Annotated in this window: 54 protein-coding genes, 1 tRNA gene and 1 pseudogene (1 of these 56 cut by a window edge); 31 read left to right on the forward strand and 25 right to left on the reverse strand. The window is 63.4% G+C overall.

Annotation, left to right across the window (positions count from 1 at the left end; genetic code table 11):
* A partial coding sequence (locus tag EOA13_RS22515; protein ID WP_127295938.1) for a DUF930 domain-containing protein occupies window positions 1–779 on the forward strand: 779 nt, incomplete at its 5' end.
* Here EOA13_RS22515 and EOA13_RS22520 read toward each other — a convergent pair.
* Window positions 776–1,450: an HAD family phosphatase gene (locus EOA13_RS22520; protein WP_127295939.1), complete on the reverse strand. Its 675-nt coding sequence runs from the start codon at window positions 1,448–1,450 to the stop codon at window positions 776–778. The two genes, EOA13_RS22515 and EOA13_RS22520, sit on opposite strands and share 4 nt — an antisense overlap.
* 93 nt (window positions 1,451–1,543) lie before the next feature.
* A complete protein-coding gene (locus EOA13_RS22525; protein WP_127295940.1) occupies window positions 1,544–2,185 on the reverse strand; it encodes a hypothetical protein in 642 nt (213 codons plus the stop codon).
* 195 nt (window positions 2,186–2,380) lie between these two features.
* Here EOA13_RS22525 and EOA13_RS22530 point away from each other — a divergent pair, with 195 nt between their 5' ends.
* From EOA13_RS22530 to ptsP, 5 genes are all read left to right on the forward strand, one after another.
* Window positions 2,381–2,818 (forward strand): transcriptional regulator GutM, encoded by a 438-nt coding sequence (locus tag EOA13_RS22530; RefSeq protein ID WP_127269447.1) that lies wholly within the window; start codon window positions 2,381–2,383, stop codon window positions 2,816–2,818.
* A gap of 88 nt (window positions 2,819–2,906) precedes the next feature.
* The gene (locus tag EOA13_RS22535) at window positions 2,907–3,668 is read left to right on the forward strand and encodes a PTS glucitol/sorbitol transporter subunit IIC (protein WP_013529328.1); all 762 of its coding nucleotides are present in this window, start codon (window positions 2,907–2,909) and stop codon (window positions 3,666–3,668) included.
* A gap of 16 nt (window positions 3,669–3,684) precedes the next feature.
* Window positions 3,685–4,686 carry a PTS glucitol/sorbitol transporter subunit IIB gene (locus tag EOA13_RS22540; protein WP_127295941.1) on the forward strand — a complete coding sequence of 334 codons (1,002 nt, stop codon included), beginning with the start codon at window positions 3,685–3,687 and terminating at the stop codon, window positions 4,684–4,686.
* Between the two features lie 105 nt (window positions 4,687–4,791).
* Entirely contained in the window at window positions 4,792–5,172 is a 381-nt protein-coding gene (locus EOA13_RS22545) for a PTS glucitol/sorbitol transporter subunit IIA (protein WP_013529330.1), read from the forward strand.
* 57 nt (window positions 5,173–5,229) lie between these two features.
* The gene (gene ptsP, locus EOA13_RS22550) at window positions 5,230–7,209 is read left to right on the forward strand and encodes a phosphoenolpyruvate--protein phosphotransferase (RefSeq protein WP_127295942.1); all 1,980 of its coding nucleotides are present in this window, start codon (window positions 5,230–5,232) and stop codon (window positions 7,207–7,209) included.
* Window positions 7,210–7,225: 16 nt separating this feature from the next.
* Here ptsP and EOA13_RS22555 read toward each other — a convergent pair whose 3' ends face one another.
* A complete protein-coding gene (locus EOA13_RS22555; RefSeq protein ID WP_127295943.1) occupies window positions 7,226–8,029 on the reverse strand; it encodes a hypothetical protein in 804 nt (267 codons plus the stop codon).
* A gap of 159 nt (window positions 8,030–8,188) precedes the next feature.
* On the opposite strand from EOA13_RS22555, the gene EOA13_RS22560 reads away from it, so the two are divergent.
* Window positions 8,189–9,199 carry a sugar-binding transcriptional regulator gene (locus EOA13_RS22560; protein WP_127269653.1) on the forward strand — a complete coding sequence of 337 codons (1,011 nt, stop codon included), beginning with the start codon at window positions 8,189–8,191 and terminating at the stop codon, window positions 9,197–9,199.
* Here the strand turns inward: EOA13_RS22560 and EOA13_RS22565 are convergent.
* From EOA13_RS22565 to EOA13_RS22575, 3 genes are read right to left on the reverse strand one after another with little or no spacing between them, the layout of a single operon-like run.
* Window positions 9,186–10,037 (reverse strand): TIGR01459 family HAD-type hydrolase, encoded by an 852-nt coding sequence (locus tag EOA13_RS22565; protein ID WP_127295944.1) that lies wholly within the window; start codon window positions 10,035–10,037, stop codon window positions 9,186–9,188. The genes EOA13_RS22560 and EOA13_RS22565 overlap by 14 nt on opposite strands.
* Window positions 10,034–11,308, reverse strand: a complete 1,275-nt coding sequence (locus EOA13_RS22570) for an FGGY-family carbohydrate kinase (RefSeq protein WP_164780256.1) — start codon at window positions 11,306–11,308, stop codon at window positions 10,034–10,036. The genes EOA13_RS22565 and EOA13_RS22570 overlap by 4 nt, the downstream gene beginning before the upstream one ends.
* 7 nt (window positions 11,309–11,315) lie before the next feature.
* Window positions 11,316–12,359, reverse strand: a complete 1,044-nt coding sequence (locus EOA13_RS22575) for a class II aldolase/adducin family protein (RefSeq protein WP_127295946.1) — start codon at window positions 12,357–12,359, stop codon at window positions 11,316–11,318.
* A 192-nt stretch (window positions 12,360–12,551) separates the two neighbouring features.
* On the opposite strand from EOA13_RS22575, the gene EOA13_RS22580 reads away from it, so the two are divergent.
* The 7 genes from EOA13_RS22580 to EOA13_RS22610 all read left to right on the forward strand — a co-directional run bounded on the left by EOA13_RS22580 (window position 12,552) and on the right by EOA13_RS22610 (window position 19,958).
* Window positions 12,552–13,328, forward strand: coding sequence for a DeoR/GlpR family DNA-binding transcription regulator (locus EOA13_RS22580; RefSeq protein ID WP_127266683.1), 777 nt, complete (start codon window positions 12,552–12,554; stop codon window positions 13,326–13,328).
* Window positions 13,325–14,704 carry a carbohydrate kinase gene (locus EOA13_RS22585; protein WP_127295947.1) on the forward strand — a complete coding sequence of 460 codons (1,380 nt, stop codon included), beginning with the start codon at window positions 13,325–13,327 and terminating at the stop codon, window positions 14,702–14,704. Before EOA13_RS22580 ends, EOA13_RS22585 begins: the two co-directional genes overlap by 4 nt.
* A complete protein-coding gene (locus EOA13_RS22590; RefSeq protein WP_127295948.1) occupies window positions 14,701–16,245 on the forward strand; it encodes a sugar ABC transporter ATP-binding protein in 1,545 nt (514 codons plus the stop codon). The genes EOA13_RS22585 and EOA13_RS22590 overlap by 4 nt, the downstream gene beginning before the upstream one ends.
* A complete protein-coding gene (locus EOA13_RS22595) occupies window positions 16,242–17,240 on the forward strand; it encodes a ribose ABC transporter permease (protein WP_127266680.1) in 999 nt (332 codons plus the stop codon). The genes EOA13_RS22590 and EOA13_RS22595 overlap by 4 nt, the downstream gene beginning before the upstream one ends.
* Window positions 17,241–17,317: 77 nt before the next feature.
* Window positions 17,318–18,256: an ABC transporter substrate-binding protein gene (locus EOA13_RS22600; protein WP_027038073.1), complete on the forward strand. Its 939-nt coding sequence runs from the start codon at window positions 17,318–17,320 to the stop codon at window positions 18,254–18,256.
* Window positions 18,257–18,322: 66 nt separating this feature from the next.
* Entirely contained in the window at window positions 18,323–19,216 is an 894-nt protein-coding gene (locus tag EOA13_RS22605) for a sugar phosphate isomerase/epimerase (protein ID WP_127295949.1), read from the forward strand.
* Window positions 19,217–19,604: 388 nt separating this feature from the next.
* On the forward strand, window positions 19,605–19,958 hold the full coding sequence (locus EOA13_RS22610; RefSeq protein ID WP_127266678.1) for a cupin domain-containing protein: 354 nt from the start codon (window positions 19,605–19,607) through the stop codon (window positions 19,956–19,958).
* 212 nt (window positions 19,959–20,170) lie between these two features.
* On the opposite strand, the gene EOA13_RS22615 is transcribed toward EOA13_RS22610, so the two are convergent.
* The 3 genes from EOA13_RS22615 to EOA13_RS22625 form a co-directional block, all read right to left on the reverse strand.
* Window positions 20,171–20,731 (reverse strand): cytochrome b, encoded by a 561-nt coding sequence (locus EOA13_RS22615; protein ID WP_245490451.1) that lies wholly within the window; start codon window positions 20,729–20,731, stop codon window positions 20,171–20,173.
* 112 nt (window positions 20,732–20,843) lie between these two features.
* A tRNA-Arg gene (locus EOA13_RS22620) sits at window positions 20,844–20,920 on the reverse strand.
* An 83-nt stretch (window positions 20,921–21,003) separates the two neighbouring features.
* Window positions 21,004–22,167 carry a M20 aminoacylase family protein gene (locus EOA13_RS22625; RefSeq protein WP_127295950.1) on the reverse strand — a complete coding sequence of 388 codons (1,164 nt, stop codon included), beginning with the start codon at window positions 22,165–22,167 and terminating at the stop codon, window positions 21,004–21,006.
* 213 nt (window positions 22,168–22,380) lie between these two features.
* Between EOA13_RS22625 and EOA13_RS22630 the strand changes: the two genes are divergently transcribed.
* Together EOA13_RS22630 and EOA13_RS22635 are read left to right on the forward strand one after the other, a co-directional pair.
* Window positions 22,381–23,544, forward strand: a complete 1,164-nt coding sequence (locus EOA13_RS22630; protein ID WP_127295951.1) for a D-alanyl-D-alanine carboxypeptidase family protein — start codon at window positions 22,381–22,383, stop codon at window positions 23,542–23,544.
* Between the two features lie 3 nt (window positions 23,545–23,547).
* Window positions 23,548–24,654, forward strand: a complete 1,107-nt coding sequence (locus tag EOA13_RS22635; RefSeq protein ID WP_127295952.1) for a GTP-binding protein — start codon at window positions 23,548–23,550, stop codon at window positions 24,652–24,654.
* A gap of 3 nt (window positions 24,655–24,657) precedes the next feature.
* Here EOA13_RS22635 and EOA13_RS22640 read toward each other — a convergent pair whose 3' ends face one another.
* The 5 genes from EOA13_RS22640 to EOA13_RS22660 form a co-directional block, all read right to left on the reverse strand.
* Complete coding sequence (locus EOA13_RS22640) at window positions 24,658–24,900, reverse strand: sulfurtransferase TusA family protein (RefSeq protein ID WP_023811061.1); 243 nt, start codon at window positions 24,898–24,900, stop codon at window positions 24,658–24,660.
* A gap of 8 nt (window positions 24,901–24,908) precedes the next feature.
* A complete protein-coding gene (locus EOA13_RS22645; protein WP_127295953.1) occupies window positions 24,909–26,207 on the reverse strand; it encodes a murein L,D-transpeptidase family protein in 1,299 nt (432 codons plus the stop codon).
* 217 nt (window positions 26,208–26,424) lie between these two features.
* Complete coding sequence (locus EOA13_RS22650; protein WP_023811063.1) at window positions 26,425–27,375, reverse strand: acetyl-CoA carboxylase carboxyltransferase subunit alpha; 951 nt, start codon at window positions 27,373–27,375, stop codon at window positions 26,425–26,427.
* 99 nt (window positions 27,376–27,474) lie between these two features.
* Window positions 27,475–28,392, reverse strand: a complete 918-nt coding sequence (locus EOA13_RS22655) for a site-specific tyrosine recombinase XerD (RefSeq protein WP_127295954.1) — start codon at window positions 28,390–28,392, stop codon at window positions 27,475–27,477.
* Window positions 28,393–28,408: 16 nt separating this feature from the next.
* Window positions 28,409–28,561 (reverse strand): hypothetical protein, encoded by a 153-nt coding sequence (locus EOA13_RS22660; RefSeq protein WP_013529356.1) that lies wholly within the window; start codon window positions 28,559–28,561, stop codon window positions 28,409–28,411.
* A gap of 210 nt (window positions 28,562–28,771) precedes the next feature.
* On the opposite strand from EOA13_RS22660, the gene EOA13_RS22665 reads away from it, so the two are divergent.
* From EOA13_RS22665 to EOA13_RS22675, 3 genes are read left to right on the forward strand one after another with little or no spacing between them, the layout of a single operon-like run.
* Window positions 28,772–29,383, forward strand: a complete 612-nt coding sequence (locus EOA13_RS22665) for a shikimate kinase (RefSeq protein ID WP_023811065.1) — start codon at window positions 28,772–28,774, stop codon at window positions 29,381–29,383.
* Entirely contained in the window at window positions 29,380–30,516 is a 1,137-nt protein-coding gene (gene aroB, locus EOA13_RS22670) for a 3-dehydroquinate synthase (RefSeq protein ID WP_127295955.1), read from the forward strand. Before EOA13_RS22665 ends, aroB begins: the two co-directional genes overlap by 4 nt.
* Entirely contained in the window at window positions 30,513–31,406 is an 894-nt protein-coding gene (locus EOA13_RS22675; RefSeq protein ID WP_127295956.1) for an HlyC/CorC family transporter, read from the forward strand. Before aroB ends, EOA13_RS22675 begins: the two co-directional genes overlap by 4 nt.
* Before the next feature lie 24 nt (window positions 31,407–31,430).
* Here EOA13_RS22675 and EOA13_RS22680 read toward each other — a convergent pair whose 3' ends face one another.
* From EOA13_RS22680 to EOA13_RS22690, 3 genes are read right to left on the reverse strand one after another with little or no spacing between them, the layout of a single operon-like run.
* Window positions 31,431–32,972, reverse strand: coding sequence for a SpoVR family protein (locus EOA13_RS22680; RefSeq protein ID WP_127295957.1), 1,542 nt, complete (start codon window positions 32,970–32,972; stop codon window positions 31,431–31,433).
* 9 nt (window positions 32,973–32,981) lie between these two features.
* Window positions 32,982–34,292 (reverse strand): YeaH/YhbH family protein, encoded by a 1,311-nt coding sequence (locus EOA13_RS22685; RefSeq protein WP_127295998.1) that lies wholly within the window; start codon window positions 34,290–34,292, stop codon window positions 32,982–32,984.
* A 15-nt stretch (window positions 34,293–34,307) separates the two neighbouring features.
* A complete protein-coding gene (locus tag EOA13_RS22690) occupies window positions 34,308–36,257 on the reverse strand; it encodes a PrkA family serine protein kinase (RefSeq protein ID WP_127295958.1) in 1,950 nt (649 codons plus the stop codon).
* Window positions 36,258–36,498: 241 nt separating this feature from the next.
* Between EOA13_RS22690 and EOA13_RS22695 the strand changes: the two genes are divergently transcribed.
* Together EOA13_RS22695 and EOA13_RS22700 are read left to right on the forward strand one after the other, a co-directional pair.
* Window positions 36,499–37,305 (forward strand): alpha/beta hydrolase, encoded by an 807-nt coding sequence (locus EOA13_RS22695; protein WP_127295959.1) that lies wholly within the window; start codon window positions 36,499–36,501, stop codon window positions 37,303–37,305.
* A 100-nt stretch (window positions 37,306–37,405) separates the two neighbouring features.
* Window positions 37,406–38,960: pseudogene (locus EOA13_RS22700) on the forward strand (acetolactate synthase large subunit).
* A 30-nt stretch (window positions 38,961–38,990) separates the two neighbouring features.
* On the opposite strand, the gene EOA13_RS22705 reads toward EOA13_RS22700, so the two are convergent.
* The gene (locus tag EOA13_RS22705; RefSeq protein WP_013529365.1) at window positions 38,991–39,293 is read right to left on the reverse strand and encodes a BolA family transcriptional regulator; all 303 of its coding nucleotides are present in this window, start codon (window positions 39,291–39,293) and stop codon (window positions 38,991–38,993) included.
* 181 nt (window positions 39,294–39,474) lie between these two features.
* On the opposite strand from EOA13_RS22705, the gene EOA13_RS22710 reads away from it, so the two are divergent.
* The 4 genes from EOA13_RS22710 (at window position 39,475) to EOA13_RS22725 (ending at window position 44,152) form a co-directional block, all read left to right on the forward strand.
* Window positions 39,475–40,104, forward strand: a complete 630-nt coding sequence (locus EOA13_RS22710; RefSeq protein WP_032909134.1) for a J domain-containing protein — start codon at window positions 39,475–39,477, stop codon at window positions 40,102–40,104.
* A gap of 123 nt (window positions 40,105–40,227) precedes the next feature.
* Window positions 40,228–41,214 carry a cobaltochelatase subunit CobS gene (gene cobS, locus EOA13_RS22715; RefSeq protein WP_023811073.1) on the forward strand — a complete coding sequence of 329 codons (987 nt, stop codon included), beginning with the start codon at window positions 40,228–40,230 and terminating at the stop codon, window positions 41,212–41,214.
* Window positions 41,215–41,225: 11 nt separating this feature from the next.
* Complete coding sequence (cobT, locus tag EOA13_RS22720; RefSeq protein WP_127295960.1) at window positions 41,226–43,127, forward strand: cobaltochelatase subunit CobT; 1,902 nt, start codon at window positions 41,226–41,228, stop codon at window positions 43,125–43,127.
* A complete protein-coding gene (locus tag EOA13_RS22725; protein ID WP_127295961.1) occupies window positions 43,124–44,152 on the forward strand; it encodes an esterase-like activity of phytase family protein in 1,029 nt (342 codons plus the stop codon). The genes cobT and EOA13_RS22725 overlap by 4 nt, the downstream gene beginning before the upstream one ends.
* Before the next feature lie 11 nt (window positions 44,153–44,163).
* On the opposite strand, the gene EOA13_RS22730 is transcribed toward EOA13_RS22725, so the two are convergent.
* The 3 genes from EOA13_RS22730 to rpmB all read right to left on the reverse strand — a co-directional run bounded on the left by EOA13_RS22730 (window position 44,164) and on the right by rpmB (window position 46,055).
* Window positions 44,164–44,835: a hypothetical protein gene (locus tag EOA13_RS22730; RefSeq protein ID WP_127295962.1), complete on the reverse strand. Its 672-nt coding sequence runs from the start codon at window positions 44,833–44,835 to the stop codon at window positions 44,164–44,166.
* A gap of 59 nt (window positions 44,836–44,894) precedes the next feature.
* Window positions 44,895–45,575: a queuosine precursor transporter gene (locus EOA13_RS22735; protein ID WP_127295963.1), complete on the reverse strand. Its 681-nt coding sequence runs from the start codon at window positions 45,573–45,575 to the stop codon at window positions 44,895–44,897.
* A gap of 183 nt (window positions 45,576–45,758) precedes the next feature.
* On the reverse strand, window positions 45,759–46,055 hold the full coding sequence (rpmB, locus tag EOA13_RS22740; protein WP_013529373.1) for a 50S ribosomal protein L28: 297 nt from the start codon (window positions 46,053–46,055) through the stop codon (window positions 45,759–45,761).
* 256 nt (window positions 46,056–46,311) lie between these two features.
* On the opposite strand from rpmB, the gene EOA13_RS22745 reads away from it, so the two are divergent.
* Genes EOA13_RS22745 through EOA13_RS22755 form a run of 3 tightly spaced genes read left to right on the forward strand, consistent with a single transcriptional unit; the run spans window position 46,312 to window position 48,762 of the window.
* On the forward strand, window positions 46,312–47,100 hold the full coding sequence (locus EOA13_RS22745) for a DUF3108 domain-containing protein (protein WP_127295964.1): 789 nt from the start codon (window positions 46,312–46,314) through the stop codon (window positions 47,098–47,100).
* A 34-nt stretch (window positions 47,101–47,134) separates the two neighbouring features.
* Window positions 47,135–48,091, forward strand: coding sequence for an EamA family transporter (locus EOA13_RS22750; RefSeq protein WP_127295965.1), 957 nt, complete (start codon window positions 47,135–47,137; stop codon window positions 48,089–48,091).
* Window positions 48,088–48,762, forward strand: coding sequence for a lysoplasmalogenase (locus tag EOA13_RS22755; RefSeq protein ID WP_127295966.1), 675 nt, complete (start codon window positions 48,088–48,090; stop codon window positions 48,760–48,762). The genes EOA13_RS22750 and EOA13_RS22755 overlap by 4 nt, the downstream gene beginning before the upstream one ends.
* Window positions 48,763–48,775: 13 nt before the next feature.
* Here the strand turns inward: EOA13_RS22755 and EOA13_RS22760 are convergent, their stop codons facing one another.
* Together EOA13_RS22760 and gloB are read right to left on the reverse strand one after the other, a co-directional pair.
* A complete protein-coding gene (locus EOA13_RS22760) occupies window positions 48,776–49,204 on the reverse strand; it encodes a cupin domain-containing protein (RefSeq protein WP_127295967.1) in 429 nt (142 codons plus the stop codon).
* A 19-nt stretch (window positions 49,205–49,223) separates the two neighbouring features.
* Complete coding sequence (gene gloB, locus EOA13_RS22765; protein ID WP_127295999.1) at window positions 49,224–49,991, reverse strand: hydroxyacylglutathione hydrolase; 768 nt, start codon at window positions 49,989–49,991, stop codon at window positions 49,224–49,226.
* 196 nt (window positions 49,992–50,187) lie between these two features.
* Here gloB and EOA13_RS22770 point away from each other — a divergent pair, with 196 nt between their 5' ends.
* From EOA13_RS22770 to EOA13_RS22780, 3 genes are all read left to right on the forward strand, one after another.
* Window positions 50,188–50,970, forward strand: a complete 783-nt coding sequence (locus EOA13_RS22770) for a methyltransferase domain-containing protein (protein WP_127295968.1) — start codon at window positions 50,188–50,190, stop codon at window positions 50,968–50,970.
* 132 nt (window positions 50,971–51,102) lie between these two features.
* Window positions 51,103–52,929: an ABC transporter ATP-binding protein/permease gene (locus tag EOA13_RS22775; RefSeq protein ID WP_127295969.1), complete on the forward strand. Its 1,827-nt coding sequence runs from the start codon at window positions 51,103–51,105 to the stop codon at window positions 52,927–52,929.
* 86 nt (window positions 52,930–53,015) lie between these two features.
* Window positions 53,016–53,819 carry a DUF1194 domain-containing protein gene (locus EOA13_RS22780; RefSeq protein ID WP_127295970.1) on the forward strand — a complete coding sequence of 268 codons (804 nt, stop codon included), beginning with the start codon at window positions 53,016–53,018 and terminating at the stop codon, window positions 53,817–53,819.
* A 70-nt stretch (window positions 53,820–53,889) separates the two neighbouring features.
* Here the strand turns inward: EOA13_RS22780 and EOA13_RS22785 are convergent, their stop codons facing one another.
* Both EOA13_RS22785 and EOA13_RS22790 read right to left on the reverse strand, forming a co-directional pair.
* The gene (locus EOA13_RS22785) at window positions 53,890–54,825 is read right to left on the reverse strand and encodes a glycosyltransferase family 2 protein (protein ID WP_127295971.1); all 936 of its coding nucleotides are present in this window, start codon (window positions 54,823–54,825) and stop codon (window positions 53,890–53,892) included.
* 15 nt (window positions 54,826–54,840) lie between these two features.
* Window positions 54,841–55,735, reverse strand: the 3' portion of a protein-coding gene (locus tag EOA13_RS22790; protein WP_245490452.1) for a glycosyltransferase. Its footprint extends 62 nt past the window's final position; the window shows 895 of its 957 coding nt (coding positions 63–957); its start codon lies beyond the right edge, outside the window — the gene reads right to left on this strand; the stop codon is at window positions 54,841–54,843.

A 55,735-nucleotide genomic window follows, 5' to 3' on the forward strand; every position in this document is an offset into this window, starting at 1 on the left:
ACCCGCCTGTACCCCCGACCCCCGCGCCGCCCCAGCCCGCCCCGGCTGCAACGCCACAGCAGAAGGCGGAGCCCAGCAAGCCTGACGAGAAGCCGGCCGCCGTTGCGCCGGACGAAAAGCCCGCGCAAAGCGAGGAAAAGGCGGCGACCGAGGACACCGACAAGCAGCAGCCGGACAAACAAGAACCCGCACCGCAACCCGACGAAAAGCAAGCCGTCGTGACGCCAACGCCATTGGCGGCTGAGACCGGTGACAAGCCGGCGCCTCCAGCCTCGATCGAAAAGGCAAAGCCAAAACCCAAACCTGCCAAGACAATGACGTTCAAGCCCGCAAGAGCTTTCAAAGCGCCGATCGGGAATGCTGGAAGATCAAATCCCACCAACAACGACGTTGCAGGATCACCGATCTATTCCGGCCTTCCAGGCGTCAGAAAGCTTTACTCGCAAGGGGCAACCGGCAATGCGTTCGCTACAAGCTCCATGGAGAATGTGCCGCGCGGTCAGCGCGTGGCCACCCTTTGCGGCAACGTTCTGAGCCGGGAACTGCAAACTGCCGACTATACGGTCAAATGGGTGCCAACCATCACGCTGGACAAAGGCAATGTTCTCAATCCTCCGCAGGCCGCCTTCAGCACCAGAAACGCCTGGTACAATCTAAATTTCCGATGCGAAGTCGACGCCGATGCGACGAGGGTCCTGTCCTTCAACTTCCGTGTGGGCTCATTGGTGCCGCCTGGCGAATGGGCCAGCCGTGGATTCACAAAGTATCGTCTAAACTAGGCGGGCACACCAAACCTAGCCAATTGCCGGCTAACTTCTTTCCAGTCAGCGCAGACGAAATCGGCACCGGCAGCCGTCAGCCGCGCGGCGTGCTCGGCATAGGTATGGCCGCCACCGGTGTAGCCGATCGCGGTCATGCCGGCGGCGACCGCGCCCTGAATGCCGAAGGGCGAGTCCTCGATGACGATGCAGTCGACGGGATTGGCGCCGATCTTGTCCGCCGCAAACAGGAAGATGTCCGGCGCCGGCTTGCCATTCTTGACCATTGATGAGCTGTAGATCGCATCGCCGAAGAAACGCGCCAGCCCGGTCACGGCAAGGCTATGGTTTATGCGCTCGACGGAGGAGGACGAGGCGACACAGCGGTCGCCCGCAAGCGTCTCCAGAAACGCAGTGATTCCCGGTGTCGGCTTCAATTCCTGCGAGAACAGCACCTTGGTCTCGGCCCAGATATCGCCGTCCGCCGCCGCCGGAAACTGGTGCCCGGTCAAATCCCTGATCCTGGCGATGATATCGGACTGCTTCATGCCGATGCATTGGGCGATGATGCTCGTGTTGACGCCGGGCATGCCGTGCTTTTCGTAGACGCGCTCATAGGCGCGGGCGGCCAGAGGCTCGCTGTCGACAAGAACGCCGTCGCAATCGAAAATAATAGGCCTTGGTCGCGCCACGCGTTTCCCTCTCGAGTCAGTTTGCGCACATCGCTATCGGCAAAAAGTCAAATGTTCAATAGCGTGTGCGTTTTGAGGGCGCGAAGAGCGATCTCAAAGCTGGCGCAACGCATCGCTCGCACGGGAAGCCCCGAGCGCCCGTTGCATGGCTTGCCGGGACTGCGCGCGATCCGGGGTGATCCAGTTCGGTTCGGCGCCGAGAAAGCGGTCGAGGAAAGCCACCGCATAGGCCGGCATCTCGGTCACATTCTCGCGATAGGACCACCATGTGCGCAAATCGTCGGCGCATTTGTCGATGCCGGGTGCCGTGCCAAATTCCTGTTCGTGGATCGCCGAAATCACCGAGACGCAGTAGTTGGTGTAGAGGAAACCCTCCGGCCAGAAGCGGACGATTTCCAGCGTGCCGGCGTTCGTTTCCGTCTCGATCAGCTGCGTGAGGCCGGAGATTTCCTTGGCCGGCGCCTGTTTTATCAGCTCGCGCAGCACGAGGCCGGCGGCAAAGACGATGAAGTCGGCGCGGTCGATCGCGGCGAAGCGCTTCTGCGCTTCCATGATCTCGACCCAGTCGAGAAAGGCCCTGGTGAGCTTGGCCTCGTCGATCTCGAAGCGCACGCCGAACGTGTCCGAGACCACCTTGGCGCTGCCGCGAAAGGTGGCGCGGAACCAGCGCAGCTGCCGCAGCCGATGGCGAAGATCCGGCATCAAGGCCAGTTCGTCCCTGAAGGGCAGATCCATGTTCCTCGTATCCTGTTTCCCGGTCAGCCTAGCACAATGGCACCACGGCCGAAATCGGTCAGCGTCCCTGTGGATGACCGCAGCCGAGGCCAATATCATACATATTGACATTCTCGGAAACAAATGTTCTCACTTTGCTGTTGTCACGCGCCGGTCCAAGGTGCGGTTCAACTGAGGCTTCGGGAGGAGAACCGAATGGCGATTTGGCAGTGGGGACTGCTTCTGCTGGTTATTGTGTGGGCGCTGCAGTCGCTCGGCGTCTGGCTGCAGATGCGGCACTATTCGGATGTCTTCAGGGGCGTCACCGACCAGTACAAGGACGGCTTCGTCGGAGCCGGCAATTTTCGCGGTCGGTTGGCCAAGGGCACCATCGCGCTCGTCGTGGTGACACCCGATCTGGTCGTGCGCCGCCTGATGGTGATGAGCGGCCGTTCCGTCTTCACCAAGTTCAAAAGACATGAAGAGTTCGAGGGTGTTCCCCTCGATAAACTCCGGTCCAACCCTGCAATCATGGGGGAGGGGGAACCCGGTGTGGCCGAGGCCGTGAAACGGGCGATCGAGCAGATCGACAAGACACGGTCGGAGCCGGGGAAGAAGCCGGGCCTGTCCGGTTTGAACGTAGCAAGGGCTTAGGGCCGGAGGATTTCGGGCTCTAGATCAAAGGGATAGAGGACGCCGCGCACCGACTGGGATCAACCGGCGGGTGGCATAAGGAGGAGAAATGTCTGTATTTTCGTTGTTGGCGCAGCATGCCGACATGGCCGTGCACAATCTGCATGTTGCAGGTGCCATGGTCTCGGATGCCGCATTGCATGGCAAGCTCGCCGTCGAGCATGCCTCCGACCATCTCGTTGTCCTCGCACAAGCGGACAGCGGACCGATCACCGTCGATCAGTTCAAGGAAAAGCTGAAGGACGTCCAGCAGGAAGAGCAGCTCGGCTGGCTGACCGCCATCGGCAAGTACTTCATCGGCATCTTCCAGAAGGGCGGCGAGGTCTTCGCCGGCTTCGTCACCGGCATCATTCCGACGCTGGTGGTGCTGATGACGGCCTTCTACGCCGTCACCGAACTGGTCGGTGAAGAGCGCGTGCATGGCCTGGCCCGCGGCGCCGGCCGGATCGCGCTGACGCGCTACACCCTGTTGCCGCTGCTGGCGGTGTTCTTCCTCACCAATCCGATGGCCTATACGTTCGGATCGTTCCTGGAAGAAAAGCACAAGCCGGCCTTCTATGACGCGGCCGTGTCCTATGTGCACCCGCCGCTCGGCCTGTTCCCGCACATCAATCCCGGCGAGTATTTCGTCTGGGGCGGCATTCTCGTCGCGCTGCTGGAGCTGGAAAAGAAGGGCGTCGTCGTTGCCGGTTACCACGTCAAGGTGGCGATCTGGTACGCCATCGTCGGCCTCGTCGTCATCCTGCTCAAGGGCATGCTGACCGAACGCATCACCGCCATCATGGCACGCCGCCAGGGCGTCGAGCTGTAAGGGCGGGGAGGACATCATGGCCAAGACATACAAAGCCGTAAGGATCACCCAAGGCAAAACCGGCTGGGGTGGCCCGCTCGTCATCGAGCCGACCGAACAGCGCAGCAAGGTGGTTTCCGTCACCGGTGGTGGCATTCACCCGGTGGCGCAGCTCATCGCCGACATGACCGGTGGCGAAGCCGTCGACGGCTTCAGAGCGCCGCCGATCGAAAGCGAGATGGCGGTTGTCGTCGTCGACTGCGGCGGCACCGCACGATGCGGCGTCTATCCGCGCAAGCGTATTCCGACCGTCAATCTGACGCCGGTCGGTCAATCGGGGCCGCTGGCCCAGTTCATCACCGAGGACATCTACGTTTCAGGCGTGAAGCCGGCCAACATCACAATGGCGGACGGATCCGAGACGATCACGACTGCAGGGGGAGCAGCAGCGATGAGTTCAAGCAACAATGCGGCCGCGGCACCACAGCCGCTGCCGAGCGAGGGTGGGCTGATCGGCCTCATCAGCACGATCGGCCGCGTCATGGGACGTATCGTCGGCATCTTCTTCAATGCCGGCCGCCGCACCATCGACCAGGTCATCCGCAACGTGCTGCCGTTCATGGCCTTCGTGACCATGCTCATCGGTCTGATCCTGTATACCGGCATCGGCGATGTGCTGGCGCAGCCGATGGGTCCGCTGGCCAACAACATCGTCGGCCTGCTGATCATCTCGGCGATCTGCGGCCTGCCGTTCCTGTCGCCCATCCTCGGGCCAGGCGCTGTCATCGCGCAGGTCATCGGCGTTGCCATCATCGGCCCGCAGATTGCCAACGGCACGATTTCGCCGGCAATGGCACTGCCGGCGCTGTTTGCCTACAATACCCAGGTGGGCTGCGACTTCGTCCCCGTCGGCCTGGCGCTCGGTGAGGCCAAGCCGAAGACGATCGAAATCGGCGTTCCGGCGGTGCTCATCAGCCGCCAGATCATGGGCCCGGTCTCGGTGCTGATCGCCTGGGTCGTCAGCCTGATCGTGTTCTAAGGCAACTCCGGGAAAGCGCATAATGCTTCCCTCGGAGATTACGTCAAAACAAAGAGATAGAGCGGTTCACCGCTCTAGGGAAAGTTGAGAAATGAGGTTCGCCATATGACGGTTCTGCTGAGAACACGGGTCACTGCCATCGGCCCCGAAGTGGCGGACCTTGCCGAAGGGGGCGTGGTCATCCTGTTTGCGGATGGCTCGCCGCCGGAGCTTGCCGAGGTTTCGGTGCTCCACAAGGCGGAGCAGGGACCAAGTGACGGAGCGCCCGCCAAGGGCGCTTCGATCACCCTCGGCCCGGTTGCCGCTGTTATAACGGCGGTCGGCTCCAGCGCGTGGAGCAAGGTGCTGGAAATGGGTCATGTCGTCATTTCGTTCAACGGCGCTACCGAGGCCGAGAGGCCGGGCGAGATCTGTGCGTCGCAAGTCGACCCGCAAGCGCTGGTGGCCGCCCTGAAGACCGGCGCGATCATCACCATCGCCGCCTGACAGCATTTCGCGCCGCGGCCTAATGTTGGGAGCGGCGCCCAAAACCAGAGTATTGCCATGGAACGCTCGACCATCGTCAGAGTGCATGAAGGTTTGCACGCCCGTCCCGCGACGCGGTTCGTGAAGCTCGCCAAGGGCTTCGAATCCGACGTCGAACTGGTCAAGGACGGCAAGGCCGTCAGCGCCAAGAGTTCGGTCAAGCTGATGCTGCTGGCGGTCAAGGAGAACCAGGAAGTCACGGTGCGGGCGAATGGCGCCGATGCCATCGAGGCGCTCGAGGCGCTGATCGGCTATCTCGAGAATCCGCGGGCCGGCCTCGATGATGAAGCGGAAGCGCAGAGCCCGGCGAACGATGCCGGGCAGGAAGCGGCACCCGCGCCCGGATCCGTGCCGGCGGCATCTGGCGGGGCAAACCGCCTGCGTGGCGTGGCCGCGAGCGAAGGTTTCGCCATCGGCCCGGCCTTTGCGCATTTCCCACCCGATATCGCCGGACAGGGCCGCATGTTGCAGGCCGAGGAGATAGAAGGCGAGATCGACAGGTTCCGCGCGGCTGTCGGCGCGGTCCAGGCCCGCATGGACCATGCGTTGGCGCAGGACAGCCTGTCGGCTGGAGACCGCGGCATCGTTGCCGCGCTCAGGGATATCGCCGCCGACGACAGCCTGACTGATGAGGCCGAGGGCCTGATCAAGGGCGGCAATGACGCGGTCTCCGCCGTCATCACCGCCGCCTCCACCATTGCCGCCGAATTCAGCGCGGTCGACGATCACTATCTCAACGCGCGGGCGGATGACGTTCATGCGGTCGGGCGGCAGATCTGCCTGGTGTTGCTGGGCCAAGACGATGTCAGCCTCGAAAACATACCCGAAGGGGCTATCCTGATTGCCGATGACATCGGCGCCTGGGATCTGGCACGCGCGCCGCTGAAGCGTATCGGCGGCGTGGTGTGCGGCCATGGCGGCGCCACCTCGCACATCGCCATCATCGCGCGCTCGCACGGCATTCCGGCAGTGCTCGGCCTCGGCGGCCAGGTCAATGCCTTGCGCACCGCGCGAGACGTCGCGCTCGACGGCAATGCCGGCCATGTGATCATCGACCCCGACGAGGCGACCCGTGCCGATTTCGCCGGCCGCGTCGAAGCGGCGGCAAAGGAGCGCGCCGGCTTGACCATCTTCAAGACGGTGACGCCGAAGCTCGCCGACGGCAGGATCATCGAGGTCGCGGCCAATATCGGCTCACTTGAGGAAATTGAGGCAGCACTAGAGGCTGGTGCCATGGGCATCGGCCTGTTCCGCACCGAGCTTCTGTTCATGCGCCATATGCATCTGCCCTCGGAAGACATGCAGGCTGAGACCTATGCGGCGCTGGCCAAGGCTTTTGCGCCTTATCCGGTCATTGTGCGCACGCTCGACATCGGCGGTGACAAGCCGATCGCCGGCATCGAATTTCCCGACGAGGAAAACCCCTTCCTCGGCTGGCGCGGCATCCGCATGTGCCTCGACCGGCCCGATATCTTCAAGCGCCAGTTGCGGGCGCTATTGCGGGCGGCCGTGCACGGCAACATCAAGGTGATGCTGCCGATGGTGTCCGACATCGGCGAGGTCAGGCAGACGCGGGTCCTGGTCGAGGAATGTGCCGCCGAACTGAAAGCCGAAGGCATGGCGCATGCGGCGTTCGATCTCGGTGTGATGATCGAGACCCCGGCCGCCGTGCTGATCGCCCCAGCTTTGGCCAAGGAGGTCGCCTTCTTCTCGATCGGCACCAATGATCTTACCCAGTACATCATGGCCGCCGACCGGCTCAATCCGACGGTGGCGAAGCTTAACGACGTCACCAATCCGGCCGTCATGTCGGCGATCGAAATGACGGCAAGAGCCGGCGTCGCCGCCGGCATCATGGTCGGCATGTGCGGGGAGGCGGCCGGTCGTCCCGATCTCATTGCGACCTTCGTGGAGATGGGGCTGACCGAGCTCTCGATGAGCCCGGCCTCGATCCAGCGCGCCAAGAAGGCGATTATGGCAATGGCGGCGGACGGCTAGCCGAAGTTTCGACAGTTTACGGCAAATGGGCAAGCAAGGTGGCGAAGACAGGTGTCAATTCAGCGACCGGGTTTGCCTTGGCGCAGGCCTGAACGATGCGATCGTGACGGATATCCGCCGCCAGGATCGCGATCTCCAGCATATCCGGGTCCGGCGCGCCATCGCTGCCGGCGGTCGCCAGGCCGCAGGCCAAAGCGAGCGGTGCCAGGCAGCTTATGTCAGGCGCGCTGCTGCCCACCACCGCCGGCGTTTCGGACACTGTTTCGGCAAAGCGAACGGGACGCTGGCTGAGACACTCGACCAGCAGTGCCGAACAGGCGGCCGCGATTGCCTGCAGTCCGGCACCTGGCGCGGCCAACGCGGCCAGCAGATCGCCATGCCGCTTGCGCATCGTGGCATGGACGGCCGCGAAATCGGCTTCGTGGATGCGGGCATTGTCGATATTCAGGCCGGCAAGCACCGCCTTGGTCAGATAATACATATCGCGCCGAAACAGGCGCTCGGCGTCCAGTTGGCGATCCTCGTTGCCGACCGGGAAATAGGTGCCGAGGCCCTTCACCGTCGTGCCGTCCACCTTGATCGGGCGCTCATGCGGGACGAAAGCTTCAGCGATCGACAGCGCTTCGTCGACGGCACTCGCGGCATGGCTGAGCAGGCCTTCGATGCCCTTGCCTGGAAACGGCGGCAGATAGCTGGTTGCTTCGCGCAGGATGCTGGCATCGCCGCTGCCGTCATGGCGGCTCTGGCGGATGATTTCGCGGACTTCCCGCAGCCGGTCCTTCAGATTGACGCGGACATCCTCGGAGATTTGTCGGAGCATCGCGGATCGCCTTGAAATTTGCTGCGGATAGCCGCCAACCGGGGCAGCCGCCACTCTCTACATTGTTCCTATCGATTGGTAGATCAATAGGCGATACTAGACCAGCATGCAGAATCGGCGGCAGCGCGCTCGTCCGTCGCCGCAGGGGGAGAGACAGACTTGGGCAGACGACGACAGGGCGAAAGCGAAGACGGTCGAGGCGAGGCTACCGAGCAGGTCGCCAGCGAAAGCCGGACGGATCGCCTCAGGATTCGCGCCGCCTGGATGTATTTCGTCGAACAGATGACGCAGAACGAGATCGCCGACGTGCTCGGCGTCGGTCGCGTCACCATCGTGCGCATGCTGGCGGATGCCCGGGCGCGCAACGAAGTGAAGATCACCATCGAGAGCGAATTGTCGGAAATCGTGCGGCTTGAGCGCGCGCTGGAGAAGACGTTCGGGCTGCAGCAGGCGCTGGTGGCGCCGCTTTCGGCACCCAATGCCGATCCGATACCAGCGATCAGCGCCAAGACCGGCAGTTTCCTGTCGGACACGATGAAGTCCGGGATGCGGGTCGGCGTCGGGTGGGGGCAGACGCTGTTCTCGAGCCTGCCCTTCATCAGCGCCAAGTCGCTCACCGACTTCAAGGTGATTTCGCTGCTTGGCGGTGTCGGCGTCGTGCGCCGGGTCAACCCAGCCGAGTTCGCCTGGCGCTTCGCTCAGATATTCCAGGGCGACGGCTATCTGATGCCGACACCAGCCGTCGTCGACAGCGTCGAGACCAAGATCGCACTGATCGAGCGCTGCGGCCTGCAGGAGATTTTCGAAATGGCCGACGTGCTCGATGCCGTTCTGCTGAGCGTCGGCGGGATCGCCTCCGCCACCACCTTCTCTCGTGGCGGCTTTCTCAAGGAGGCGGATCGGGAGGCCCTGCTTGCGCGTGGCGCCGTTGGTGACCTCCTGTTCCATTTCTTCGACCGCAACGGCGATCTGGTCGACCATCCCGTCAACAGCCACGTGATGTCGGTGGATGTCGACCGTCTGCGCAAGGCGCCGATCCGCATCCTCACTTCCGGTGGCGAGGAGAAAACCGAAGCGCTGCTCGGCGCCATGACCCTCATCGCCCCAACCATCCTGATCACCGACGAGGAGAGCGCGCGGCGCATGCTGGAAGCGGTCAGCGGAAGCTGAAGCTGTCCGTGATGTAGTCCGGCCAGGCCTGCTGTTCGTCGAAAACAGCGGCGAGATCCGGTGTGTCCGCCAGTATTCCGCTCAGCACCAGCGCGGTGGCGATGCCGGTGCTGTTTCCGCCCGATATATCGTGTTCGACGCTGTCGCCGACACAGACCACGGTGCCACGGTCCGGCTCGCCGGCCAGCGCCAGCGCGGCGTCGAAAATCGCCTTGTCGGGCTTGCCGATTCGGGTAACGCTGCCGCCCAGGCTTTCATAGAGATCGGCCAGACGGCCGGCGCCGAAGCGAGGGCCAACGGCCGTCAGCATGATGATGTCGGGATTGGTGCAGAAACACGGCACCCGCCGCGCTGCCGCCGGCGCGAACAGCCTGCGATAATGGTCGAGGTCAAAGCGGTCACCCTCGCTGGCCGCGATCAGCACCAGTTCGGCCTCATCGCCGGACCCGGTCAGCACAAAAGGCAGGCCCTCGATCGCGGAGCGGTCAGCTTCACGGCTGATCAGCAGGCATTTTGTCCCTGGGCGCAGCTTTCCCGACGTCACCATCTCCCTGAAGGATCGCCACGCCACCTCGCCGGAAGAAACGAAATGATCCCAGCTTCCCGCTTCGAAGCCGAGTTTTATGAGCCGGCTTTCATTGGGTCGTGCCCGCCTGCCGGAGTTCGAAACCAGCACCACGGTCTTGCCGGCGCGCTTCAGCGCCGACAGCGCTGCCACCGCGTCCGGATAGGGCCGTGTGCCGTCATGCAGCACGCCGAACTGGTCGAGCAGGAACACATTATAGCGCTCCGCCAGCGGCCCGATGCCGTCGAGACGTTCGATCGTTTTCGCGCTCATAGGAGTCCTGCCCGGCTTGCACCCATCAGCGCCAGCCGCGCCGTGCCGGCGGCGGCCTCGTCGGAAAGCGCGGGCAGGAAATCGACCCCGAGCCTGCGCCGCCGGATTGCCGTCCAGGCTGGGTTCGCCGCCCCGCCTCCGACGCTCCTGACCGATATCAGCGCTGGCGCGCCGAGTTCGGCAAGCCTGTCATAGCCAAGCGCTTCGACCGCGGCGATACCTTCGAACATCGCTTTCAGATAATCGGCGTCGTCCGCCGGCCGGGGCGCAAGGCGAGGCGGCAGTGCCGGATCGGCGATGGGAAATCGTTCGCCCGTGGCGGGAAGCGGATAGTAATCGAGGCCGGTGTCGGTCTCCGGGTCGATTTTTGCGCTGAGTTCGATGATGCGGGCGAGCGGAAAATGCTGGGCCAGCACCTTGCCGCCGGAATTCGACGCACCGCCTGCCAGCCAGGCGTTGCCGAGCCGGTGGCTGTAGATGCCGAAGCGCGGCGCCGAAATCGGCCGGTCGGACAGGATCTTGATGGTCAGCGAGGATCCCAGCGCGGTGACGCCGTCGCCGATCGCGGCAGCACCGGTCGCCAGGAACGAGGCGCAGCCATCCGTGGTTCCGGCGACGACGGCCACATCGCGCGGCAAGCCGAACAGTTCCCCGGCTTCCGCGGTGAGGGCGCCGGTGACTTCGCCCGGTTCGAGCACGCGCGGCAGCAACTCCACGCGCATTCCGGTCGCCGCGATCCATTCCGGCCAGCGGCGGGCCTCGACATCATAGCCTGTCTTCAGGGCATTGTTCTCGTCGCTGACGTCGAAGCGGCCGGAGAAGTTTCCGGCAATCCAGTCGGCCTGATGCAGCACCGCCGCAATGCCCGGCAGATGCTGGAAGCGCAGGGCCTTGGCGAGGCCGGATGTCGCTCCGTGCGCTGCACTCGCAGCCGGTGCGGTGCGGGCGATCGCAGCCAGCATGTCGTCGTCATCGACCTTGTCGTTGTACATCAGCGGTTCGGCCAATGGCCGCCCGGCGGCGTCGACCGGCAGCAGCGTGCCGGAGGTGCCGTCGACGGCGATGGCGCGGACCGCCGTGCGGTCGATGCCGGAAAGCAGTTCCGTCAGCACCGCCTTGACCGCTTGCCACCACGCCGTGGGGGCTCGACCATCGCGGCCAAACCTGTCGAGCGGAACGGCCGAATGCCCGGCTATGGAAAAATCAGGGCGCATGGCGACGGCGCGCGCACCCGATGTGCCGATGTCGATGCCGATGACAAGTGGCATCATGTCCATGCTAGCCGCCAGCCGCGTTGAGCTTCTGGCGATATTGCTCGGCATCCCAGTTGACCAGTTCGTCATTCTCGGAAGCGGTGAGATAGTTCAGCCGCGCTGCGATGTCGATGCGCGCCGTCACGTCGGCGAGGCAGCGTTGCATGGCATCGGCGCCGGCACTGGCGTCGCCGCGCATCAGCACGCCGGCGCCGGGAAACAGGATCGCCGCCGGCGCCGTGTCCAGCCGTGCGATAACGTCGGCCACGGTCTCCCCAGGTCTCGCCACGACGGAGCCCTGGCCGAGGAAGATGACGTGGTCCGGATAGAGGCTGCCGGCCTGCGCCATGCGGCGGCTCTCAGGGTCGAGCGCAACCGCATGCGCTTCGACATCGGCCGGCAATCTGTAGAAGCTGCCGCCGGCAAGCGCGGCCAAGGCATCGAGGTCGGGTGCGGCGGTCGCGCGCGCCGGCCGGGCCAGCAATGACCTGATACGGCGCAGCAGAAGCTCCGCCCCGGCGACGGTTTCGGCGGCGACGACCAGCCCGTGATTGCCAAGGATCAGCACGTCGACGCCAGGCCGCAGTTTTTCGGCAATGCCGCGTGCAAGCGGCAGGCCCGGCCGGAAATAAGGCACATAGGCCCATTCGATGCCATCGAGCCGCCTGGCGACCTCGGCCTCGCCATCGGCCTGCACGGCAAGCGAGATGGTGTCGACGCAATGGACGTGAAGAACCACGCGCTGCGGCATCAGGGCGTGCACCGTGGTCTCGATCGACGGCCGCAGGCCGCGCGGGTTGAGCGCTGCAATGGTGAAACCTTGCGGCTGGTCGGCGGCGCGATCGCGCTGTTCGACGGCTCTCAGCAACGGCGCCATCGCCACCGGCACCATGATGTCATCGACCAGCGCGTCCTTCAGCCAGGTGCCGGAGGCCTTGATCCACAGCGTGTCGCCGGCTTTCAGCGAGGTGTTGCCGCCTGCCGCCTGGGTCAGATGCGGGCTCTGCCCGATGCTGGCCGAAAGCGCCCGTAAGGCCGCCAGTTCCTGCGCGTCAGCTTGGGTCGCCATGGCGTTTTTCCTCCAACGGCTCGGCCGTGTCCTGCGCGAAATCCCGTTGCCGGGGTCGAATTGGCGCTGATATCGCAGATACGAGTGATCTACGTCAATAGTGATCTAGTATCATCAAAACCCGCTTGCAATCCGGCTAATGTTGAGTAAGTTGCGCCAACTGCCATGGAAATGGCATCCGGGAGGAAAGAATTGAGCGACTCCGGCCGCCAGCGTCAGATCGTCGAACTGCTGCGGGATCGTCCGTTCGCTTCGGTGCGCGAGCTGCAGGAACGGCTTGGCGTTTCGGCCGCGACGGTCAGGCGCGATATCGACAGGATCGACGAAGCCGGCGAAGCGCGGAAGGTCTATGGCGGCATCTCGGCGCTCGACGGCGCTTCCCAGGCCGGTGTCGCCTACGCCCGGCCCTATGACGAGAACCGCGACCTTGCGGTCGAGGCCAAGCGGCAGATCGCGGCTCTGGCGGCGACCATGGTGCGTGACGGCGACGCCGTCATCGTGCATGGCGGCTCGACCTGCTTCCATCTCGGGGTCAAGCTCGCCGAGCGCAACATCCGCCTCTACACCAACTCGATGCCGCTGGCGGCCTATCTCAGCGACCACGGCCATTGCAGCCTGACGGTTGCCGGCGGTGATCTGCATCGCGAACCCGGCATCATCCATTCGCTCACCCAGGCCGTGCCCTTCTACGCCTCCAAATTCTTTCTCGGCGCGCAAGGCCTTGGCCAGGAAGGCGTGATGGAATCGCACCCGCTGCTGGTACGCTCGATCGTCGATCTCAGCCTCTGCGCCGACCAGATCGTGGTGCTGGCCGACAGCCGCAAACTGTCGATCCACGCGCGCAATGTCGCGCTGCCGCTTTCCCGCATCGGCACGCTGGTCACCGACGACGGTCTTTCCGACGCCGATGCGCGCATGCTGGAAGACGCCGGCGTCATGGTGCGGATAGCCTCGGGAGCCATCCAGTGAAGGTGGCTGTCCTCGATTTCGGCAAGACCAATTCGAAGCTGTTCGTCTTCGGCCAGGACGGGCGGATTATCGACGAGCGCCGGACACAGCCGAAATGGGTGCGCCAAGGCGGCTTCAGCGTGCTCGACGAGGCAGCGCTCCACCATTGGGCGCTCAGCGCCGTTGCCGATGCGGTCGATGGTCATGGAGTGGAAGGGGTCATGGTGTCGGGCCATGGCTGCACCTTTGCCTTGGTCGACGAGGCGGCGCTGACGCATCCGATCCTCGATTACGAGCAAGAGCCGCCGGCCGAGATTGCCGCGCGGATCGACCGCCGCATTCCTGACTTTTCCGAGACGTTCTCGCCGCGGCTGCCGCTCGGCTTCAATTACGGCCGCCATATGCTGTGGCTGCAGGAGGTCGATCCGGACGCGTTCGCTGCGTCGAAATCGATCCTGGGCTATCCGCAATACTGGAGCTGGCGCCTTGGCGGGCGGGCGGTCTCGGAAGTGTCCTATCTCGGCTGCCATTCGCATCTGTGGGCGCCGCGCAGCCAAGACTTTTCCTCGCTGGTCGACGCGCAGGGCTGGCGTGACCGGATGCCTGCCTTCGAGCGCACCGGCACTGTTATCGGCGAGCACCGCCTCGGCGGTGCAGCGAAGCCGATCGCCATCCACAACGGCGTCCATGACTCGAATGCAGCGCTGCATGCCTATCGCCGGCAGGAGCTTGGCCCGGTCACCGTCGTTTCTACCGGCACCTGGGTCGTCGTGCTCAATCCGGACTGCCCGCTCGACGCACTCGACCGGGACCGCGACATGCTGGTCAATGTCGATGTCGGCGGCGGTCCGGTGCCCACCATCCGCTTCATGGGCGGGCGCGAATTCGCAACCATCAGTGCCGGCTGGCAAGGCGAGATCGCCGGCCCGGTGGTGCAGCGGGTGATCGATGCCGGCATCATGGCGCTGCCGACCTTCGCGCCGGGCGGGCCGATGTCCGGCCATTCCGGCCGGTTGGCGGGGCGCACGCCCGATGCCGAGGAACGCGCGGCCACGGCGCTGCTCTACGTCGCGCTGATGGTCGATCTCTGCCTCGACCTCATCCATTCGAACAACACGGTGATCGTCGATGGCGGGCTGAATACGGGCGGTCTGCTCGCCGGACTGCTGGCGCAATTGCGTCCCGACCAGGCTTTCCTGCAGGGCGCCACGCTGGAGGGCAGTGCCACCGGTGCAGCGGCGCTCGCCTTCGAGAGTGTTGGGCGCGAATTCGCCGCCGAAGTTCCGGAGCCGGTGCGCGCTTCGCGTTTCACCGGGTTGGCAGGATATCGCGGCAATTGGCGTGACGCCACCATGGACCGGAGCGTCGCTGGTGCGGCAGCGGGAGGCGCGCGGTGAGTGCGATTGCCAGGGCCGAGACGGCGCGCCAGCCGGTGCTGGAGATGCGCCACATCTCCAAGACGTTCGGCGCGATCCGTGCCTTGCACGATGTCTCGCTCAGCGTCCATGCCGGCGAGTTGCACGCCTTGATGGGCGAAAACGGTGCCGGCAAGTCGACGCTGATGAAGGTGCTTTCAGGCGCCTATCGGCCGGATGCCGGCGGCGAGATACTGATCGACGGCATACCCGCCGCGACCGGTGATCCGATCAAGGCCCGCGCTAGCGGCGTCGCGGTGATCTATCAGGAGCTGTCGCTGGCGCCCAATCTGACGGTGGCGCAGAACATCTTCCTCGGCAACGAGCCGCGACGCTTCGGCATCGTCGATCGTGACCAGTGCACCCGGCGCGCCAGGGAGATCATCGCGCGTCTGGGCGTCTCCTTTTCGGGCCGCGACATGGTCTCCAGCCTGTCGCTCGGCGAGCGACAATTGGTCGAGATCGCCCGCGCGCTGTCGACCAATGCGCGCATCATCGTCATGGACGAGCCGACGACGTCGCTGACCTCGCGCGAGACCGACCGGCTGTTCGAGGTCATCGCGACGCTGAAATCGCAAGGCATCGCCATCATCTACATCAGTCACCGCATGGAAGAGGTCTACCAGCTTGCCGATCGCGTCAGCGTGCTGCGCGACAGCGGTTATGTCGGTACGCTCGAACGTGCCGACCTCAGCGCCTCGCGCCTCGTCTCGATGATGGTCGGCCGCGATCTCACAGCTTTCTACAAGAAGGATCATCGGCCGCCGGACGAAAAGCGCGCGGTGGCGCTCTCGGTGCGTGGCATGTCCGACGGCCGTCTCCTGAAAGACTGTTCGTTCGACCTGCACAAGGGCGAGGTGCTGGCGCTGGCGGGTCTGGTCGGTTCCGGCCGTACCGAGCTTGCGCGGCTGATCTTCGGCGCCGACAGGCGCGTGTCAGGCACGCTGGAACTCGACGGCAAACCTGTAACCATCGGCTCGCCGCGCGAGGCGCTCGATGCCGGCATCGCCTATCTGACCGAGGACCGCAAGGAACTCGGCCTGTTCCTCGACATGTCGATTTCCGACAACATCAGCATGGGCGTGCTGGCGCGGGATTCGCGCGCCGGCGGCTTGCGCGACTTCGCGGCCGCGGAAAGGCGCGCTTCCAAGGCCGTTGCCGGTCTCTCCATCCGCACCAGTTCGGTGCAGGCCAATGCCGGCTCGCTGTCGGGCGGCAACCAGCAGAAGGTGCTGCTCGCCCGCCTGCTCGAAACCGAGCCGAAGGTCGTCATCCTCGACGAGCCGACCCGCGGCGTCGATGTCGGGGCGAAATCGGAAATCTACCGGCTGATCGACAATCTCGCCAAACAGGGCATCGCCATCCTGATGATCTCCAGCGAACTGCCCGAGGTGATCGGCGTCGCCGACCGCGTGCTGGTGATGCGCGACGGCACGATATCGGGCGAGGTGACGGCATCGCAAGGCGAACCGCTAAGCCAGGAAAAAATCATGGAACTTGCAACGGGAGCGGCTCAGCAATGACCGACAAGGCGACCGAGATCAGCGCAGGCGGCCAGGCCACCGGCACCAGCCGACGGTTGCGCACGGCTTTCGCTGCCCTTGGCATGCTGCCGGTGCTGATCCTGCTGGCGGCCGGCTTCCAGTTCCTGAACCCGCGCTTCCTGACCGAGACCAACCTGTTGATTGTCACCCAGCAGTCGTCGATCAACATCGTGCTGGCGGCCGGCATGACCTTCGTCATCCTGACCGGGGGCATCGACCTGTCCGTCGGCGCCATCCTCGCCGCATCGGCGATGGTGGCGGTGATGGTGTCGCTGGTGCCGGATTGGGGTTTGCTCGGCGTGCCGGCGGCCATTCTGGTCGGGCTCGGCTTCGGCCTCATCAACGGGCTGCTCATCGCCTACATCAAGCTGCCGCCCTTCATCGTCACGCTGGGTTCGCTGACCGCGGTGCGCGGCGTCGCCCGCCTGCTTGGCCAGGACACAACGGTGTTCAACTCGGACCTGCCGTTCGATTTTATCGGCAACGGTTCGCTGTTCGGCATTCCCTGGCTGGTCATCATCGCGCTGTCGGTGGTGGTGCTGTCCTGGCTGGTGCTCAAGCGCACCGTGCTCGGCACCTGGATCTATGCCGTCGGCGGCAATGCCGAAGCGGCGCGGCTGACCGGCATCAAGGTGCCGCTGGTGCTGCTCTTCGTCTATGGCGTTTCCGGCCTGCTGGCCGGCCTTGGCGGCGCCATGTCGGCGGCCCGGCTCTACGCCGCCAACGGCTTGCAGTTGGGCCAGTCCTACGAACTCGACGCCATTGCCGCGGTCATCCTCGGCGGCACCAGCTTCGTCGGTGGTGTCGGCTCGATCTGGGGCACGCTGATCGGCGGCCTGATCATCGCGGTGCTCTCCAATGGGCTTATCTTGGCCGGTGTCTCCGACATCTGGCAGTACATCATCAAGGGATTGGTCATCATCGTGGCGGTCGCCCTCGACCGCTACAGGCTCCAGGCAGGAGCAAGAACGTGATTGACCTTAGTCGCCGGCGTCAACGACCGGTTTCATGTAACGCACCGTGAGAGGCGCGGGGCAATCGGAGGAAAGCAATGAAGACCATCGCCAAACTGCTCTGCGGCGTCGCACTCGCGTCGCTCGCCATCGCGCCTGCTTCGGCCAAGGACCTCAACAAGGTCGGTATCTCGGTCGGCCTGCTCGGCAATCCCTTCTTCGTCGCTACCATCAAGGGCATCGAGGACGCGGCCAAGAAGATCAACCCAAAGGTCGAGGTGACCTCGGTATCGGCCGACTATGACCTCAACAAGCAGGTCTCGCAGGTCGATTCGTTCATCGCCGCCGGTGTCGACGTGATCATGCTCAATGCCGTCGACGCCAAGGCGATCGCGCCGGCGGTGAAGAAGGCGCAAGCCGCGGGTATCGTCGTTGCCGCCTTCGACGTTTCGGCGCCGGGCGCCGACGTGACCGTGATGACCAACAACGTCAAGGCCGGCGAAGAGGCCTGCCAGTACCTGGTCGACCACACCGGCGGCAAGGGCGACTATGTCATCCTCAACGGACCGGCATCGTCGTCGATCCTGGAGCGGGTGAAGGGCTGCAAGAACGTGCTGGCGCAGCATCCCGACATCAAGATCCTCTCCGACGACCAGAATGCCGAAGGCTCGCGCGACGGCGGCCTGAAGGTGTTCCAGTCGCTGCTCACCCGCTTCGACAAGATCGATGCGGTGTTTGCCATCAACGATCCGACGGCGATCGGCGCCCAGCTTGCCGCCAAGCAGCTCAACCGCTCGGAGTTCATCTTCACCGCCGTCGACGGCGCGCCCGATATCGAGAAGGAACTCTCCTCCGGCACCTCGATGATCAAGGCCTCGGCCTCGCAGGATCCCTATGTGATGGCCGGCCAGTCGCTGACGATGGCGGCCGAACTGCTGGCCGGCAAGAAGCCGGCGGAGCCGACCGTCCTGCTCGACCCGAAGCTCATCACGGCCGAGAACCTGAAGGACTACAAGGGCTGGACCGCAGCCCGCTAAATCCTTCCCAAGGCCGGTGCGGCCGGGATGACCCGGCCGCACCTCTTGTCAGCACCGGAGACGATGATGTCGCGTATTGGAATCCATTCTTTCGTCTGGTCGGCGAGCTCGGCTCAGGCAGATCTCGAGCGCACGCTGACCAACACCAGGGAGGCCGGCTTCGACCTCATCGAATTCTCCTATCTCGACCCCGCCAATGTCGACATCGGCGGGCTCGCCAGGCGCATCGCCGATCTCGGCCTCGGCGTGGCGATCAGCATCGGATTGCCTGTTGATGGCGACATTTCGAGCGCCGACAAGGCGATTGCCGCGCGCGGCGTCGAAATCCTCAACGACACCATCGCGCTGACGCGCGATCTCGGCGGCCGGAAGGTCGCCGGCATTCTCTCGACCAGCCATGGATTGCAGGTCGAGGCGCCGACGCGCGATCAATGGCAGCGCAGCGCCGGCACGCTGGCCAAGGTTGCCGAGACAGCCAAGGCGGCCGGCGTCACGCTCAACCTCGAGATCGTCAACCGCTTCGAAAGCAACCTGCTCAACACCGCCGCGCAAGGGCTGGCCTTCATCGAGGACACCGGCTCGGACAACATCTTCCTGCATCTCGACACCTTCCACATGAACATCGAGGAGGCCGATGTCGGGCTGGCCATCCGTCAAGCCGCGGACAAGATCGGCTATGTCCATATCGGCGAGAGCCATCGCGGTTTCCTCGGCACCGGCAATATCGATTTCGCCGCGATCTTCGATGCGCTGACGGCCATCGGCTACAGCGACGACCTCAGCTTCGAATCCTTCTCGTCGGAAATCGTCGATGAGAACCTGTCGAAGAAGACCGCGATCTGGCGCAATCTCTGGACGGACAACATGGCGCTGGCCAAGCACGCGCGCGCCTTCATCGGGCTCGGGCTGGAGACGGCAAGGCGCAAGGCGGAACTCGTCTCGGCACGGCACAAACCCTGACCCGCCCGTCGAGAGCCGAAGGACGCGGCGTGCGCCGCATGGCGGGGTTCCGAACCCGGATTAACAAAAGGCCCCGTGGTAGCCAGTTTTGGCAGCTTTTGTCCCGCCATTTTTCCCGAGATAGGAATTTTTTCTTGACCCGGTGACCTCAGCTATGGTACATTTTTGCCCATGGTGCTGATTTGCGCCAGCGAGCCGCCGCACAGGCGGGTTTTTCGTTTGATGCTCCGTAAGCCAACGTATCGGCGAAAGGCTCCGAGGGAACCTGTTAACCCGAGTTCGTTGGCGTGCCAGCCGTATGGCGCCGGCATTGCTCGCGGCAGGTGCATCGGTTATCTGACCGGCCAGGCAAACAACGCCACGCAATCCACCAAACGGAGCCCAGCACATGACACGCGAGACAATCCTCAAATTCGGCACCGTCGAACACGCGGACGCCGGCGATCTGGCTGGCTGGATCGTCGTCGAGGGCAAGCCGACCATGCAAACCGCCGTCCAGCACACGACCGAGGACGGCAAGGTGTTGTCGGGCACCTGGCGCGCGACGCCCGGCACCTATCACGCGACCTATACCGACTACGAGTTCGTGCACATGATCGCCGGCCGCATCATCATCACGCCGGACGGCGGCACGCCGGTCGAGGTCGGCCCCGGCGATGCCTTCGTGGTGGAAGCGGATTTCAAGGGAACCTGGAAGATTATCGAGCCGGTGACGAAGCATTTTGTCGTCAGGGTTGGCTGAGGCGGATCGGCGACCCCGCGTGCGGAAAAACGGTGCGGTTGCTGTCACGGCAGGACCGTATCACTGCCGCATCCCGGAGCAGGCGCGGCACGCCTGAACCTGGCGTGTTCGTTGCTCTGTCGCAATAGCCAGGCCGCGGGCTATGCGGTTATCGTGGCGGGAGGTTTGTGGCGATGGCATGAGCAGCCGTCCTCATCTGCAAGCGGCATTTTCTATTCCCGCGATGCGGTGTTCGACCGGTTGAAGAACATGCTTCGCATGACGCCATCGCGCAGCAGCACGAAATGCACCAGGGCAGCCAGGATGTGAACACCGGCAAGTCCAAGCAATACCCAGACCAGCTTTGCATGGATGACTGCGAATCCCCTTGCCGAAAGCGCGCTGACGGACGGCGCCAACGGCACAGGCAAGTTTCCGAAAAGCCGCGCGGGAGGCATGAAAGGCATTGGCCGGTAGCCCAGCCATCCCGTTATCAGGACGGCGAGAATCGCAACGTAGAGAAACATATGGAAGAAAGCCGTCGCAAACCGCATGGGCCGTGAGGCTTGCCTGACAGGGGCGCGGGTAAAGATGCGCCAGCAAAGTCTGAGGATGATGATGGCAAGGATTGTCACGCCGATCGACATGTGAAGCGGAAGCCAGTTCATCGTCGCCATACCCGGCCCGTCCATCGGCCCAAAGGCAACGGCGATTTGCGCCGCGAGCGCAATCACGGTCAGCCAATGCAACAGACGAATGCCGAAATGCCAGCGCAGGCGAGGGTTCTCCTTCACATCCGAAGCTCGACTGTTGTCAAATGCAAGAAGGAGGGCGTGATGGTTTCATCCGCTCCAGCGGGCCAATTTCGCGAAGAAGTATGGCGCCTCACCAAGTCTTTGAAAAGCGTGGTGATCCCGACAGGAATCGAACCTGTGACCTACAGATTAGGAATCTGCCGCTCTATCCTACTGAGCTACGGGACCACGCGGCCAGACACATAGCCGCTTCGGATCGTTTCGCCAAGAGGCCGGCCGAAGGCAATTCGGCCGGCTTTGCGCTGCCGCCGTCAGGCGGCCAGCGCGGTTTCCGCCAGTTTCACCCAGTAGCTCATGCCGTGCGGGATGACCTCGTCGTTGAAGTCGTAGGCCGGGTTGTGGAGACCGGCGGTGTCGCCATTGCCGATGAAGATGAAGGCGCCGGGGCGGGCTTCCAGCATATAGGAGAAATCCTCACCGCCCATCACCGGCTGGATGCCGCGGTGGACATGGGCATCGCCGGCGACACCGATCGCGACATCGCTGGCAAACACTGTCTCTTCCGCGTGGTTGAAGGTCACGGGGTAGTTTGCCTGGTAGTCGACCTCGATCTTGGCGCCGAAAGCGGTCGCCAGGCCGTCGCAGATGGTGCGGATGCGCTCTTCCGACTTCTTGGCGATTTCCTTGCGCAAGGTGCGCACGGTGCCGGCGATTTCTGCGGTTTCCGGGATGATGTTGTAGGCGTCACCGGCGTGGAACTTGGTCACCGACACCACCACGGCCTCGACCGGGTCGGTGCTGCGCGAGGCGATGGTCTGCAAGGCGCCGACCAGCTGGCTGGTGATGACGATCGGGTCGATCGTGCCGTGCGGCATCGCCGCATGGCCGCCCTTTCCCCTAACGGTAATGGTGAACTCGGCGGTCGCCGCCATGATCGGGCCCGGGCGGATGGCGAACTGCCCGACAGGCAGGCCAGGCATGTTGTGCATGCCGAACACTTTGGAGATGTCGAAACGCTCCATCATGCCGTCCTTGACCATCTCGTTGCCGCCGCCGCCGCCCTCTTCGGCCGGCTGGAAGATCACCGCCACGGAACCGGTGAAGTTGCGCGTCTCGGCGAGGTATTTGGCGGCACCAAGCAGCATCGCCGTGTGGCCGTCATGGCCGCAGGCGTGCATCTTGCCGGGGATGGTCGAGGCGTAGGGCTTGCCTGATATCTCGTTGAGCGGCAGCGCGTCCATGTCGGCGCGCAGGCCGATGGTCGGGCCTTCGCCCTGGCGGCCGCGGATGATGCCGACCACGCCGGTCTTGCCGAGGCCGGTGACCACATCGTCGCAACCGAAGGCTTTCAGCTTCTCGGTGACGAAGGCGGCGGTCTTGAAGACGTCGAAGTTCAGTTCTGGCGTCTGATGCAGATGCTGGCGCCAGCCGGCAACTTCGTCCTGCATTTCGGCGGCACGGTTCAGGATTGGCATGATGGTTCCATCTCGCTGTTGGGACAGGCGGGTGTTGGCCGCTGCCTTGCAATTGTGATCGCCAGGCACTTTGCCATCTTGGCGTCACATAGAGTAAATAGCACCGCAACAATGGGTCCGGTTTTTGAGGGTCGGACCATATGCTGGCGATCGCGTAACGAAATCTTACGGAGCCAGGGGCGACTACGGCAAGAGGCGATTTCGGATTTGATCATGCGGCACAGGCATTTCCTCAAACTATTCTCGGCTGGCACAATCGCGCTGTCGGTCGTGGCCGGGCCGGCGCTGGCCAATCCGGTGGTTGTGTTCGACCTCGGCAGCGGCAAGATCCTGCAACATCAGGATGCGTTCAAGCGCTGGTATCCGGCATCACTGAGCAAGCTGATGACCGCTTATGTCACCTTTCGGGCGATCGCCGCCGGCGAGGTGCAGCTTGATTCGCCGATCAAGGTGACTAAGCATTCCGCCGGGGAGCCGCCAAGCAAGATGGGCTTCAAGCCGGGCTCGGTGATGCGGCTCGACAACGCGCTGAAGATGATGCTGGTCAAATCGGCCAACGACATCGCCATGGCGGTGGGCGAAAATGTCGGCGGTTCGCAGGCGGCCTTTGCCGACCGGATGAACGCCGAGGCGACCCGGCTCGGCATGAACGGCACGCATTTCGTCAATCCGAATGGGCTTTTTTCGCCTGACCAGTACACGACGGCGCGCGACCTCGCCGTGCTGGTGATGGCGATCCGCCGCGAATTTCCGCAATACGCGCCGTGGTTCTCGATCGAGGGCCTTGCCGTCGGCAAGAAGGCTATTCCCAACTACAATCTGCTGATCGGCCGCTATCCCGGCGCCGATGGCATGAAGACCGGCTTTGTCTGCCCTTCGGGCTTCAACATGATCGGTTCGGCGACGCGCAATGGGCGCACGCTGGTCGCGGTTGTGCTTGGCGAGAAATCGGCGGTCACCCGCGCCGAGACCGCCGCGAGATTGCTCGACCAGGGTTTTGACACGCCGGCCGCCGGTTCGGCCACCGTCACCACGCTGGCGCCCTATGGCGACACCGTCTCGCCCAACGACATGAAGGACGAGGTCTGCAAGAAGAAGGCGCCTGCGGAACAGTCCGAGGCACCGCCGGTCGTCGCCAAGAACGTGCCGAAATCGCCATATCAGGAAAAGCTCGACCATGTGCCGACGCTGGTTGCCGTCGGCCTTGGCGGCGCCACCGGTCCGGCGCCGAAGGCCATCCTCGACCAGGGCGCCCAGGAATATGCCGATGTGCCGACCCCGAGCTGGCGGCCCGACAGGCCGGCACCGGCCGGCACCGGCCCGAAGATTGCCGGCTCCGCCGCGCAGGGCGACCAGCCGGTCAAGGTTGCGAACTAGCCAATGAGCGGCTTCCCGATCCCAGTCTCGGTGCTGACCGGTTTCCTCGGCGCCGGCAAGACGACGCTGCTCAACCGGCTGCTCAAGGATCCGGCGCTGGCCGATACGGCGGTGATCATCAACGAGTTCGGCGAGGTGGCGATCGACCATTTGCTGGTCGAGCAGTCTTCCGACGGCATTATCCAGCTGTCGGACGGCTGCCTGTGCTGCACGGTGCGCGGTGAACTGGTCGACACGCTGGCCGACCTGGTCGACCGGCTGCAGACCGGCCGCATCGCCCGTCTGGCCCGCGTCATCGTCGAAACCACCGGCCTTGCCGACCCGGCGCCGGTGCTGCAGTCGATCATGGCGCATCCGGCGCTGATCCAGGCCTTCCGGCTCGACGGCGTCATCACTCTGGTCGATGCCGTCAACGGCAACGCCACGCTCGATGCCCATGTCGAGGCGGTGAAGCAGGCTGCCGTCGCCGATCGCATCGTGCTCAGCAAAGCCGATCTGGTCGCCGATCCCAATGAGTTGGAAATGCTTCGGGCGCGCCTGCGGCAGATCAATCCGGGCGCCGAACTGCTCGATGCCGGCGACACGGAGACAGGCGTGGCGGCGCTGTTTGACTGCGGCCTCTACAACCCTGCAACCAAATCCGCCGATGTGCGGCGCTGGCTTGGCGAGGAAGCCGCGCACGATCATCATCATCATGATGGCCAGGATCACGAGCATGGCCATGACCACGACCATCGTCACGATCAGCGCGTGCGCTCCTATTCGCTGGTGCATGACGGCCCGGTGCCGTTTTCAGCGATCGAGATGTTCCTCGACCTGCTGCGTTCGACGCATGGCGAGCATCTGCTGCGCATGAAGGGCATCATCGAGCTCAGGGAAGACCCGTCGCGGCCGCTGGTGATCCATGGCGTACAGAAGATCCTGCATCCGCCGGTGCAACTGCCGTCCTGGCCCGATGGCCAGCGCGGCACGCGGCTGGTGCTGATCACGCTCGATATGCCCGAAGATTATATCCGCCGGCTGTTCGCCGCCTTCACCAACCGGCCGTCGGTCGACACGCCCGACCGCGCGGCGCTGGAAAACAACCCGCTGGCGATTGCCGGGCGTTGAACTCTACGATTGCTGTTCGCCGCGCTCGATCAGAAAGCGATGGCCGCCGGAGACCGCCGCCGTTTCAATCAACTGGTGGCCGCTCTCGGAACAGAATGCCGGAATGTCGATGACGGCGAGCGGGTCCGTGGTTTCGAGCCACAGCCGGCTGCCCGGTTGCATCCCGGCCAAGCGCTTCTTGGCCTTGAGCACGGGCAAGGGGCAGTTCAGCCCCTTGAGGTCATAAATAGCGGCGCGATCATCCACGGGCGAAATCAACCGCCGAACATGCCGAGCAGCTTGTTCTTCAGCTTCGTCACGCGGCTCTCGTCGGCACTCGCCGCTTGCGTCTCAGCCATCGGTGCCGCTTCCGAAGGGGCCGCGATGGTCGCGGTGGCGACAGGGGCTTCCTTGGCGGCCTTTTCGGCCTCCTTTTCGGCCAGAGCCTGGGCCTTGGCGGCTTCCTTGGCTTGCTTGGCCGCCTCTATGGCGGCCAGCCTCTGCTCCTCGGCCTTCTGCTTGGCAGCTTTTTCGGCGTCGAGGGCCGCCATCTTGCGGCCAGCGGGCGAATCGATGCGGCCCATGCGTGCCGTCTCGGTGACCGAGCCGTCATTGTTGAGCGACGGCGGATCGATCGGCACGCGTTCGCCGCGTGCGCGGCGCTTGGACCAGTCGGAGACGATGCTGGCTTCCTTGATACCGGCGATGGTCGGCTTGGGCGCCGGCACGCTGGCCTTGACCGCGCCGCTGAATGCCGCGTCGTAGGTGCTCATGTAGGAATTGTAGGCGCTCTTCAGCGAATCAGGCTGAGTGGTCGCCGGGCAGGCGCCGGTCGGGTCGAATGTCTGACCGTCGGCGGCAACCTGGTTGAAGACGTAGCGCTTCTCGCAGACATCGACCTTCGGCGGCACCTTGGTGATCTCGAAATTGTCGTAGCCGACCTTCAGCATCTTCCAGAAATCGTAATTCGGGTCGTTGCGGTAGCGCGCCATGTTGGCGGCGGTCATGCGGAACGGAAACGCCTGGATCTGGAACTCGGTCTGGCCGCCCTGGAAGGCATCGCGGCCAAAGGCATAGATCTGCTCGATCTGCGCATCGGTCATCGAATAGCAGCCCGACGACGAGCAGGCGCCGTGCACCATCAAATTGGAGCCGGTACGGCCGTTGGCGCGGTCATAGGCGTTGGGATAGCCGATGTTGAAGGACAGATGGTAGTTCGAGCGCGGATTCATCTGCGCCGGGCGCACCGTGTAGAAGCCTTCCGGCGCCTGGCGGTCGCCTTCGGTGTATTTCGGCCCGAGCTTGCCCGACCATTTGCAGATGTCGTAGCTGGCGACCATGTCGTAGCGGCCGTTGGTCTTGGCCTTCCAGATCTCGAGCTTGCCTTCTTCCTTGAAGATGCGGGCCATCACCGACGAGGTGCGGACCATGCCCTTGGCTCTCATGTCGGCGAGGATCTTGTCGGGCAGCGGCTTGTTGGCCTCCGGCGCGAAATCCTTCATCGACGAATTGTTGCAGCCGGCAACGCCGAGGGCGGCGATCAGGATTCCGGTGCGGGCAAGCTTGATAAACATGGCTGCGGATATCGTCTTTTCTCTGGCGCCAGGACGTTTCCTGCCCCGGCTGCTGCACTGCGCATCGACGGACCCTAAGCCCGTTAACCCTAACAAATTCCTTACCGCAGGTGCCGACGCATCCCCCTGCGGCAGTCTCATTGAGCCGAATGCAGCGGCATTTTTGTGGCAAAAATGCTCCGCTCCGCCACATTGTGGCCGCCAAGGCTGCCTGTGGTTAGAGACTGCGGCCCATGGCCAGGTATTTTTCGCGGCGCTGCTCGCGGAAATCGGTGTTGGCGCCGGCAAAGTCCTTCATCGTTCTGGCGATCAGGTCTCCGGTCGCGCCGATCACGGTTTCGGCGCCGCGATGCGCGCCGCCAAGCGGCTCGGGGATGATGGCGTCGATGATCTTCAGCTCCAGAAGGTCCTGCGCGGTGATCTTCATGTTGGTTGCCGCATCCTTCGATCGCGTCGTGTCGCGCCACAGGATAGAGGCGGCGCCTTCCGGCGAAATCACCGAATAGATGGCGTGTTCGAGCATGTAGACGCGGTTGGCGGTGGCGATGGCAATGGCTCCGCCCGAACCACCTTCGCCGATGACCACCGAGATCGACGGTACTTTCAGGCCGAGGCAGGTCGAGGTTGAACGGGCGATAGCCTCCGCCTGGCCGCGCTCTTCAGCGTTGACACCGGGATAGGCGCCGGCCGTGTCGACCAGCGTCAGCAGCGGGATCTTGAAGCGGTCGGCCAGTTCCATCAGCCGTACCGCCTTGCGGTAGCCCTCCGGGCGAACCGAGCCGAAATTGTGCTTCAGGCGGCTGGCTGTGTCGGAACCTTTTTCCTGGCCGATGATGGCAATGGGTTCGCCGCGGAAACGGGCGAAACCTCCGACGATCGCCTGGTCCTCGCCGAAATTGCGGTCGCCGGCCAGCGGCGTGAAATCGGTGAACAGGCCCTTGATGTAGTCGACGCAATGCGGCCTGTCGGGATGGCGCGCCACCTGCACCTTCTGCCACGGCGTCAGCGCCTTGTAGGCGTCGCGCAGCGCGTCGCGGGAACGCTTCTCGAGACGGCTGATCTCGTCGCCGACATCGACCGCCTCGCCGTTCTCGGCAAGCTTCTTCAGCTCGAGGATCTTGCCCTCGAGGTCCTGCACCGGCTTTTCGAAATCGAGGTAGTTGTACATGCGTGAGCGGACCGATACGTCGGAAGGCAATGGCTGACGGAACCCTTGAATCCAAGGCTCCGGGCGGTGAAATGTCGTCCTCACATAGCGATATGAGGCCTAGTCGGCAAGCGGATGATGATCGTTGACCAACCGCACCAGCCGCTCTTCCAGCACATGGGTGTAAATCTGTGTCGTCGATATGTCGGCATGGCCAAGCAATTGCTGCACGGCCCGGAGATCGGCGCCGTTCTGCAGGAGATGGCTGGCGAAAGCATGGCGCAGCACGTGCGGCGAGATCTTCGCCGAGGCGATGCCGGCCCTTGCCGCCAGCCCTTTCAGGTCACGCGCGAAGACCTGGCGCGAGAGATAGCCGCTGTCGGAGGCGGCCGGAAACAGGAACGGACTGTCGGCGAAGGCTGGCACCTTGGCGCGGGCGGCAAGCCAGCTCTTCATCGCCGTGCGCGCCTTGGCGGAGAGCGGCACCATGCGCTCCTTGTCGCCCTTGCCGCGCACCATGAAGAAACGGTCGTCGCGCTGCGCCACCGTCACCGGCAGGCCGACCAGCTCGGAAACGCGCAGGCCGGTGGCGTAAAGCACCTCGACCAGCGCATGCAGGCGCAGTGACGCCAGGCTGTCCCCATCGCCCGACGAGACATCGCCGGCTTCAAGTGCCGCTCGGTCGATCAGCCGGCCGGTGTCGGCCTCGCTCATTGTCTTGGGCAGCGGGCGGCCCTTTCTCGGACTGTCCAGCGTGCCGGTCGGGTCATCGCCGCGCAGGCCTTCGGCGTAGAGGAATTTGAAGAACTGGCGGATCGCCGACAGTTTGCGCGCCTGCGAGGTGGCTGCAAAGCCGCGGGCGGCAATGTCGTCGAGATAGGCGCGGATATCGGCGGCGGCGGCAGTGGCCAGCCCGCCATCGATCGCGCCAGAAGCGTCTTCGAGGTCGCGGCGGTAGGAGGAAAGTGTATTTTCGGCCGCGCCCCGCTCGGCGCTCATCATTTCCAGAAAGGCTTCGATGCGGGCGGCGCTGTTCATTCAATTTTCTTCGGGTTCAGCTTTTCTTGGGGTTCAGCTTTTCCGGAGGGATGCGCACGCTCATTTCCCCCTTCTTTGGCTCGACGAACATCACCAGTGCGAACATCGTACCATAGGCAATGCCAGCCAGAATCGCTGTTACCACGACAAAGCGAAACAGTGTCGGCATCAATTTTCGCCCGTCTTCTTGTTCTGCGTTTCCAAACCCTGTCCCCTTATGGGACGCCAATCCGGCCAATTCAAGGAAGAAGCTGGGGCCTGTTAGCAACTTCTCGTGCAGACCCTGCCGGTCCATATCGGGTTCAAGGCACTTGCCACGCTTGACGCAAACGGGCTTTTCATGTCGATACGCCGGCAAAGAGGGCCTTCGAAACATCCGATGAACGCGCTGCCAGCAAATCCTCCAGACGAGACCCACGCCGCGTTGCTTGGCCGGCTGGGCAGCCGTTCCGTCGTCTTCGTCGGACTGATGGGCGCTGGCAAGACGGCGATCGGCCGCAAGGTGGCAACGATGCTGGCGCTGCCCTTCATCGACAGCGACCAGGAGATCGAAAGCGTCTCGCGCATGACCGTTCCGGAGCTGTTCGAGCGCTATGGCGAGACCGAATTCCGGGCGCTGGAGCAGCGCGTCATCCTGCGCGTGCTGGAAAACGGCCCGCAGGTGCTGTCGACCGGCGGCGGCGCCTTCATGAATGCGCAGACGCGCGAGGCGATTGCAGCGCAGGGCGTGTCGGTATGGCTGAAGGCCGAGCTCGATCTTCTGATGGACCGCGTCTCCAAGAAGCAGAACCGGCCATTGTTGAAAAGTGCCGATCCGCGCGCCGTGCTGGAGCGACTGATGGGCGAGCGCTATCCGGTCTACGCGACATCGGACGTCACCGTGCCGACCCGCGACGACCGCAAGGAAGTCATCGCGACCGAGGTGGTGGACGCGCTGTGCCGGCATTTCGGCATCGATGAGACGACGGCGGCGGGCGAGGTGGAATCGTGAGCATCGATGCACCCGTTGCCGTCGAAGTCGGCCTTGGCGACCGGACCTATGACATTCTGATCGGCTCGGGGTTGTTGGCCCGCGCGGGCGCCGAGATTGCGCGCCGGCTGCCGGGCACGCGCGCTGCGGTTATCACCGATGCCAATGTCGCGGCAGCGCATCTCGCTGCCCTTCAGGCCAGCCTCGAAACAGGTGGCATCCAGACCGCCGTGATCACGTTGCCGCCCGGCGAGAAGACCAAGAGTTTTGCCCATCTCGAGGAAGTGGTCGACGGTGTTCTGGCTGCGAAACTGGAGCGAGGCGACATCGTCATCGCCTTCGGCGGCGGCGTTATTGGCGACCTTGCGGGCTTTGCCGCCGGCATCGTGCGGCGCGGCATGAATTTCGTGCAGATCCCGACCTCGCTGCTGGCGCAGGTCGATTCCTCGGTCGGCGGGAAGACCGGCATCAACAGCCCACGCGGCAAGAACCTTGTCGGCGTCTTCCATCAGCCGAAACTGGTGCTGGCCGACACCGGCGTGCTCGACACGCTGCCGATCCGGGAATTCCGCGCCGGCTATGCCGAACTCGCCAAATACGGGCTCATTGACCGGCCGGAATTTTTCGCCTGGCTGGAAAAGAATTGGGTCCAGGTTTTTGCCGGCGGGCCGGAGAGGGCGCAGGCGATTGCCGAAGCCTGCCGCGCCAAGGCCAACGTGGTTGCGCGCGACGAGTTCGAGACCGGCGACCGCGCGCTGCTCAATCTCGGCCACACATTCGGCCACGCGCTGGAAGCTGCCACCCAGTATGACGGCGCCCGCCTCGTCCATGGCGAGGGCGTCGCCATCGGCATGGCGCTGGCCTACCGGTTCTCGTCACGGCTCAATCTGGCCAGCCCCGACGATGCCGCGCGCATCGAGTCGCATCTGCGCGCCGTCGGCCTGCCCTGGCGGATAGCCGACATCCCGGGCGAATTGCCTGACGCCGAGGCTCTGCTTGCCTTCATCACCCAGGACAAGAAGGTGTCACGCGGCGCGCTGACCTTCATCCTGACGCGCGGCATCGGCCAGGCTTTCATTGCCAAGGATGTTCCGGCATCGGAAGTGCTGTCGTTCCTCAGGGAGAATCACCCAAAGGAAAGCGACCGGAGATGAACGAGCCCGGCTGGATCGTCGTCGCCGTCCTTGCCATCCTCATCGCGCTGCTCGTTGCCGTGCGCACGCGCCTGCTAGCCATGTTCGGATACGAGCTTTCGCGCATCGAGCCGCAGCGTTCCAGCCAGGACGAATTGCGCGGCGCGGTCGACGATTTCCGCCGCGACGGCCAGGTGGTGCGCGAGGATCGCGACCGCGTCGGCGGGCTGTTCGATCTCGCCGAGTTGGAAGTCTCCGACGTCATGGTCCACCGCACCAACATGCGCTCGGTCAATGCCGACAATGCGCCGGAAGCTGTGGTGCGCGAGATTTTGCAAAGCCCGCACACCCGCATGCCGCTGTGGAAAGGCTCGCTCGACAACATCGTCGGCGTGCTGCATGCAAAGGATCTGCTGCGCGCCTTGAACGAAGTCGGCAACGATTTCTCCCGGATCGACGTGATGAAGATCGCCTCGAAACCCTGGTTCGTGCCCGACACCACGACCTTGCAGGAACAGCTCAACGCCTTCCTGCGCCGCAAGGCGCATTTCGCCGTCGTGGTCGACGAATATGGCGAGGTCGAAGGGCTGGTGACGCTGGAGGACATTATCGAGGAGATCGTCGGCGAGATCGCCGACGAGCATGATGTCGACATACAGGGCGTCAAGCAGGAGGCCGACGGCTCCGTCGTCGTCGACGGCACGGTGCCCATCCGTGACCTCAACCGGGCTCTCGACTGGAACCTGCCGGATGAGGAGGCCACCACCATTGCCGGCCTCGTCATCCACGAGACGCAATCGATCCCCGAGGAGAAGCAGGCTTTTACGTTCCACGGCAAGCGCTTCGTCGTCATGAAACGCGACAAGAACCGGATCGCAAGGCTGAGGATCAGGCCAGCCGGCGACACCTGATACGCGCAGGGAGGCCGGGGCACGTCATCCGGCGATCTGGCTGGTCGAGCGTTCGTGGATCGTCGCGCCGGTCTCGGCATCCATGGCGGCCAGGCTGACTTCATAGCCCCAAAGCCTGCGAATGTGACGAAGCGTGGCGTCGCGGCTGGCATCCTCGAGAAGGATGCCGTCATTGACCTTGTGCTGCAGCCGCAAATGGCGGTCGCCGAGCAGATCGACATCCACCACCTGAATGTCCGGCCGGTTCGCGCCGAGATCGTAACTGTTGGCGAGCGCGTCGCGTATCTTGCGGTAGCCGCGCTCGTCGTGGATCGAGGTGACCTGACAATGCGGTTGGTCGGCAGCGTCGCCGAGCACAAAAAACCGCCATTTCCGGATCATGGCCGGACTGAGGTACTGGCGGATAAACGATTCGTCGCGATGATCGGCCCAGGCGTCAAGCAGGACCTCGCGCCAGTTGCCCTGGCCGGCGATGTCGGGAAACCAATCGCGGTCCTCGGCCGTGGGTTTGGTCGAGATGCGCTGAATGTCCTGCATCATGTCGAGGCCGAGAGCATAGGGGTTGATGCCTGAAAAGCGCTGATCGTCGAAGGCCGGCTGGAAGATCACGTTGGAATGATTGCGCAGGATTTCGAGCATGGCGCCTTCGCTGATCTGGCCGCGGTCGAACAGCATGTTCATCAGCGTATAGTGCACGAAAGTGGCGCAGCCCTCGTTCATCACCTGTGTTTGCCGTTGCGGGTAAAAATATTGCGCGATGACACGAACGATCCTGATGATCTCACGCTGCCAGGGCTCCAGGACCGGGCTGTTCTTTTCCAGGAAATAGAGCAGGTTTTCCTCAGGCAGGTTTAGCGATTTCTTCCGCTCCGGGTCTTGGCCCTTTTCGTTGGTCGCTTGCTGGGAAGGCGGCAGCGTACGCCACAAGTCGTTGTAGGAGCGCTCCTCGTATTCGAGACGCTCGCGAATTCCTTCGCGCTGCCGTTCGGACGACAGCCTCGGCGGCCGGTGATAGCGAAACACGCCCTGATCCATCAGCGCGTGAGCGGAATCGAGAACAGCCTCGACGGCGGCGAGGCCGTGCCGCTCCTCGCAACGGACTATGTAGCCCTTGGCGAAGTCCAGGTAGCCGAGGATAGCACCCGCATCCGTCCACTGTTTGAACAGCTGATTGTTCTTGAAGAAATGATTGTGCCCGAGCGCTGCATGGGCCGTCACCAAGGCCTGTAGGGCCATGGTGTTTTCCTCCATCAGATAGACGATGCAGGGATTGGAATTGATGACCAGTTCATAGGCAAGCCCTCGCCCGCCTTTGCGATAGAGCAGATCCTGGTGGAGGAAATGTTTGCCGAAAGACCAGTGACGGTACATCAGTGGCATGCCGATGGACGAATAGGCGTCGAGCATTTGTTGCGACGAGATGATCTCCATCTGAACGGGATAGGTGTCCAGATGAAGCTCTTCGACCGCAAGTGCCTCGATCGCGTCATAGGCCCGCGACAATGTTTTGAAATCCCAGTCTGACCCTGAGAAAAGCAGGCTGGATTTGCTCGCTTGTCTGGCCATCGGGAACCCTCACGCTCTCTTGAGGGAGGCCGGCTGCCTGCCGAAGAGCTGGCGAAAGACCGGGTATATATCGGCGGGTGTGGCGATGCGGCTCATCTGGAAGTTCGGCCATTTCTGGTCGATGGCGTTATAGGCACGCCACAGCGACGTCCCGTTTTCGGTCGAGCCGAAAATATGGGCTTCACGCTCGTCGATGATCTCGACATAGGCAAAATATTGGCACAGCCGCATGAGCTCGCCGTTGAGAAGCGAAATGCATCGCTCCGAATCGCCGGCGAAATTGTCGCCGTCCGAGGCTTGGGCGGCATAGATGTTCCAGTCGTGGGCCGGGTAGCGGCTGGCGATAATACGGTGCATTTCCTCCAGCGCGGTGGAAACGACAGTGCCGCCGCTTTGGGTGTTGTAGAAAAATGTTTCCTCGTCGACCTCCTGAGCCAGGTGCGTGTGGCGGATGAAGACAATCTCGATGCGGTCGTAGCGTCGTTTCAAGAACAGGTGCAGCAGCACGAAGAAGCGCTTGGCCAGATCCTTCTCGCGCTCGCCCATGGACCCGGACACGTCCATCAGACAGAACATGACGGCATTGGCGTTCGGCACCGGCCGGGAATCGAAGCGGTTGAAGCGGATGTCGACCGGATCGACATAGGCAATCCGGCGGCGGCGTCGTTCCAGCCGGTCAAGCTCTTCGCGCAATGCCGCGATACGCTGGCGCGCGTCGACGCTGGATGGCGCCGACTCGAGCGAGGCGATTTCCTCGAGGATCGCATCCAGTTCGACCTGCTTGGGGCGCCTCAGCGCAATGCGGCGGCCGTGGCTGTTGCGCATCGTGCGGCCGACATTGATGTTGGTCGGCGAACCGGTGGCGGCGAAGCCAGCCCTGCGCGGCTTGAAGGCAAGGATCTCTTTGAGGTTGAGCTTGACCATGTCCGGGAGCTCGAGATCCTCGAAGAACAGATCGAGCACTTCCTCGCGCGACAGTACGAAACGAAAGTCGTCCTCGGATGCCTTGTTTCCCGGGGACGATGCTCCCCCGCCGCCTCCGCCGGGCTTGGGGATCAGGTCTCCAGCGGAGAAATGCCTGTTGCCCGGCAAGATGTGCTGGCGCTTGCCGCTGTCGCGGGCGTTGTTGAAGCTCGGCTCGCTTGTGCCTCTTTCGGGCATGCGCACGGCGTGCTCGGAATCCGCGTCGGCAATCCTGCCGGTGCGGATCTGGTCGCGTATGCTCCGCTTCAATTCCTCGCGCGCGCGTCGGAGGAAGCGCTGGCGATTGCCGAGACTCTTGTCTTTCGGGTTCAGGCGGCGGTCGATGAAGATCGGCATGGCCATCCGGGTTCTCTAACCCGCCCTGTTCACCCGCATGTACCAGTCCACAAGGCGACGAACCTGCCGCTCGGTGTAGCCGCGCTCGACCATCCGCTGCACGAATTCATTGTGCCGCTTTTCCGTGACGCTGTCCTGCTTGGAGCCGAAACTGATCACCGGCAGGAGGTCCTCGACCTGGCCGAACATGCGTTTCTCGATGACTTCCCGCAGCTTTTCGTAACTTGTCCACGCCGGGTTGCGGCCATGGTTTCTTGCACGGGCGCGCAGCGTGAATTTCACCACCTCGTTGCGGAAGTCCTTGGGATTGGCGATGCCGGCCGGTTTTTCGACCTGCGAAAGCTCGTTGTCCAAAACTTCGCGGTTGAGGATCTGGCCGGTGTCAGGATCCTTGTAGTCCTGGTCTTCGATCCAGGCGTCGGCGTAGGCGATGTAGCGGTCGAAAAGGTTCTGGCCGTACTCGCTGTACGATTCCAGATAGGCTTTCTGGATCTCATGGCCGATGAATTCGGCATACCGCGCGGCCAGCTCGGACTTGATGAACTCCAGATAGGCGGCTTCCGTCTCCTTCGGAAACTGTTCGCGCTTGATTGCCTCCTCCAGGATGTACATGAGATGCACGGGGTCGGCGGCCACCTCTTCGGTGTCATAGTTGAAGGTCTGCGACAGGATCTTGAAGGCAAAGCGCGTGCTGACGCCTGCCATGCCCTCGTCGACGCCAGCGGCATCCCGATATTCCTGAACCGACTTGGCCTTGGGGTCGACTTCCTTGAGGTTCTCGCCATCATAGGCGCGCATCTTGGTGTAGAGCGGCGAATTGTCGTGCTCGGCCAAGCGGGTCGAGACGGTAAACCGGCTGAGGATGTCCAGCACCTCTGGAGCGCAGGGACTGGCGGCCAATTCGCTCTCCCGCAGCAGCTTCTCGTAGATATGTCGCTCTTCGGTTATCCGCAGGCAATACGGCACCTTGACCACGAGGATGCGATCGAGAAAAGCCTCATTGTTCTTGTTGTTCTTGAACTGCAGCCATTCCGACTCGTTGGAATGGGCCACGATGATCCCCTGGTAGGGAAAGGCGCCGAAATTTTCGGTGCCGTTGTAGCTGCCTTCCTGGGTGGCGGTCAGCAGCGGATGCAGGACCTTGATCGGCGCCTTGAACATTTCGACGAATTCAAGCAGGCCCTGGGTGGTCCGGTTCAGTCCGCCGCTATAGGAATAGGCGTCCGGATCGGATTGGCTGAAGTTTTCCAATTGCCGGATGTCCACCTTGCCAACCAGGGCCGAAACGTCCTGATTGTTCTCGTCGCCGGGCTCGGTCTTGGCGATGCCGATCTGGCGCAGTCGCGAAGGCATCAGCTTGACGACGCTGAACTTGGAAATGTCGCCGGAGAGTTCATCGAGGCGCTTGGCCGCCCATGGCGAAATGAGCCCATTCAACCGGCGTCGGGCAATGCCGTATTTTTCCTCCAGCAGGTCGCCCATGCGATCAGGATGGAAAAGACCAAGCGGCGATTCGAAAACCGGGCTGACCTGGTTGCCGACCTTCAGCGTGTAGATCGGGCGCTGCTCCATCAACTTCTTCAGCCGCTCGGCAAGGGAGGATTTGCCGCCGCCGACCGGGCCGAGCAAATAGAGGATTTGCTTGCGCTCCTCGAGCCCCTGCGACGCATAGCGAAAATAGCCGGCGATGCGCTCGATTGTGTCCTCCATGCCATAGAAATCGGCAAAGGAGGGGTACACTTTCAGGGTCCGGTTGGAGAAAATGCGGCCGAGCCGCTCATCCTTGCTGGTGTCGACCAGGTTCGGCTCGCCGATCGCCTCGACCATCCGTTCAGGCGCCGAGGCATACATCGACTTGTCCTCGCGGCAGGCAAGGAGATACTGCTGGATGCTGATCTCTTCCTGCGCCGCGTTGGTGTAAATTTCCGAAAACAGATCGAAGACGTCAGACTGGTTCTCTCGCATGATGCTTTTGCCCTCGGAGCCGCTGTGGCTTCCATTCGGCTCACCTCGCATTCAACTGTCGGGGGGTGCCGTTTGTTCCCTTCATGTGAAGAGGTGGCTGCGATCATAAGGATTTGAGGCCACTCCGGGATCAAGGCGCTCGGTGCGGAGCGGCATTCAGCGCGGGTAGCGGGTGTGTTGCGAATCTTCGACTGGACGGCTGGGGCCGCCGCGTGCAGTCTTGCCTCCTCAGGAGACAGTGATGATCGATCGACGAAGCCTGATCATGGCCTCGGTGGCGGCGATGCTGCCGTTGGAAGCATCGGCCGCGTCGGAAACACGCCGACCCAGGCCAAAAACCTTAGACTACGGGCCGGCCAAGCTCGACATCTATGCGCCCGATGGTGCAACGGGCCTGCCGGTCGTGTTTTTCGTTCATGGCGGCACCTGGCAGTTTGGCAAACGCAGTCAGGTCGACGCCAAACCGGCCTTCCTGCTCGCCAACGGCTTCTGCTTCGTCTCCATCGATTACCGCATGTTGCCGCAGGCCGATGTCGCCACCCAGGCCGGTGACGTCGAAAAGGCCTACGCCTACATCAGGGCCAACATCGCCCGGCATGGCGGCGATCCCAACCGCATCGTCGGCATGGGCCATTCGGCCGGCTGCCATCTGATTGCGCTGACCGGCATGCGCGGCGAGTTGCCCGGCATAGCTGCGCTCATTCTCGACGACACCAGGGCCTATGATCTTGCAGCACTTGCCAAGAAGGGCGGCATGGTGCGGGCCTATGCCCGCGTCTTTTCCGATCCCGCGCAATGGGCGGCACTGTCGCCGGCCAGCCATGTCGACGGCCGCAGGCACCCGCGGACTTTCATTGCCTATTCGCGCGCCCCTGGCCGCGGCGAGGACTCCAAGGCCTTTGCCGAGCGCCTGCGCGCGACGGGCACCAAGGTTACGCTGTTCGACGGCAGCGCCTACACGCATATGTCGATCAATCGCAATTTCGGCGAGGACGGCGACGCGCTGACCGCGGCCGCGCTGGCATTCCTAAAATCGACGGTTGGCTGATCTTTACGGCACTGGATCAGATCAAAAGTGGCGGCGGGACATTGCTGTGCGGGCGCGCCCGGGTGCAAGTGCTCTTCGATCGTGAGCGGGAGGGAATTGCATGAACGGTGCCGATGTCCTGTGTGACGTGCTTCTGGCCAACGATGTGACGGTCTGCTTCGCCAATCCCGGCACCTCCGAAATGCACTTCGTTGCAGCACTTGACCGCAAGCCGCAGATGCGTTGCGTGCTCGGGCTGTTCGAGGGGGTGGTGACCGGGGCCGCCGATGGCTATGCGCGGATGACCGATCGGCCTGCCGCGACGCTGCTGCATACCGGTCCCGGCCTGGCCAACGGTCTCGCCAACATGCACAATGCCCGGCGTGCCTTCAGCCCGATGATCAACATCGTCGGCGACCACGCCTCTTACCATCTGCCGCTCGATGCCCCGCTCACCAGCGATATCGAAAGCCTTGCGGCGCCGATGTCCAACTGGGTCGGCCGCGTCAAGGGCCCGGCCGATATCGCGCTGGCAGCTGAAGCAGCCTTTCGCGCCTCGCTGACACCACCCGGCGTCGCGACGATGATCCTGCCGGCGGATGCCGCCTGGGGCGAAGTCGACGCGGTTTCGGTCGGCAAGGTGAAGCTGGTGCCAGCGCCGGCGGTGGATATGGATGCCGTGCGCAAGATCGCCGCGGCGATCCGTGCCGCTCCGGGCCGGGCCGGAATGATCGTTCGCGGAAAGGCCGCACGCGCCGATGCGCTCGCCATCGCCGGGCAAATCTCGACGGGCAGCGACGTCCGGCTGTTCGGCGAGGTTCTGATCGCACGGATGCAACGCGGGCGCGGGCGTGTCGCGCCGACCCGCATTCCCTATCCGGTCGACGCGGCGATGGCTGTGCTCAGGGATGTCGATGTTCTGATCCTGGTCGGCGCGAAGGAGCCGGTTGCCTTCTTCGCCTATCCGGGAAAACCGGGACGGCTCGTTCGGGAAGGCTGCGAGGTGCTGACACTGGCCGCCCATGGCGACGATCTGCATGCGGCGCTGGAGGCGCTTCGCGACGAACTTGGCATCAAGCCGCCGCAACGACAGGTGCTCGCGGCCGCTTTTCCCGACGAGGCAACGCCGAGCGGCAAGCTGACGGAAGATGCGATCGCGCTGTCGGTGGCGCGCAAACTGCCGGCCGATGCGATCATTTGCGATGAAGCGGTCACCTCGGCCAGGCGTTTCTTCGCGCTGTCGGCCTTTGCAGCGCCGCACGACTACATGATGGGCACGGGCGGATCGGTCGGCGGCGGCATCCCGATGGCGACCGGGGCTGCAATCGCCTGTCCGGACCGCAAGGTGATCAATCTCGAAGCCGACGGCAGCGGCATGTACACGGTGCAAGGATTGTGGACGCAGGCGCGGGAAAAGCTCGACGTGGTGACGATCGTGTTTTCCAACCGCACCTATGCGATCCTGCACGGCGAGATGAAGAATGTAGGCGTCGGCGCCATCGGCGAGAACGCCAGGCGCATGCTCGACCTCGACCATCCGTCACTGGACTGGGTGTCGCTGGCCAACGGCATGGGCGTGGAGGCCGGCTCGCGCCGATACGTGCGAGCGCTTCGAGGCGCTGCTGGACAGCGCGCTGTCACGGCGCGGGCCGTTCCTCATCGAAGCGGTGCTCTGAGCGCGGCGAAACACGATCGGCGGAACCGAGCTACCAGCGGGTCTTTTCGCCGGGAGCCGCCGGTTCGATCGCCAGCGCGTGCACGCCGGCCTTCAATTCGTCGGCAAGCAGTTCATTGACGGCGCGGTGACGATCGATGCGGCTCATGCCGGCAAAGGCGGAAGCGACGACGCGGACGCGAAAATGCGTCTCGCCGGTGCCGTCGTAAGTGCCGTGATGGTCGGAGCCGTGATGGTGGTGGCCGGCATGGAGATGGCTCTCGTTGATGATAACCAGCCTGTCCGGCGAAAATGCCTTATTGAGCTTGTCTTCCATGGTCGCCTGTATGGACATCGCCATCTCCCTTCACCAAATATCGCTGGCGTCTCGGCCTGGAAACCGAAAATCGGTTTCGCGAGGGGCCGCCGCCGTGCAACAAAATTCGCCATTCGCCTGCTTTATGCCGCGATTCAGCGGTTAGGGCGATGATCGCGAAAATGTCAATTCTTGTTTCGCATCTGCGAACGCCCCATAAATGGGTAAGATGAAGCCGTACCCCAAATATTTCGAGAAGATTCGCGTCCGCCCCGACAAGGACGCGGAGCTGAAGTCGCACTCGCCGATCTGCCAGTGGGACGGCTGCAAGGAAGCGGGCACCCATCGTGCGCCGGTCGGGCGCATGAAGGAGGGCGAGTATTTCCATTTCTGCTTCGATCATGTGCGCGAGTACAACAAGGGCTTCAACTACTTTTCCGGCGTGCCGGACACCGAGGTCGCGCGCTTCCAGAAGGAAGCCATGACCGGGCACCGGCCGACCTGGAAGATGGGCGCCAACGGGGCCTCGACGCGGTCGTCGCCCGATATGGCCCAGATGCGTTCCGGCCGGGCCGGCTATTATAACCGCATGCGCGACCCGTTCGACCTGTTCAAGGGACCGAAGGATCCGCGCGAGGCGCGCGAGCGCAAGGCCAAGCCGCTTGAGGCCAAGGCGCTGGAAACTCTTGGCCTTGATACAAAGGCGACTGGCAAGGAGATCAAGGCGCGCTATAAGGAACTGGTGAAACAGCACCATCCGGATGCGAATGGTGGCGACAGAGGTTCGGAAGACCGGTTCCGCGATGTGCTGCAGGCCTATCGCGTGCTCAAACAGGCGGGCCTGTGCTGAGCGGCCATACGGTTCGTGTCGTTTTCCAACTTTCATAAGGTTGGAAAAGGCTCTAAGACCGCCCCCGGACAAAATCGATTGCCGGCGAAATCAGACGTTTCGCCCGTGGAGACGTTGAGAGATATGAACAAGGTCGATCGTGACATCGCCAACCTGCCCGACACGACGGTGTCGGTGAAGGAGAAATTCGGCTTCGAGTCCAAGATGGTGGTGCCGGCCTATTCGGTGACATCGGAGCATGTGCCCGACATAGACCCGGACTATCTCTTCGACAAGAACACGACGATGGCGATCCTTGCGGGCTTTGCCTACAACCGCCGCGTCATGGTGTCGGGCTATCACGGCACCGGCAAGTCGACCCATATCGAACAGGTTGCCGCCCGCCTTAACTGGCCCTGCGTGCGCGTCAACCTCGACAGCCATGTCAGCCGTATCGATCTCGTCGGCAAGGACGCGATCGTGGTCAAGGACGGCCTGCAGATCACCGAATTCCGCGACGGCATCCTGCCCTGGGCCTACCAGCACAATGTCGCGCTGTGCTTCGACGAGTACGACGCCGGCCGTCCGGATGTGATGTTCGTCATCCAGCGCGTGCTGGAATCGTCGGGCCGGCTGACGCTGCTCGACCAGAGCCGGGTCATCCGCCCGCATCCGGCCTTCCGGTTGTTCTCGACCGCCAACACGGTCGGCCTCGGCGACACCACTGGCCTCTATCACGGCACCCAGCAGATCAACCAGGCGCAGATGGACCGCTGGTCGATCGTCACCACGCTGAACTATTTGCCGCACGACAACGAAGTCGCCATCGTGCTGGCCAAGGCCAAGCACTATCGCGACAGCAAGGGCAAGGACATCGTCAACAAGATGGTGCGCGTCGCCGACATGACGCGTTCGGCCTTCATCAACGGCGATCTGTCGACCGTGATGAGCCCGCGCACCGTGATCACCTGGGCCGAGAATGCCGAGATATTCGGCAATATCGGCATGGCGTTCCGGCTGACCTTCCTCAACAAGTGCGATGAACTGGAACGCTCGGTGGTGGCCGAGTTCTACCAGCGCGCCTTTGGCGAGGATCTGCCCGAGAGCGCCGCCAACGTGGTGCTGGGCTAAGCAGAGTCTCGATGGCGGGTCCGGGCGACAACGCGCGCAACAAGTCGAAGACGGGTTCTGAAGCCGACAGCTTCAAGCGCGCCGTCACCGTCTGCATGCGCGCCATCGCCGGCGACAAGGAGCTGGAGGTCGGCTTCGCCAAGGACCGGCCGGCGCTCGCCGGCAGCCGTGCGCGTCTGCCAGAATTGCCGAAGAAGGCGTCGAAGACCGATATCGCGATCACCCGAGGCCTCGGCGATTCCATGGCGCTGAAGCGCGCCTGCCACGATGTGCGCATCCACACCAAGCTGGCGCCGGAAGGCAAGGCGGCCCGCGCCATCTATGACGCGGTCGAACAGGCTCGCGTCGAGGCGATAGGCTCACGCGCCATGCAAGGCGTCGCCGACAATATCGGCTCGATGCTGGAGGACAAATACGCCAAGGCCAATCTCGTCGACGTCAAGGACAAGGCCGACGCGCCGATCGAGGAAGCACTCGCCCTGATGGTGCGAGAGAAGCTCACCGGCCGTCCGATCCCGAAAAGCGGCGAGCGGCTGGTCGAACTCTGGCGCCCTTGGGTCGAGGAAAAGGCCAAGGCCGATCTCGACGGGTTGTCGGCCAAGCTCGGCGACCAGCAGGCGTTCGCCCGGGTCGTGCGCGAGATGCTCGCCTCCATGGAAATGGCCGAGGAGCTCGGCGACGACCAGGAGACGGAAGATTCCGAGGACAATGACGACAACCAGCCGCAAGGCGAGGAGCAGAGCGAGGAGGGCGGCGAAGAGGATTCCGGCTCCGAGCAGTCGCAGTCCGAGGACGCCGAAGCTTCGGCCGATGACGAACAGTCGGCCGAGACCGAAGCCTCCGACGCCACCGCGGACGACCTGTCCGACGATGACGACGCCGATGCCGAAACGCCCGGCGAGGCGCGCCGCAACGACAATCCCTTCACCAATCTGCCGAAGGAGATCGACTACAAGGTCTTCACCACGGCTTTCGACGAGACGGTCGGCGCCGAGGAGCTGTGCGAAGAAGAAGAGCTCGACCGGCTGCGCGCCTTCCTCGACAAGCAGCTGGCCAATCTGTCCGGCGTCGTCGGGCGGTTGGCCAACCGGCTGCAGCGTCGCCTGATGGCACAACAGAACCGCTCCTGGGATTTCGACCTGGAAGAAGGTTACCTCGACCCGGCAAGGCTGGTGCGGGTCGTCATCGACCCGATGCAGCCGCTGTCGTTCAAGCAGGAGCGCGACACCAAATTTCGCGACACGGTGGTGACGCTGGTGCTCGACAATTCCGGCTCGATGCGCGGCCGGCCGATCACGGTCGCGGCAACCTGCGCCGACATATTGGCCCGCACGCTGGAGCGTTGCGGCGTCTCGGTCGAGATCCTCGGTTTCACCACGCGGGCCTGGAAGGGCGGGCAGGCGCGCGAGAAATGGCTGAAGGACGGCAAGCCGCCGAATCCTGGCCGGCTCAACGATCTGCGCCACATCATCTACAAGTCCGCCGACCATCCGTGGCGGCGGGCACGGCGCAATCTCGGCCTGATGATGCGCGAAGGCCTGCTCAAGGAAAATATCGACGGCGAGGCGCTGCTGTGGGCGCACAACCGGCTGATCGCCCGGCCCGAGCAGCGCAAGATCCTGATGATGATCTCGGACGGCGCGCCGGTCGACGATTCGACGCTGTCGGTGAATCCGGGCAATTATCTCGAGCGCCATCTGCGCGCCGTCATCGAGCTGATCGAGACGCGTTCGCCGGTGGAACTGCTGGCCATCGGCATCGGCCACGACGTCACGCGCTACTACCGCCGCGCTGTCACCATCGTCGATGCCGAGGAACTGGCCGGCGCCATGACCGAGCAGCTGGCTTCGCTGTTCGCCGAGGAAAGCGCGAAGGATACGCGACGCGGCGGTGGTATGCGGCGCGCCGGATGATTTCCAGGCGCGGCGGCTTTCAGCAGACGCTTTTCGCCGCCGTCGCCCTGCTTTCCGGCGTGGCTTCGGCGGCAGCCGGTTCGGCCGACTCTGGTTCTGTCGAACCGGTCGAAATCTCGGCCCGCCCGATCACCGAATTCCACATTGGCCGTGCCGGCAAGCAGTTCGGCCCGTTCGAATTCGTCGGCGGGCTGGAGATGACCTCGCCGACACGCGATTTCGGCGCGCTGTCGGCCTTCCGCTTCCTGAAAGCCGGCGGTGACTTCATCGGCGTTGCCGACACCGGCTTCTGGTTCTTCGGCACGGTGGTCCGCGACGCGGAAAAGCGACCCTCCGGCATCCAGAATTTCCGCATGCAGCAGATGGTCGACCAGACCGGCCGGCCGATCGACAGGAAATGGGAGGTCGATGCGGAAGGTCTCGCGGTCAAGAACGGCATCGCCACCGTCGGCTTCGAGCGCAGCCACCGCGTCGCCCAGTTCAAGATCGACCCCAACGACATGAAGGCACCCTTCAAGCCGCTTGATTTCGCCGTTCCGGCCCGCGAGCTGCGCCAGAATCGCGGCTTCGAGACCGTCACCCACGCCAATGCCAACGGCCAGCATGAGGGCGGCCTGGTCGTGGTCTCCGAGAAGAGCCTGGACAAGGCCGGCAACATCTATGCCGCCATCATCGAAGGACCGCACAAGGGCGTCTTTACCGTCAAGCGCAATGGCGATTTCGACATCACCGACGGGGCCTTCCTGCCGGACGGCGACCTATTGCTTCTGGAGCGCAGTTTCTCGATGGCCAGCGGCGTCAAGATGCGGCTGCGGCGCATCTATGGCGAGAGCGTCGAGAAGGGCGCGATCGCCGACGGGCCGGTGCTGCTGGAGGCCGACATGGGCTACCAGATCGACAATATGGAAGGGCTCGACGTCTGGGTCCGCGACGACGGCGCGCTGATGGTGTCGCTGATCTCCGACGACAACCACTCGATCCTGCAGCGCAACCTCTATCTGGAATTCATTCTCCACCAGGATTGAGCCCGCCGGCTTTACGTCCTGGTGGCGATCCAGATGACATGGCGGGCGCCACGCTTGCCGTTGGCGCGCGTACTGACCTCTTCGACCCCGAAGCCTGCCTGCTTCAGCCGCCGCGTGAAGCCGCTGTCTGGGCCTTGCGACCACACTGCCAGCACGCCGCCGGGTTTCAGGGCGCTGCGTGCGGCTGCGAGGCCTTGCACGCTGTAAAGTGCGTCGTTGGATTTGTGGACGATGCCTTCCGGGCCATTGTCGACATCGAGCAGGATGGCGTCCCAGGCTGCGGGCTCAGACCGTATCAGCTGCCCGACATCGGTCTCCCGGATGGTGACGCGCGGATCGTCGAGACAGCCGCCAAAGATTTCGGCCATCGGGCCACGCGCCCAGGCAACGACGGCCGGCACCAGTTCGGCGACGACGATTCCGGCATCATTGGCCAATTCTGTGAGTGCGGCGCGCAAGGTAAAACCCATGCCAAGCCCACCGATCAGGATTGTGGGCCGGCTATGGCCGGCAATCCGCTCGCAGGACAGTTTTGCCAGCGCTTCCTCGGAACCGCTGAGGCGGCTGTTCATCAGCTCGTTGGTGCCCAGCATGATCGAGAATTCGGTGCCGCGCCGCTTGAGGCGAAGTTCTTGTGCGCCATCCGGGGTCTTCGCCGAATCGAGCTGGACCCACGGGATCATGATCTTTGTCCGACCATGATCTTTTCCGAAAACCGGGTCCCACTTTTCGGGATCATGGCTTAAGCCGCAACCGCCGGCTGGCTCCAGCGGGCGGCGAGCAGACGGTAGGGGATCAACGCCACGACGGCGATGATCAGTTTCACCGAGAGATCGCCAAGCGCCCAGGAAATCCAGCGCATCGCCTCGACATGGAAGACGCCCATCAAAGGTGCGCTTTCCAACGCAAAGCCGTCGTTTGGTCCGGCGAAGGCAAAGGCAGCCGAGAAAGCGACGGTGAAGAACACGGCGGTGTCGAACACCGACCCGACCAGCGTGCCGATGATAGGCGCGCGCCACCAACTCTGCCGGCGCAGCCGGTTGAAGACGGTGACATCGAGCAGTTGCGCGCTTAGGAACGCCGCTCCGGACGCGGCCGCGATACGCACCAGCCGGTCGGCGGCGGTCTCGAATTCGATCAGGCCATGGCGGAACAGGAAGGGCGGTACAAGGATCGAGCAGATCACCGCCGTCATGAAGCCGACAAAGACGATCCGGCGCGCCACAGTGGGTCCGTAGCGGCGGTTGGCGAGGTCGGTGACCAGGAACGAGAAAGGATAGGTGAAGGCGCCCCAGGTCAGCACGTCGGCCAGCGAGAGGCCGCCGATCTGGCCCTGCATCGGGAATTGCACGAGAATGTTCGATGCCACGACGACAAGCGCCATGGCGGCCACGAATGGCAAATACCGCGAGAAGGAAGTCATTTTTTTATCCTGGGTAATGGAACCAGCCAAGCACCATGCCCATGCGGGCGATGCTTGCCTTCGTATGTGGGCACCGGATTGCCAAAACCTTGCGGCTTCGATCCGATGCTCAGGCCAACAAGATGTTGGCCAGAGGCCAACAAGAGGTCGGCCAGGGCGGTCGTCCCCCGCCTTTGAACTGTTTTAAGCGGCAGCCTGCTCGGCGGTCTTCTTGGCGATCTGCTTTTTCAGCAAACGGGCGCGCTGCGACAATTCCTTGACGTCGGCCTTGGCCAGGAAGGCGTCGAGGCCGCCGCGATGTTCGACCGAACGCAGCGCGTTGGCCGAAATGCGAAGACGCACGTTCTGGTTCAGCGCTTCCGAAATCAGCGTCACATTGACGAGGTTCGGCAGGAAGCGGCGCTTGGTCTTGTTGTTGGCGTGGCTCACATTGTTGCCGGACATGACTGCCTTGGCAGTGAGTTCGCAGGTGCGGGACATGGTTCTAACCTTCAGTTCTCGGGTCTGCCAAACACTCAAGCCCACGCCGGGTGGCGCGCGGTTCTGGTCAGGCGGCCTTATGGAAAAAGTTGGCGTTCCATAGTTGCATTTCGCCGAGGCGTCAAGCTCCGGCTTGCCCACGGCGCGCCCGGCATTTTCATATTAAGGCCGGAATTCATCCTATAAGCGGTTCCATAGGGACATGCCAGACCGGAGTTGCCCGCCTCCGGCCGAAAATCAAGGACCCGATCCCGCCATGCTTCGTTCGCCACATGCCCTTGCCGCCATGCTTGCCATAGCCTTGCCGTCCGCCGCGTCTGCTGCCTCGCCGCAGTCGTTCAAGGGCGAATACACGGTGTCGTTCCTTGGTCTTTCGATAGCGAGATCAACGTTTTCCAGCAGCTATGAGAACGGCGCCTACGCGATCCAAGGCAGTGTCACCGCGGCCGGTCTCGCCAAGCTGTTCGACGACACGCGCGGCACCATCTCGTCCAAAGGCACGATTGCGGGCAAGAAGATGGTGCCGCAGGCATTCCGCGCCGATTACACCTCCGGCAAGAAGGCATCGGTGGTCGATATCCGCTTTGCCAATGGCAGGGTCACCTCGACGAAGGTCGTACCGGCACCGGGCAAACGCGACCCCAAGAACTGGGTGCCGCTCGGTGCCGGCGATTTGGCGTCGGTGCTCGATCCTATGGCCGCCACCGTCATTCATGCCGACAGTCTCGACCAGGTCTGCGGCCGCACGGTGAAGTTCTATGACGGCGAGATGCGTGCCGACCTGACGTTGACCTACGCGTCGAAAGGCACGATCTCGGTCCCGGGCTACAAGGGCGACACCGTCACCTGCCAGATGGGCTTCGAGCCGGTGGCGGGTTATCGCAAGGGCCGCAAGGCGCTCAACTATCTCAAGAACAAAAGCCGCATGATGGTGACGTTTGCACCGCTCGGCCAAACCGGCGTATATGCGCCGATCCATGCCACGGTGGGCACGCAGATCGGCACCTTGACCATCAGCGCCGGGCGTTTCGAAGCCGTACAATAGCCAGGCGCAGAATTGGCGCGCCACTGGAGACAGAATGGGGCGCGCAACACTGATCGGCTTTTCGGCGGTCGCCATGTGGGCGCTGCTCGCACTGCTCACCGATGCGTCGGGCCAGGTGCCGCCGTTCCTCTTGTCGGCGATCACCTTCTCGATCGGCACCGGCGTTGGGCTGGTCGCGCGGCTGTTCATGCCGGCACCCGACAAGAGCCAGAAGATACCGCCGCAGGTGTGGCTGATCGGCATTGCCGGCCTGTTCGGCTACCACTTTTTCTATTTCACCGCGCTGCGCAATGCGCCGGCGGTGGAGGCGAGCCTGATCGCTTATCTGTGGCCGCTGCTGATCGTGCTCGGCTCGGCGTTGATGCCGGGCGAAAAACTTGCCTGGAACCATATCGTCGGCGCGCTGCTCGGCCTTGCCGGCACCGTGCTGATCGTCACCAAGGGTGGCGGGCTGGCCTTCGACGCCCGTTACGTCTTCGGCTATGCCATGGCTGCCGTCTGCGCCGTGCTGTGGTCGTCCTATTCGTTGTTGTCGCGGCGCTTCCCGTCGGTGCCGACCAGCATCGTCACCTGGTTCTGTGCTGCCACCGCGGTGCTGTCGCTCGCCTGCCACCTGGCGCTGGAACAGACCGTTCTGCCCGTCGGCGCCGGCCAGTGGCTGGCGGTGCTTGGCCTTGGCCTGATGCCGGTCGGCGCTGCCTTCTATGCCTGGGACATCGGCGTCAAGCGCGGCAACATCCAGGTGTTGGGTGCCGCAAGCTATGCCGCACCGCTGTTGTCGACGCTGGTGCTGATCGCGGCCGGCGTCGCCGAGCCGTCGCTGCGCATCCTCGCCGCCTGCGTGCTCATCACCGGCGGTGCGGTGCTCGCCGCAAAATCCCTGTTCCTGCGCAAGCCGGCTGCGGTCGAGAGCGGAGCCGCGGCATCCGAAAACAGAGCCGGGGCATCCGAAGGCGGAGCCCAGGCATCCGAAGGCGGAGCCAAGGCATGACGATGCCGTTTGCGGGCGGCATCGACGCCAATGCCAATGCGACACTGATTTTTTCGCTGGCGGCGGCGGTGATCTATGCCTTCACGCTTGGCATGCCGCCAACGCTGGCCCGCTCGGCCGCAAAGACGCTCGCCGTGGCGATGCTCGCCGTGCTGGCGGCGCTGCAAGGCGGCCCGCTGCTGCTGGTCGCCGCGCTCGCACTCAGCGCCGTTGGCGACGCCTTCCTGTCACGCGACGGCGAAAAGGCCTTTCTCGGCGGGCTGGCCAGTTTTCTTGTCGCTCACATCGTCTATGTCGCGCTGTTCCTGCGCAGTGGTGGCGGGTTGGGAGTGCTTGGCGCCGAGCCGTGGCGCGGAGCGATCGCGCTCGCCATGGCGGTGTTCGTGGTCATCGTGCTGGCGGCGCTGTGGCGTCGTGTCGGTCCCAGCCTGCGTATCCCGATCACCGTGTATATCGCGGCGATCCTGGCAATGGGCATCTCGGCGCTGACAACCAGCAATATGTGGGTGATCGGTGGCGCCGTGCTGTTCATGGTATCGGACGGGCTGCTCGCCACGGAGAAATTCCTTGTCGCCGCCATCTCGCCCCACCGCGCCTGGATGCGCTTCGCCGTCTGGGCGCTGTACTACGCCGCCCAGTTCGCGACCACGCTAGGCTTCCTGCTAAATTAGGGTTCTTGCCAAGTTAGGATTGTCCAGGCTGCCAGCCGGGCGCCGCCAGTTCAAAGGCTGCAAACTCGAAGCCCGGCGCGACGGTGCAGCCGACCAGCGTCCATTCGCCCAGGCTGCGCGCCGATTGCCACCAGCTCGCCGGCACGACGATCTGCGGCCGCTCACCGGCTGCGAGATCGATGCCGAGCACCTGTTCCACAACGGTGCTGCCTTCTTCCCACATCGCCAGCGCCAGCGGGGCGCCGGCATGGAAATGCCAGACCTCGGCGGCGTCCTTGACCCGGTGCCAGGCCGAAACCTGATGCTCCTCAAGCAGGAAATAAATGGCGGTCGAATGGCCACGCGCGCCGCCGGTGCCATCGCGAAAGGTCTCGGCATACCAGCCGCCTTCCGGATGCGGCTTCAGCCCGAGCGTCGCGATAATTTCTGCGGAGCTGGTCATGGCGACGATACCACCGGGCCTAGAAATTGTCCTTGCGCTTGCGGATTTCGGCAAAGACCTCGGCGTCCGAAGCTTTCTCCAGCCCCAGATGCTTGCGGATCGCCGGATCGTGCCAGCGCAGGAAGGGATTGGTCGACAGTTCCTCGCCGATCGTCGTCGGCAGCGTCGGCTTATTGTCGGCGCGCAGCTTTTCGATCTTGGCGGCGCGTTCCTTCAATGCCGAATTCGTCGGGTCGACGGTCAGCGCGAAACGGGCGTTGGCGAGCGTGTATTCATGACCGCAATAAATAACCGTTTCGGCCGGAAGCGCGGCCAGCTTCTTCAGCGAATCGTACATCACCGGCGGCTTGCATTCGAACAGCCGTCCGCAACCCAGCGCAAACAGCGTGTCGGCGGTGAACGCCACACCCGAAGCCGGCAAATAGTAGGAAACGTGGCCGGCGGTGTGGCCGGGCGTGGCGATGACTTCGATCTTTTCATCGCCAAGATGGAGGACCGATCCGTCTTCGACGGTCTCGTCGATGCCGGGGATCTTGGCCTTTTCCGCTTCCGGGCCAATGATGCGCAGCTTGAAGCGCTCTTTCAGCGCCAGATTGGCCTCGACGTGATCCATGTGATGATGCGTGGTCAGGATCATCGTCGGCGTCCAGCCGGTGCGCTTTATCGCGGCCAGGATAGGCGCTTCCTCGGGCGCGTCGATGATCGCGGTCTGGCCGCTTTTGGGATCATGCACCAGCACGCCGAAATTGTCGCTGCGGCACATGAACTGTTCGATTTCGACCGGCATCGCATCTCTCCGTTTATGGCCGCAGACATAGGGCGCCGGCGCGTGGATGTCATCCTGGATGTTGAAGACATCCTGGATGTTGAGCAACATTCCGGGACGTTGAACGACGTCCCGCAATGTCTAGTGACATTCCCGGAATGCCAGGTCGTCGCGGCCTGTTGTTGAAACCCGCCGATATCGCGGCTACATCCCTGCCATGCATTCCGACATCGTCGATCTTCGCTCCTTCTATTCGACAACACTCGGCCGTTTCGCCGAGCGTTCGATCACCATGGCGTTGTCGTCGATATGGGCGGTCGTGCCCAACGAGCGGCTGGTTGGTCTGGGCTACACCTTGCCGTGGCTGGAGCGGTTCGGCACCGATGCCGAGCGGGTCTTTGCTTTCATGCCGGCGACGCAAGGCGCGGTGGTGTGGCCGGCGACAGGGCCAACGGCGACGGCACTGGTCTTCGACGAGGAACTGCCGCTGGTCGATTCCTGCATCGACCGCATGCTGCTCGTCCATTCGCTCGAACATGTCGAGAACCCGCGTGAGACGCTGAACGAGATCTGGCGCGTGCTGTCGCCGGCTGGCCGGGTGGTCATCGTCGTGCCCAACCGGCGCGGTGTCTGGGCGCGCTTCGAGCACACCCCATTCGGCAATGGCCGGCCCTTTTCGCGCGGCCAGCTCACCGAATTGCTGCGCGAGGCGAATTTTACGCCCGCCGCCTGGTCCGATGCGCTGTTCTTTCCGCCGTCGAGGCGCCGTTTCATGATGCGCTTCCACAATGTGCTGGAGCGCGCCGGCCGGCGGCTGTGGCCGATCTTTTCCGGCGTCATCGTCGTCGAGGCGCAGAAACGGCTCTATCAAGGCGTGCCGGTGGCGCAGCGCGCATCGCGCCGCGTCTTCGTGCCGGTGCTGTCGCCACATGGCGCCACCCGGCTTGGCCGTCACAAAGCCGATGCCAAGCCGTCGGCTGCGCAAGTGACGGCTTCGTGATCGCGGCAAGCGTGCCTGACGTCGTTTCCCTGCCTATCTGTCGCAAGCGGACCGACAGCCCATCCGGCAGCCCATACGAACGCCTGTCAAGTTTCTCCATCCGGTTTCAGCACTGACGCAAGGACCTCGGCCATGGCTGATCAACCGGACAATGCCGCCGCCGTTCAGCCGGTTGCCGTGGCGGTCGAAGCCAGCAGCCTGCGCGATCAGGTGATGACGATCCGGCGGGCGCTGGCGGGATCGCCGGTTCGCAAATGGTTGCAGTGGACATCGGTCGGCATCATGGCCGTGATCATCGCAACGTCGATCGGCCAGGTTCTGCTCAACCGCTGGAACCAGCCTTTCTACGATGCGCTTGCGCGCCGCGACATGGCGGCCTTCCTGCACCAGCTCCTCGTCTTCGCGATGATCGCCGGCGGGCTGCTGGTGCTCAATATCGGCCAGACCTGGCTCAACCAGATGATCAGGCTCAAACTGCGCGAGGCGCTGACGCTGGATCTGATCGATCAGTGGATGCGGCCGGCGCGCGCCTTCCGGTTGGCCAATGCCGGCGCCATCGGCGTCAATCCCGACCAGCGCATGCAGCAGGACGCCGCGCATCTGTCCGACCTGTCAACCGATCTCGGCGTCGGCCTGCTGCAGTCGTGCATCCTGCTGGTGTCCTTCGTCGGGGTGCTGTGGGAGCTGTCCTCGGGCTTCGTGTTCCACATCGGCGGGACCTCGCTGGCCATACCGGGCTACATGGTCTGGGCCGCCATCCTTTACGCCGGCATCGCCTCCTGGCTGAGCTGGCTAGTCGGGCGCCCGCTCATCCGCCTGAACAGCGACCGCTATACACGCGAAGCCGAGCTGCGCTCCTCGATGGTGCGCGTCAACGAGAATGTCGATGCCATTGCGTTGTATCATGGCGAGGCCGACGCCAGGCGGCGGCTCGAACTCGATCTCGGCACGGTGCTGGGCGCCATGCGGCGCATCTACACCGCCCAGATCAACCTGTCCTGGGTGACCGACACCTATGGCTGGATCACCGTCGTGGCGCCCATACTGGTCGCTTCGCCGGTCTATTTCTCAGGTGATATCAGCTTTGGCGGGCTGATGATGGCGGTCGGCGCCTTCAACCAGGTCCACTCCTCCTTGCGCTGGTTCATCAACAACATCGGCAGTATCGCCGATTGGCGCGCCACGCTGATGCGCGTGGCCGATTTCCGCATCGCGCTCGATGAAACCGATGCGCTGCATGACACCGAAAAGCGCATCGCCTTCGGCCAAAACGTCAATGGCAGCCTGACTTTCGAGAAGCTCGAAGTGGCCTCGCCGGAGGGTTGCACCAGACTCGCCGACCCGCATGTCGAAATCCGCCCCGGCGAGCGCGTGATGATCACCGGCGACCCCGGTGCGGGCAAGACGCTGTTCTTTCGTGCCATTGCCGGCCTGTGGCCATGGGGAAGCGGCCGGATCGGCCTGCCGGCGGAAGAAACCCCCATATTCGTGCCGCGCGTGCCTTATTTTCCGGTCGGCACGTTGCGCGAGGTCCTCGATCACCCGAACGGGCCCGCGCCGGCGAACGATGCCGACATTTCGGCGGTGCTGGCCGAGGTCGGTCTGGGACGGCTATCCTCGTCGCTCGACCGCGCCGGGCGTTGGGACCATGAGTTGGGCGATGACGAACAACGCTCGCTGGCCTTCGCCAGGCTCGCGTTGCGGCAGCCGAAATGGGTGATCATCGATGAGGCGCTGGATGCGTTCGACGGCCCATCGCTAAGACGCGTGCTGTCGATGCTCGAGAAGCGTTTGCCGGGGACAGCGATCCTCAACATCGGGCGCGGCCAGCACAACAACCACTTCTTCCCGCGCGCGTTGACGATCGTCAAGGATTCCGGTGCGCCAGCCCTGAAGCCCGCCCGCGTCAGGGCCGGCGCGATCGAACCGCCGCCAGCCGCCGCTCGTCGCAAGAAATGAGTTGATATCCGGGCGAGGGAGGCAAAGCTTTATTTTGCCGTGATCGCGAGGGAAGCTCCTCGGGAGAAACAACCCTGGCGACGGCCATGCTTGATGCTCTGCGCCTGCTTGCCTGTCTTGCCTGCGCCCAGGCTGCCCCGGCCGCCTCGCCGCCGGATGAGCTCGCCGTCGACGTCGAGCTGGTGCTGGCGGTCGACATCTCGCTGTCGATGGACGAGAAGGAGTTCGCCCTGCAGCGGGCCGGTTATGTCGAGGCGCTGCGGCATCCCGACTTCATCAAGGCTGTCCGCGCCGGCGCCACGGGCCGCATAGCGCTGACCTATTTCGAATGGGCCGGCACGGTGCGCGACGACGCGGTCATCGGCTGGCAGATTATCGATAGTGCCGAGAGCGCCAACAGCTTTGCCGACAAGGTCGCGGCTCGTCCGTTCCGCAGCTTTCGCGGCACTTCGATTTCCGGCGCGCTGGCCTTCGGCGCCGAGCTTTTCGACCGCACGTCTTTCCAGGGCGAACGCAGCGTCATCGACATTTCGGGCGACGGACCGAACAATATCGGGCCGCCAGTCACCGCGACGCGTAATGCGGCGACTGCCAAAGGCATCATCGTCAACGGCCTGCCGATCCTGATCAGCCCGTCGCCCACCTTCAGTCATCTCGACCAGTATTATGCGCAGTGCGTGATCGGCGGGCCCGGTTCCTTCGTGCTGCCTATCTATGCCGCCGCCGAGTTTTCGACAGCCATCCGGCGCAAGCTGCTCCTGGAAGTGAGCGGCATTCAGGACGAGGTGAGAAGTATCCCCGTCGACGCGGCGACACCGATAGACTGCCTGCAAGGCGAACGGGACAGGCGGTTTCTATCGGATCCGTATTTTCCCGAACTTGACCGTTGAGCTCTCGACAGAGGGGTTAACGCGATCCGGAGGAAAAACCGTTCCACAATTTCCCGGAATCCCTATCGGTTTAAGCGGGCCGGGCACCAAATTGATTGCGAAACTCGTTGGAGAGATCGCGGCGCCAGCGCCGGCCATGGACATAGCCTTGCATCAATTCCGGTAGCGAATAGCCAAGCGTTTTGGATGAACGGTTGGCCATGTAGCCCTGAAATGCCTCCGGTATCCTGCCTCGCAGGATGTCGGCGATGAGCTGCCGCGAGATCATGTAAGGCGGAATGTGCGGGTAGGCATGGGCAATATGCGGATGTTTGCCCATCAGGTTCGCATAGGCCTCGACATAGCCGTCACGGCGGCCGGAAATCGAGTTCTCCGAATTGTATTTCGTCCAGTCCAGATCCCTGGACAACTGCGCACCGAAGCGCCGGGCAAGGCGCAGCAGCAATTCGCGATCCTGCATGCGGGTGATGTCGCTGTCGTAGCCGCCGATGGCCAGCAAGGCTTCGCGGCGAGCCGTGATCGCGGAGCCGGCGATGAAGATGGTCTGCCCAACCAGCGTCCGCTCCAGCATTGCGGGGCTCACGAACGCCTCGGGGTTGACGCAGTTTGTGATGCGATTGCCTTTCAGGGACACGAACGAACTGATCAGCACTTGCAGTGCAGGATTCTCATCGAACCAGGTCAGGGTTCGTTCAAGCCGGTGCGGCATGTAGATGTCGTCGGAATCGAGGAACGTCACCAACGGTGCCCGCGCGCGCTCGATGCCGGCATTCCTGGCTGCGTTGGCGCCTCGCCATTTCGCCCCGACATAGATCAGCCGCGGGTCCTGGATACGGGCCAGCGCCGCTTCGGTTCCATCGGTCGAACCATCGTCGACGACAATGTGCTCAAGCCTCGACATGCTCTGGGAGAGTACGCTTTCCACGGCGCGCAACACCGTTTCGCGTCGGTTGTGGGTCGGCGTAATGACCGTGATGAGAGGTGTCGGTTGGATGGTTTTGCCCATTTTGACCATAGTGCTTCAGCTATGTCCCACGTAGAGGGGCACGTTTTCAACCTCGTCCCGAACCAGCCGAAGGGCCATGGCCGCTTGTGCACAAAAAACCAGCGCGCAAAAGACCAATCCGACGATCAGTGCAAACGGGATCTGCCATGCCGGCATTCCGAGCCGAGTTGCATGCGTCAGAATACGCACGCCCACTTTCCAGGACGTCGAAAACCAACGTCTTGTCGCCTTCAGCACTCGCGCGGCTTGGGATGGCGATGCCAGTGCCACATATTTCCGGTCCGCATCGCGCCCGGTGACCAGGGCACGCCAAAAGAAAAAGCGCCAGCCGCGCGGAGGATAATGGCTGGCCCGGGCATCGACCCTGACAAAATCATGCCCGCTTGCTCGTAACTGGCTGGTGAGCAACGTGCAAGAAACCTTGAATCCATTGCTGGCCGGAAAGGGATGGGCGGCTAACCAGCTTCTGCGGAAGGCGCAATTGTTAGCGTTCATCGCGCGCTTGGAGGCAAAGCGCCGATCACCATCACGCAGCGGGAAGAACCACAGAAGCGCAAAGGTCCGCGACGCGAAATCGTCACAGCCGAGATAGGTGTAACCGTTCACGGCGATTGTCTTCGGGTCCTGGAATGGTTTGAGAAGTGCCGACAGCCAGCCGTCTTCGATCACTGTATCGGAATCGCAGAAAATGACGATGTCGCCCTTGGCCAGCGCGGCGCCTGCGTTCTTGATCTCATAGTACCGGCCGCCTGTGCAGGCGCTGAAGACCGTATTCGCAACGACGCCAAGTTGCGGAACAATTTCGGTGAGACGATGCCGCAGAATCGGTGTGTCCGTATCTGGTCCGCTGTGAACGACAATGACCTCCGGTTTTAGGTATTGACCGGTTGTCGTCACGGCTTCTATTTCC

Source organism: Mesorhizobium sp. M7A.F.Ca.US.011.01.1.1 (assembly GCF_003998295.1).
In the GTDB taxonomy this organism is placed as follows: domain Bacteria; phylum Pseudomonadota; class Alphaproteobacteria; order Rhizobiales; family Rhizobiaceae; genus Mesorhizobium.

Excerpts from the sequence above, each read along its gene's own strand:
- EOA13_RS22630 (WP_127295951.1), top strand. The coding sequence starts at position 22,381 with ATGCGGCACAGGCATTTCCTCAAACTATTCTCGGCTGGCACAATCGCG.
- EOA13_RS22695 (WP_127295959.1), top strand. The coding sequence starts at position 36,499 with ATGATCGATCGACGAAGCCTGATCATGGCCTCGGTGGCGGCGATGCTG.
- EOA13_RS22530 (WP_127269447.1), top strand. The coding sequence starts at position 2,381 with ATGGCGATTTGGCAGTGGGGACTGCTTCTGCTGGTTATTGTGTGGGCG.
- EOA13_RS22735 (WP_127295963.1), bottom strand. The coding sequence starts at position 45,575 with ATGACTTCCTTCTCGCGGTATTTGCCATTCGTGGCCGCCATGGCGCTT.
- EOA13_RS22635 (WP_127295952.1), top strand. The coding sequence starts at position 23,548 with ATGAGCGGCTTCCCGATCCCAGTCTCGGTGCTGACCGGTTTCCTCGGC.
- EOA13_RS22535 (WP_013529328.1), top strand. The coding sequence starts at position 2,907 with ATGTCTGTATTTTCGTTGTTGGCGCAGCATGCCGACATGGCCGTGCAC.
- EOA13_RS22675 (WP_127295956.1), top strand. The coding sequence starts at position 30,513 with ATGAACGAGCCCGGCTGGATCGTCGTCGCCGTCCTTGCCATCCTCATC.
- cobT (WP_127295960.1), top strand. The coding sequence starts at position 41,226 with ATGGCGGGTCCGGGCGACAACGCGCGCAACAAGTCGAAGACGGGTTCT.
- EOA13_RS22610 (WP_127266678.1), top strand. The coding sequence starts at position 19,605 with ATGACACGCGAGACAATCCTCAAATTCGGCACCGTCGAACACGCGGAC.
- gloB (WP_127295999.1), bottom strand. The coding sequence starts at position 49,991 with ATGCCGGTCGAAATCGAACAGTTCATGTGCCGCAGCGACAATTTCGGC.
- EOA13_RS22540 (WP_127295941.1), top strand. The coding sequence starts at position 3,685 with ATGGCCAAGACATACAAAGCCGTAAGGATCACCCAAGGCAAAACCGGC.
- EOA13_RS22575 (WP_127295946.1), bottom strand. The coding sequence starts at position 12,359 with ATGGCGACCCAAGCTGACGCGCAGGAACTGGCGGCCTTACGGGCGCTT.
- EOA13_RS22565 (WP_127295944.1), bottom strand. The coding sequence starts at position 10,037 with ATGAGCGCGAAAACGATCGAACGTCTCGACGGCATCGGGCCGCTGGCG.
- EOA13_RS22725 (WP_127295961.1), top strand. The coding sequence starts at position 43,124 with ATGATTTCCAGGCGCGGCGGCTTTCAGCAGACGCTTTTCGCCGCCGTC.
- EOA13_RS22770 (WP_127295968.1), top strand. The coding sequence starts at position 50,188 with ATGCATTCCGACATCGTCGATCTTCGCTCCTTCTATTCGACAACACTC.
- EOA13_RS22645 (WP_127295953.1), bottom strand. The coding sequence starts at position 26,207 with ATGTTTATCAAGCTTGCCCGCACCGGAATCCTGATCGCCGCCCTCGGC.
- EOA13_RS22780 (WP_127295970.1), top strand. The coding sequence starts at position 53,016 with ATGCTTGATGCTCTGCGCCTGCTTGCCTGTCTTGCCTGCGCCCAGGCT.
- EOA13_RS22595 (WP_127266680.1), top strand. The coding sequence starts at position 16,242 with ATGACCGACAAGGCGACCGAGATCAGCGCAGGCGGCCAGGCCACCGGC.
- EOA13_RS22660 (WP_013529356.1), bottom strand. The coding sequence starts at position 28,561 with ATGCCGACACTGTTTCGCTTTGTCGTGGTAACAGCGATTCTGGCTGGC.
- EOA13_RS22685 (WP_127295998.1), bottom strand. The coding sequence starts at position 34,292 with ATGCCGATCTTCATCGACCGCCGCCTGAACCCGAAAGACAAGAGTCTC.
- EOA13_RS22750 (WP_127295965.1), top strand. The coding sequence starts at position 47,135 with ATGGGGCGCGCAACACTGATCGGCTTTTCGGCGGTCGCCATGTGGGCG.
- EOA13_RS22605 (WP_127295949.1), top strand. The coding sequence starts at position 18,323 with ATGTCGCGTATTGGAATCCATTCTTTCGTCTGGTCGGCGAGCTCGGCT.
- EOA13_RS22755 (WP_127295966.1), top strand. The coding sequence starts at position 48,088 with ATGACGATGCCGTTTGCGGGCGGCATCGACGCCAATGCCAATGCGACA.
- EOA13_RS22570 (WP_164780256.1), bottom strand. The coding sequence starts at position 11,308 with ATGATGCCACTTGTCATCGGCATCGACATCGGCACATCGGGTGCGCGC.
- EOA13_RS22680 (WP_127295957.1), bottom strand. The coding sequence starts at position 32,972 with ATGGCCAGACAAGCGAGCAAATCCAGCCTGCTTTTCTCAGGGTCAGAC.
- EOA13_RS22555 (WP_127295943.1), bottom strand. The coding sequence starts at position 8,029 with ATGCTCCGACAAATCTCCGAGGATGTCCGCGTCAATCTGAAGGACCGG.
- EOA13_RS22705 (WP_013529365.1), bottom strand. The coding sequence starts at position 39,293 with ATGTCCATACAGGCGACCATGGAAGACAAGCTCAATAAGGCATTTTCG.
- EOA13_RS22745 (WP_127295964.1), top strand. The coding sequence starts at position 46,312 with ATGCTTCGTTCGCCACATGCCCTTGCCGCCATGCTTGCCATAGCCTTG.
- ptsP (WP_127295942.1), top strand. The coding sequence starts at position 5,230 with ATGGAACGCTCGACCATCGTCAGAGTGCATGAAGGTTTGCACGCCCGT.
- EOA13_RS22760 (WP_127295967.1), bottom strand. The coding sequence starts at position 49,204 with ATGACCAGCTCCGCAGAAATTATCGCGACGCTCGGGCTGAAGCCGCAT.
- EOA13_RS22525 (WP_127295940.1), bottom strand. The coding sequence starts at position 2,185 with ATGGATCTGCCCTTCAGGGACGAACTGGCCTTGATGCCGGATCTTCGC.
- EOA13_RS22655 (WP_127295954.1), bottom strand. The coding sequence starts at position 28,392 with ATGAACAGCGCCGCCCGCATCGAAGCCTTTCTGGAAATGATGAGCGCC.
- EOA13_RS22775 (WP_127295969.1), top strand. The coding sequence starts at position 51,103 with ATGGCTGATCAACCGGACAATGCCGCCGCCGTTCAGCCGGTTGCCGTG.
- EOA13_RS22690 (WP_127295958.1), bottom strand. The coding sequence starts at position 36,257 with ATGCGAGAGAACCAGTCTGACGTCTTCGATCTGTTTTCGGAAATTTAC.
- rpmB (WP_013529373.1), bottom strand. The coding sequence starts at position 46,055 with ATGTCCCGCACCTGCGAACTCACTGCCAAGGCAGTCATGTCCGGCAAC.
- EOA13_RS22650 (WP_023811063.1), bottom strand. The coding sequence starts at position 27,375 with ATGTACAACTACCTCGATTTCGAAAAGCCGGTGCAGGACCTCGAGGGC.
- EOA13_RS22665 (WP_023811065.1), top strand. The coding sequence starts at position 28,772 with ATGAACGCGCTGCCAGCAAATCCTCCAGACGAGACCCACGCCGCGTTG.
- EOA13_RS22710 (WP_032909134.1), top strand. The coding sequence starts at position 39,475 with ATGGGTAAGATGAAGCCGTACCCCAAATATTTCGAGAAGATTCGCGTC.
- EOA13_RS22785 (WP_127295971.1), bottom strand. The coding sequence starts at position 54,825 with ATGGGCAAAACCATCCAACCGACACCTCTCATCACGGTCATTACGCCG.
- EOA13_RS22545 (WP_013529330.1), top strand. The coding sequence starts at position 4,792 with ATGACGGTTCTGCTGAGAACACGGGTCACTGCCATCGGCCCCGAAGTG.
- EOA13_RS22625 (WP_127295950.1), bottom strand. The coding sequence starts at position 22,167 with ATGCCAATCCTGAACCGTGCCGCCGAAATGCAGGACGAAGTTGCCGGC.
- cobS (WP_023811073.1), top strand. The coding sequence starts at position 40,228 with ATGAACAAGGTCGATCGTGACATCGCCAACCTGCCCGACACGACGGTG.
- EOA13_RS22730 (WP_127295962.1), bottom strand. The coding sequence starts at position 44,835 with ATGATCCCGTGGGTCCAGCTCGATTCGGCGAAGACCCCGGATGGCGCA.
- EOA13_RS22600 (WP_027038073.1), top strand. The coding sequence starts at position 17,318 with ATGAAGACCATCGCCAAACTGCTCTGCGGCGTCGCACTCGCGTCGCTC.